Origin of the sequence: Photobacterium kagoshimensis (assembly GCF_050337045.1) — a bacterium.
Classification (GTDB): Bacteria; Pseudomonadota; Gammaproteobacteria; order Enterobacterales; family Vibrionaceae; genus Photobacterium; species Photobacterium kagoshimensis.
The window spans coordinates 228840-286135 of the sequence record NZ_JAKJSO010000012.1 but is presented as its reverse complement, the minus strand read 5'-3'; the positions used below and the strand labels follow the sequence as shown (position 1 = coordinate 286135).

Sequence of the window (57296 nt, the reverse complement as noted above, 5' to 3'; positions counted from 1 at the left end):
TTGGTGAAGGCATTGATGATTTACGTCCATTTGCCGCCGATGAGTTTATTGAAGCGCTATTTAGTGACGAGGGTTAATTCGTGATTCGATTTCAGCAGGTAAGTAAAGTATATCGTGGCGGTGGCGGCAGTCCTGCCTTACAAAAAGTAGATTTTCATCTGCAAAAGAGCGATATGGCATTCCTAACAGGCCATTCAGGGGCTGGTAAAAGTACCCTGCTGAAATTGATTTGCGCCATTGAGCGACCAAATGACGGTAAGATCTTCTTTAACGACTACGATATTAGTCGTCTACCTAACAAGGATATCCCGTTTTTGCGTCGTAACATTGGTATGATTTTCCAAGATCATAAGCTCTTGCTTGATCGTACTGTCTACGACAATGTGGCCTTGCCGTTAAGGATCAATCAAGCATCTGAAACCGATATTAAACGTCGTGTTTCAGCCGCATTAGATAAAGTGGGCTTGTTGGATAAAGCCCGCTGCCTACCGCTCCAACTGTCGGGCGGTGAACAACAGCGCGTCGGCATTGCTCGTGCGGTTGTGAATAAACCTATGCTGCTATTAGCTGATGAACCAACCGGTAATCTCGATGCAGCGCTATCACAGCAAGTGATGGATTTATTTGAAGAATTTAACCGAGTTGGCGTGAGTGTATTAATGGCAACCCATGATACATCGCTGCTAAATTCACGAAACTATCGTCGACTTGATTTGCAACAAGGTTGTTTAAGGGAGCTGACTCGTGGCGCGTAATAAACATGGTTTCTTTGCGATTCATAAACAGCAAGCTGTTGCGGCCTTACAAGATTTATTTAAGCGTCCGCTTGGCAATGTGTTAACGCTTGCAGTACTGGCGTTAGCCCTGACCTTGCCCGCGACTTTCTATTTGTTGGCGAAAAATGTCACCCTAGTGGCGCAAGCATGGGAAAGCCCAACCCAACTCACCCTCTATATCGAAGAGGGCGTGGCAGAGCCGACGGCGAACCGACTGGCAGGCGAATTGCGTGGCTGGCCTGAAATTGAAAGCGTGGAGTACATCTCCCCTGATGAAGGCTTACAGCAATTTCGTCAGAATGCAGGCTTTGATCAGGCGTTGAGCTTATTAGATGAGAACCCATTACCCGCGGTGATGGTGATCCGTCCGACTGAAAACTGGCAAAGTAGTGCGCAAGCAACCGCGCTTGCTGCGAAGTTACGTACTGAATCAGCGATTGCTGAAGTGCGATTAGACAGTGATTGGTTACAACGACTTGCAGCAATTAAACAACTGGCGATTACCTTAGCAACGATTGTGTCTGGTTTAATGCTAATTGCTGTTTTCTTGATTGTGGGTAACACCTTACGTTTGCAAGTACTGAATCAAAAAGACGAAATTCAAGTGATGAAATTGGTGGGGGCTACCGATCAATATATCTTACGGCCTTACCTGTATACCGGTGTTTGGTACGGCCTGATTGGCGGTATTAGTGCATGGGTTGTTACCGCGATTGTGACCATATTACTCGACAGTGCAGTGGCAACTTTGGCAGGTTTATACGAAAGCAGCTATCGTTTAGTAGGCTTAAGTTGGGATGAAACCATTATATTATTGATGGTGGCAGCGTTTCTTGGCTTAGGGGCTGCGCACCTATCGGCAGGGCGTCATTTGAAAGAAATTGAACCTGTCTGACATTTTTTTGTCAATAATTGGTGTAGTTTACCCAGCTTGCTTGCAACCAGGGTGTCTTTTTAGGCATTATAGGCGGTTCAAGTAACTTTTCATTCGTATAAAAAACACACGAGGTTTTTTACATGGCACAAGCGATGTCTTCAATGGCTTTGGTTTCCGCAGATAGTTTGGATAGCTATATCCAGACCGTGAACGGCTACCCAATGCTGACCGCTGAGCGTGAACGTGAGCTTGCTGAACGTTTGCATTACGACGGTGATATCGATTCAGCGAAAGCACTCGTCATGTCGCACCTGCGTTTTGTTGTTCATATTGCACGCGGTTATTCTGGCTATGGTTTACCTATGGCGGATTTGGTGCAAGAGGGCAATATAGGTTTAATGAAAGCCGTGAAACGCTTCAACCCAGAAGTTGGGGTTCGATTAGTTTCATTTGCTGTGCATTGGATTAAGGCTGAAATTCACGAATACGTATTACGTAACTGGCGTATTGTGAAAGTGGCAACCACCAAAGCACAACGTAAATTGTTCTTTAATCTGCGCAAAGCGAAAAAGCGTTTGGGCTGGTTTAACAATGCAGAAGTCAACATGGTCGCTGAACAGCTTGGTGTTGAAGCTTCTGAAGTGCGTGAGATGGAATCACGTTTAGCTGCGCAAGATCCAACATTTGAAATGCCAGCTGAAGATGACGATCGTAACAGTGGCTACACAGCGCCCGTTTATTTCCTAGAAGACAAAGCGTCTGATGTGGCATTAAGCCATGAAGAGAATAATTGGGAGTCGCACGCTAATAACCGTTTATCGCATGCATTAGCCACACTCGATGAACGAAGCCAACATATTGTGCGTTCGCGTTGGTTAGACGATGAGAAAACAACCTTGCAGGAACTGGCCGATGAGTACAGTGTTTCTGCAGAGCGTATTCGTCAGTTAGAAAAAAATGCGATGAAGAAGCTAAAAGCAGCAGTAGGCGACCTGTTCTAGGATCTTACACGCATAGCTGATCATCATAAAATTGAAGCCGGTATGATACCGGCTTTTTTACGCCTAAAATTTGGGAGTTACCTCACATTTGTGAGTAGCTCTGTGCATTACTCGGCGTCTTATCCACAGCTTATGATGGATCCAATCTATATATAGTGGATCCTAAATCTTCAAACCACATTATCAACGTAATTCACAGACTTTTCCACAGTTGGTTGCTTTGTGATCGCTTTTGCAGTGAGTGCTCTATCAGTACGCGATCAACACCTTGTCATTGCTGGGTTTATGCGCAACTTGTGTGGTGTGGATAAGCCCATATTGTCAGTGTGAGGCTGTGAGTAACTGGAGAAGATACAGCGGGCGAGGGTGGTAAGCCGTTGCTGTAACCATGGAATGATCGCAAAACGGACGATCGTCACATATTATGGATCTAATAATAAAGCGGTCGGATCTTTGATTCAGACCCTATTCAACAGAAAGTGAGAAAGTGAATGGAACAGTTTGAACATATTTCAGTGCAGGATGCTTATAGCATGTTGCAACAAGATCAAGCGGTGCTGGTGGATATTCGTGATCCCCAATCACATAGCCAAGCACACCCGCATAACGCTTTTCACCTCACCAATGACACCATGGTACGTCTGATGGATGAAGTGGATTTTGAACAGCCAGTGATTGTGATGTGCTACCACGGTATTAGCAGCCAAGGCGCGGCACAATATCTCATTAATCAAGGGTATGATGCGGTGTATAGTATGGATGGTGGCTTTGAAGCGTGGCGCCGAGAAGGTTATCCTGCCCAAGAGCAGTAAAAAGTGGAGTAAGAGCAATGCATCGGTTAGTTGGACTTCCTAATCCTCGTCAAGGGCAAGCCTTTATTGATTATATGGCTTCCCGTGGGATCACCATACAGATGGCATCAGAGCCTGAAGGGGTATTTGCCTTGTGGCTTGCTGATAGCCAGCATTTGGTTGAAGTGGAAGCTGAACTGGCTGCGTTTATTGCGGATCCTTATGCCAAGCGCTATGCCGCGGCATCATGGGATGTGGCGGAAAGCCGTACTGCTAAGTTCTATTATCAGAACCCCAGTTTACTCAAGATGGTCACAACCCAAGCAGGTCCGTTTAGCTTATCGGTGATGGTGGTCGTGATCACCATTTATGTCTTGTGGTTCTTAGGCTTCCGCCAGCCTATTTTTGCCCTGACGCATTTTCCGACCATGCAAGGTGACGAATGGCAGCTATGGCGCTATTTCTCCCATGCGCTGATCCATTTCTCTACGCTGCATATTGTTTTTAACTGTTTGTGGTGGTGGATTTTAGGGGGGCAGCTAGAGCAACATAGCGGCAGTGGTAAATTACTCCAAGTCTTCTTATTTTCTGCTCTCATTTCAGGTTTTGCTCAGTTTTGGCTACATGGCCCTAATTTTGGTGGCTTATCGGGCGTGGTGTATGCCTTGATGGGCTACATCTGGTGGCTAGGTTGGCTCGCGCCGGAACGTGGTTTAGTGTTACCCAAACCTTATGTGGTCTTTATGTTGGCATGGCTAGTCATAGGGTTTGCCGAACCTTTTGGTATGTCTATTGCAAATATGGCCCATTTATTCGGTTTACTGAGTGGGTGCGTATTGGGCTTTATTGATGCCAAACGAGCACCAAGCCATGCTTAGTAGCGATTAGCCTACAAAGAGGTGTTAAAATTTCGCATAAAACGCAGTCAGTGATGACTGCGTTTTTCTTTTTTATTCAAATAGATAAAAAAATAATCGAACTGTGTGTTTCTACATCGTTACCAAACGTGTTGAATAATGAAGCGTGATCAACTTATGAGTAAAAAAGAGCCGTAATTTGCTGTTAAGTGCAAACTTAATCTTCGTTTATGATTGTTTTCACGGTTTTTGTTGTTTGTTCGCGCAATAATTTGCGCGATTTGAGCATTTTTACTTTTTAAACGCTCACTCTATCCCTATGCGTCACCTACACCATCGCCATAAGAATATTAAATAAGGAACATCTTATGTTTGGCTTGTTTCGTCCTGCTGCTCACATAGAGCGGTTAGGCGGCGATCAAATTGATCCCGTCTATAAGCGCCTTCGTTGGCAATTGTTTGCTGGTATTTTCTTCGGTTATGCCGGTTACTACCTAGTACGTAAAAACTTCAGTTTGGCAATGCCATTCCTAATTGAAGAATATGGTTATAGTCGCGGTGAGCTAGGTGTTGCCTTAGCTGCTGTATCGATTGCTTACGGTTTATCCAAATTTTTGATGGGGAATGTGTCTGACCGTTCAAACCCTCGCTACTTTTTAGCCGCAGGTTTGACGATGTCCGCACTGGTGATGCTGTGCTTTGGCTTTATGCCATGGGCGACAGGTAGTATCGCTGCGATGTTTATCCTCTTGTTCCTTAACGGTTGGTTCCAAGGTATGGGCTGGCCTGCTTGTGGACGAACCATGGTGCACTGGTGGTCGCGCAAAGAGCGTGGTGAGGTAGTGTCAGTTTGGAACGTTGCCCATAACGTGGGTGGCGGCTTGATTGGTCCTATGTTCCTACTGGGTCTGTGGGCGTTTAACGATGACTGGCGTTCAGCTTTCTATGTGCCTGCTTTCTTTGCGCTATTGGTTGCTGCATTCAGTTTATTGGTGATGCGTGATACCCCGCAATCGTGTGGTTTGCCTTCTATCGAAGAGCACAAAGACGATTACCCTGATAGCTATGATGAATCACATGAAAAAGAGATGACGGCGAAGGAAATTTTCTTCAAGTACGTCTTCAATAACAAACTGCTTTGGTTCATTGCTATCGCGAATGCCTTCGTATACTTGATCCGCTACGGTGTTTTGGACTGGGCGCCTGTTTACCTAAGTGAAGTGAAACACTTTACGGTAGATAAATCGTCTTGGGCATACTTCCTTTATGAGTGGGCGGGTATTCCTGGTACGCTACTGTGTGGCTGGATGTCAGATAAATTCTTCAAAGGCCGTCGTGCCCCAGCTGGTATCTTGTTCATGGCGCTTGTGACCGTGGCGGTATTGGTTTACTGGTTTAACCCTCCGGGCAACCCAACGGTTGATATGATGGCACTGGTTGCAATCGGCTTCTTGATTTATGGTCCAGTTATGCTGATTGGTCTGTACGCGCTAGAGCTAGCACCGAAGAAAGCAGCAGGTACAGCAGCAGGTCTGACGGGCCTCTTTGGTTACCTTGGCGGTGCTGTAGCGGCAAATGCTATCTTAGGTTACACCGTTGACCACTTTGGTTGGGACGGTGGCTTCCTTGTACTGACAGCATCGTGTGGTTTCTCTATTTTCTTCCTAACACTGGCATTGGTGGGTGAGAAAAAAATTGAGCATGACCACCATGTAGCAGAACAAAATGCATGATTGAGATCGCCATCATTGGCATCTTTAGAGTGCTGTAGGTAATATGATAAGGCTCCGTATTCGCGGAGCCTTGTTGTAACCAGGAGCCGCGTGAGCAGTGAAGCAGAGCAAACGTCATCAAGAAATTATCGATCTTGTGAAAACACAAGGTTATGTTAGTACCGACGATTTAGTCGAACGCTTTAACGTCAGCCCACAAACGATCCGTCGCGATTTAAATGAGATGGCGGCTGACAACAAAATTCGCCGTCATCATGGTGGCGCGACTGTCCCTTCGAGTTCCGTTAATACCTCGTACAGCACCCGTAAAGTGATGCAATTGGCTGAAAAAGACCGCATTGCCCAAGCAATGGCATCCCACATTCCCGATGGTGCGACCTTATTCATTGATATTGGCACCACACCTGAAGCCGTTGCCCGTGCCTTGCTGGATCACAATGACCTGCGCGTGGTGACAAACAACCTGAATGTGGCGAGTATTCTGACGGGGAAAGATGATTTCCGCGTGATTCTGGCAGGCGGTGAAGTACGTAACCGAGATGGTGGTATCGTAGGTGAAGCCACACTCGATTTTATTTCTCAATTCCGATTAGATTTCGGGATTATGGGTATCAGTGGTATCGACTTGGATGGGTCATTACTGGACTTTGATTACCATGAAGTCCGTGTCAAACAGGCGATCATTGAAAATAGTCGCTGCGTGATGCTGGGGGTCGACCACACTAAATTCGGTCGTAATGCGATGGTGAATTTAGGCGATATTAGCCAAATAGATATGCTGTTTACCGATCAGCAACCACCCCAAGAGTTGAATAAACGACTTGTTGAGCATGAAATTCACTTAGAAATTATTGCTTAACTTTTCTGTTTTCGAAAACGAACGGGCTACCTTTATTGGGTAGCCCGTTTTTTTTGTGCTAATGATCATGGTGTACGAATAAACAGCAAAATTTGTGATGATCTTGATCAATATGTTCGCTACTATGTTCGTAATCGAGCATTTTAATGTTCGTTTTGTTTCGATTGTGAGATTAACGAAGAATCTTGGTCAGAGGTGAGGTAGGTCGCATGGTAGTAGAACGCAATGAAGTGCTCGACGTAATTGTTGTCGGTGGTGGTATCAATGGGGCGGGAATTGCCGCCGATGCGGCGGGTCGCGGCCTAAAAGTCGGTTTATATGAAGCCAGCGATTTTGCATCCGCTACATCATCAGCGAGTTCGAAGTTAATTCATGGCGGGTTACGTTACTTAGAGCATTATGAGTTTCGTTTAGTGGGCGAAGCCTTGGCTGAACGTGAAGTGCTATTGCGTAAAGCACCGCATATTGCTCGCCCGATGCGTTTTCGTTTACCTCATCGTCCTCACCTTCGCCCTGCATGGATGATCCGTGCGGGCTTATTTCTTTATGACCACCTTGGTAAGCGTACCACGCTGCCAGCGAGTGAAGGCCTTAAGTTTGGTACTGACTCGGTACTGGCACCTGAAATCACCCGTGGTTTTGAATATTCCGACTGCTGGGTCGATGATGCCCGATTGGTTATTTTGAATGCGATGGAAACCGCAGAAAAGGGTGGCGAAGTCCGTAACCGTTGCCGCGTTGAAAAAGCTGTGCGCGAAGGCGATATTTGGCGGGTGACAATTCTTGATACGCAAACGAATCAAACGTTTGAGCGCCGTTCACATGCATTAGTGAATGCTGCAGGCCCTTGGGTAAAAGCCTTCTTTGACCACAGCCTAGCGCAAGCCTCACCGCGTAATATTCGCTTAATCAAAGGCTCACATATCGTGGTGCCACGGGTGCACGATCAGCCGCAGGCTTATATTCTGCAAAATGAAGATAACCGTATTGTGTTTGTGATCCCGTACTTAGATCGTTTCTCGATTATTGGCACCACGGATGTTGAATACCAAGGCGATCCGCGTGAAGTGGCAATCGATGAAAACGAAATTAACTATTTGCTGGACGTTTACAACAACAATTTTAAAAAATCACTGCAGCGTGCCGATGTGGTGTGGACCTACAGTGGCGTGCGACCATTGTGTGATGATGAATCTGATTCGCCGCAAGCCATCACCCGTGATTACACTTTAGAACTGGATCAAGACGGGCAGAATGCACCGCTGCTGTCTATTTTTGGTGGCAAGCTTACGACATACCGTAAATTGGCAGAGGCGGCCATGAACCACCTCTCGCCGTTCTTCTCTCAGATGACACCATCATGGACGGCCGATTCCTACTTGCCGGGGGCGAGCGACCAATTTAACCGCGACCATACTCAGCAACAACTTATGCTGCAATGTCCTTGGTTGGATAACTTCACGATAGATCGCTGGTTGACCAACTATGGTGAACGCGCGTTACAGTTGGTTGCAGGCAGGACGAATAAAGATCAAATGGGAGCGGAATTTGGTCAGGGTCTAACCGAGTGTGAGTTGGATTACTTGGTTGCACATGAATTTGTCCAAACTGCGGAAGATGCGTTATGGCGTCGGAGCAAACTGGGCCTATACCTATCGCAAGAGCAACAGCAAGCGGTAGCTGAATACCTGAAAGCCCATGTGGCACAAGCTGAAGTTGCTGCGTAGATGGCGCCGTTAAACTAAACCGTTTAGGCTGATAAAAACAAAAAAGGCACTCTTTGGAGTGCCTTTGGCGTTTCTTACTAACCACAAGGAGATGGGGTTACTGGTACAAATACTTGGTAAATAGTAGTTCTGTCAGCAGTTTTTGATTGGTTTCGGCAATTAATAGCTCATTCACCGTGTCGAGACATGCTTGGCGAATTTCTTCGCGGCCTGCCAATGATTTCACTTTCGCCTCTGGTTGTCGGCCGATAATGGTGATAATCGCATCACGGATCAGTGGTGAGTGTTCTTCTACGATTTTGACCAAGCTTGGGTCGATCACCATCAGATCAATTTGAAGGCGCAGGTAGCCTAAGCGGTTACCCTGGGTGACATAGTTGGTCGTAATATCGGGCGCTAACGTGTAATACGAATACTGCGGCTTCGCTTGTGCACTTTCCGCTTCAGCAAGAGAAAGTGGGGAAAACAGCATACAAGTTAGAAGTAGTGCAAGGTTAACGAGTTTTGATTTCATCATAATATTCATCAGTTTGTGGGGATTTACTGCTAGGAATCGTTTTCTTTCGATCGTAACGATATTCGTACCCGTTACAGCTTGCTACAATAGTGACTCTTTATGGTAATAAATTAACCACATTCTACCAAGCTATTTTATGGATGCTTGGCAGAATTTGATTTGGAAAAATGTCGAAATTCAAGCAGTTGTACAAACCCCTATTAGATGGTGCGAAGTGGCAATTACCAGATCACTTAGGCATTGAGGGCACCGAAATCGGGCATTGGTTGCTTGAACAGGAGTCATTGTCACGTCGCTTTCAGCGCCATTGTGACGCTTTTACCGTGTCTTTGATCGAGCAGGTTAAGATTCCTCGTTCTGCATTGAAAGATGACGAGCGCGCATTGATTGGAGATGCTGACTGCCTGATGCGGAAAGTGATATTACAAGGTGATGGTCAACCTTGGGTTTTCGCACGGACCTTGATCCCGATTTCCACGCTAACAGGGCAGGAAAGTGACCTCGAACAATTAGGCGAGATGCCGCTGGGCTTTCGTGTGTTTACTGATCGTAGCGCTCGTCGTGATGCGCTAGAGGTTGCTAATGTCGGTACGACAGAAAAGCCCTTGTGGGCGCGTCGTTCTCGCTTATGGATAAACGAAAAACCTTTGCTGGTGGCTGAATTGTTTCTGGCTCAGGCCCCGATCTACACCAAGGAGAGTCAATGTTAGCAATGACTAAGGCGAAAGCGTATTGTCAACTTGCCCGCTTTGATCGGCCTATTGGTAGTTTGTTGCTACTGTGGCCAACATTATGGGCGCTGTTTCTTGCCGCAGACGGCTTTCCTAACTGGGAAGTGCTGATTGTTTTTGTGCTCGGTGTGATTTTTATGCGGGCCGCAGGCTGTGTGATTAATGATTTCGCCGATCGTAATTTTGATGGCCATGTAAAGCGTACGGCTCATCGTCCGATGCCTTCGGGGAAAGTCTCAGAGCGCGAAGCCTTAGGCTTGTTTGGCTTACTGGTGCTGGTGTCGTTTTTATTGGTACTGACCATGAATACGCTCACCATCATGTTGTCGGTGGTTGGGCTGTTATTGGCGGCAGCTTACCCGTTTATGAAACGTTATACTCACTTACCGCAACTGGTGCTAGGAATGGCGTTTGGTTGGTCTATCCCGATGGCATACGCAGCCCAGTCGGGGGTGTTACCGCCAGCGGCGTGGTTGTTGTTTTTAGCTAATATTACTTGGACGATTGCCTACGATACGCAATATGCCATGGTTGACCGTGATGATGATTTAAAAGTCGGTATTAAGTCGACCGCGATTTTATTTGGTCGTTTTGACAAGATGATCGTCGGCGGTTTGCAGTTTGCAACCTTGGTCTTACTGATAGCCGTCGGGGTGGTGTTGTCGCTGAGCCAAGTGTATTACTGGTTCTTATTGTTGGCTTCTGGCTTGTTTGTCTATCAACAATTATTACTGCGTGATCGCGAGCGTGAATCGTGTTTTCAGGCATTTTTGAATAATAACTACGTGGGTATGCTGGTGTGTATTGGCATTGGCTGGAGCGTTTGTTTTTAGCCGTATTTAGCACGGGTTAGTCAGTAAATTAAAAAGCACCTCAGGGTGCTTTTTTTGTCTTTGTTGATCTGTGGGCGAAAGAAAAGAGCTTTAGGGTTAGCGTGAACTAAAAGCGCCAACGCTGTACATCTGAAAATAAGTGACTACTTTTCTTTATATAAATCTGTTGGTTATAAGCTTTTTAGCTATGGTGTGCCTATTGCTCAAAAGCGTGTTCACAGTCTGAAAATGCGCTGTAATCGAATATCAAACACAAAAAAAGCCGCTCGAGAGCGGCTTTAGATGATCGTGATTAGCAGGGCTAATCGGTAGTGACTTCACGCTCTTCACGGCTAATAACCGCGTGAATGGTGAGCTTCACTTCAGGTGAAACCATGCTAGCCAATTGATCCGCCAACTCTTCTACGGGACGAGACACTGCATGGCACTCTTCGTTGAGGTAGCCCTCTTCACGCAGCGTTTTCACCAGTGTCGCGAATACACCTTTATCGAAGAACTCTGGTGCATTGATACCGTGTAGGCGGCTTAGACGCTGTGCCATCATCTGGCTTTGCTGTTCTAAATCGCTCTTCATCATTTGCGGTTCAGCACGCAGTAGCGTTAGTGCAATCGCATAGCGTTGCAGCGTTTCAGAAATGGTGCGCGCCAGCAGTTGCAGTGGACCAATGCGGGCATTGTTCATCGAGATGTGCACGCCGTCATTGAGTAGTAGACGTTGACGAACCAGCTCTGCAATCAGCTCATCAATCACTGCCCCTAATTCTTCTTTTTCATAGCGTAGGAATAGCTCTGCTTTTAAGAATGGGTACAGTTTTTCAACTTGCTCGTGAATTTCATCAACTGTCAGCGTTTGGTATTGCACCACGATGTGAGCAATTAACGATGGCAGCGCAAACAAGTGAATGATGTTGTTGCGGTAATAGGTCATCAAAATTGATTGTTGACGATCCAGTGAGATGATCTCACCCAATGCATCGCGTTCAACCAAGAATTTATCCATCTCGATCGCGTGAGCAACCAGTTCGGCAGCATCTTCCGAAGGCACTGTGCTTTGCTCTGAGTATGGCGTATTGCGCATTAACTCCAAGTAACAAGTAACTTGTTGCTCGAGCTCTTCACGGCTTAACGCACGTTGTCGCGATGACAATAGTGCAAGACCACATAAGGTCAGGGCATTGGTGGCTGCCGCATCATTAATGTGGGTCATCATTTTCACTGCAAGGCTGTTCACGACAGGGTTTAACCAGTGTGGACGCTGCGGTTCAATGGGATCGATATCTTTGTGCCAATCAGGTGCATGATCGTTCAGGTACTGATTGATCGGGATCGGTTCGCCGAAATTCACGTAACCTTGGCCGAAGTTACGCAGTTTGCGTAAGGTTCGTAGCACTTGGCCGACGTTCTCTTTCTCTTTACGCTTACCTTGCAACTCTTTGGCGTAAGTGCTGACTTCCATCACGTGTTCGTAACCTATGTACACAGGTACTAAGGTAACAGGGCGGTTTAGGCCACGTAGCATGGCTTGAATGGTCATCGACAGCATGCCCGTTTTAGCCGGGAGCAAACGACCCGTACGTGAACGGCCACCTTCACTGAAGTATTCAACCGAGTAGCCTTTGGCAAACAGCTCGGCCAAGTATTCACGGAAAACCGTGGAGTACAGGCGGTTACCCTTAAAGCTACGACGAATGAAGAAACCACCGCCACGACGGAAAATCGGGCCAGCTGGGAAGAAGTTCAGGTTAATACCCGCCGCAATGTGTGGCGGCACTAAGCCTTCTTTATACAAGACATACGACAGCAACAAGTAGTCCATGTGACTACGGTGACAAGGGACGTACACAATTTCGTGGCCGTCTTGTGCTAACTGACGCACACGCTGAGCATTGTGAATGTTCAAGCCTTGGTACAAGCGGTTCCAGAACCAACCCAGAATACGCTCGCCGTGTCGGATCAGCGAGTAAGAGAAATTCGCCGCAATTTCTTCCATCATATCGACGGCTTCTTTGCGTACTTTCTCGATCGGCACGTCACGGCTTAGCGCTTCTTCTTCGACCACTTTTTCAATCGCTTTCGACGCTAATAGGCGCTTAAAGAGCAGCTGGCGGTCGGGCAATTTCGGACCAGAAGCGGCCAATTGTTGGCGTGAGAAGTGGATTTTAGCTACTCGCGCTAGCTTGTGCGCAATCGCGTTATCAATGCCGTGGTGATCAGCCATGTAGCGCAGTGATACTGGTGAGCTTAAGCGCACCATGCAGTCTCGGCCATGGGCCAATACCGTAAACATTTTTTCTGGGCCGTTTAGGGCGCGCAGAACAGGTTTATGGTTGGTTTCTTTCCCCGGTTTACGACCCCATAAAATAGATGCAGGGATCAGCTGAATATCGAGTTCAGCATCTTGTTTATGCAGTTCCAGCAGTTCTGTGAACTGGGTAAGCGACGACGGCGGTAATTCACCATCGCTGCCAAAAATACTTGGAGCATCTGCGACAAAGACAAAGCGATTGAATGTGCGATCACCTATTTCGAGCGGCGCGAGAGGGTCTGGAAGGCCAAGCTCTTTTGTACTGCGACGTAGTGTTACCAAATCTGTTGTTGAACGGAAAGGTAAGATATAGATGATAGGACGCGCTAAGTCTAACGCCAAATCTTCTACTGGGTTAGACGGAATTGAATGCGTTTTAACCAGCAGAGAAAGCGGCAAATTGAGTGTTTTTTGATAAAATTTCTGCCAACTTGACATGTCTTTAACTAGCCTCGGTTTTTTAACGAGGCAAGGATATCATTAAACAGGCGTAATCTTGCAGCTAAAATCACTCAGAAGATGGCAAAGGTGACATTTTTGCTTTTCAGATTCACTAACTAATTGTTTAGTGAAGGCGCTCACTAAATTATAGCGGTTAATAATGTATTCCAGCCGCTGATTCCGTGGGGATATACGGTTGGTTAAAGTTAATTGCTGTTTTAACCAACAAGTATCTTTTCAAGTAGGCTAACACTGGATATACTCACAGTGACTGTATAAAAAGACAGGGTCTGCTATGAAGCCGTTAACGCCGCGCCAACAAGAAGTCTTTGAGCTAATCAAAGCAAAAATCGAAGATTCTGGAATGCCGCCTACACGTGCTGAAATAGCCCGTGAACTCGGATTTCGCTCTGCAAATGCTGCAGAAGAACATTTAAAAGCACTTGCGCGAAAGCAAGTGATCGAAATTATTCCGGGTGCTTCACGAGGCATTCGCCTGATTGCCAGCAATGATGAGCCAGAAGAGAAAGGGTTACCACTTATCGGTCAAGTTGCCGCGGGTGAGCCTATTTTGGCGCAAGAACACGTTGAAACACACTATGAAGTGGATGCTTCACTCTTTAAACCTCGTGCTGATTTCTTATTACGAGTCAATGGCATGAGTATGAAAGACATTGGCATCATGGATGGTGATTTACTGGCTGTACACAAAACCCAAGATGTACACAATGGCCAAGTTGTGGTGGCACGTGTTGACGATGATGTCACCGTGAAACGCTTAGAGAAAAAAGGCTCGCAGGTATTACTGCATGCTGAAAATGAAGATTTCTCCCCGATTGTGGTCGATCTTAGCCAGCAACACCTATCGATTGAAGGTATTGCGGTTGGGGTTATTCGCAATAGCGACTGGATGTAATTTTCAGCCTCACATCTTCACCGCTTCACTTTCATCAAGCGCTCGTCATACCGACGGGCGTTTTTTATTGCCGCGCCCTAAGAACTTAGCTCGGCCTATCTGCTTCATTAATGGCTCGCGAAGAATAACTTTGCAAAAGCTAATGAGAGTTATTATCATCAGCTGTATTCACTATTGAGTGCGTTCGCCAATCAGAGTGATCATAGGGAGATGAGAAGCCATGGCCAGTCCTGTTCGCTACAAGATACCACCAAAATTACTGCAGCCGCTGTGGCTGCGCAGCCGTGAAAGTCTGGATGATAATGGGTTGATCTACGATCCTGTTGCGGCAGCAGCCTGTAGCCAATGTCATCTTGTGCCAGATTGTCTATCGGGCAATATCACCGAGCGCCAATTGTTGCACGCCACCTTAACCTTGCAATGCGATAAAGTGGTTTTGCAGTTTTTACGTCGAAATCCTAATGGCTACGTCATCAATGTTGGCGCTGGGCTAGATACCCGATTTTACCGCCTAGATAACGGAAGATGTCGTTGGTTCGAGTTAGATACCGACGAAAACTTACTATGGCGTGAGCGCCTTTTCCATAAAAGTGAGCGCTATACCATGCGTAATGGCTCGGTGACAGATCTGAGCAGGCTCAAAGCTTTGCCTGCCATGAATAACGTTCCTGTTTTGCTGCTGTGTGATCAAGCGTTACTCCACTGTACCGAGGGCCAACTCGCCCAGTTTGTACAACGCATAGGTTGTCATTTTAGTAAGCTGGAAGCGTGTGTGGTGCTGGCGGGTGATGCCTGTGATTCGGTGTTGGCGCAAAAAATGGGCACAGAAAAGTACCAACATGGTTTTGCCGATCCAGCTCAACAAATTATTAACTGGCTACCTTGGGCGGAGTTGGTGAGCTGTCAGAGCCCATTTGACCACCATTGTGGGCGTTGGCGATCATGGCAGCGCTGGGTGGCAAAGATGACCAGCTTAAAATATCGCCTGACTCCTATCGTGGTTCACTTCCGTCTGTAAAGCTTTCTCCTGCTAGTGTCTTCACCTGAAATTATTCTATTTTGGGTGGCGCTTCGTTCGTTGATCTCGCTATTTTTTAACTGGTAATTTATTGCCCTATCTCCCGATTATGTCCTAAGTTAAATGTAAATAAAGTGTTAATTGTGTGGCGCGAAAGGTGTTTTTTCTGTCTACACACTTAGGGATATCGTCTTGTTGGTGTTACCAGGGGAGGGATCGGGGTGACAATTCGCCAATTGTTCTATGGGCTGTTTGCTGCCTTTTGGGCGCTACCAGTTGCAGCCGAAACGAAAACCATGCCACTTAATATGACCCAAGGGGTCACCGACGTTAGCCAGCAGGTTTTTGATCTGCACATGACCATTTTTTACATTTGTGTCGTGATTGGTGTCATCGTGTTTGGGGTGATGTTTTGGGCCATTATTCATCATCGTAAATCGCGTGGCGCAGTGGCGGCTTCTTTCCATGAAAGTACCAAAGTAGAAATTTTGTGGACACTGATCCCGTTTGTGATTTTGATTGCCATGGCGATCCCTGCCACCAAAACCTTGCTGGCGATGGAAGATACCACCAAACCCGATCTGACCGTGCTGATCACAGGCTCGCAGTGGAAGTGGCATTACCGCTATTTTGACCAAGAAGTTGAGTATTTTTCGCTGTTAGCGACATCTCCCGCCCAGATCGCCAACGAACGTGAAAAGCGCGATAACTACCTGCTTGAAGTTGACCGCCCCTTAATTCTGCCCATTGGGCAAAAAGTCCGTTTTCTGATTACTTCACAAGACGTTATTCATTCTTGGTGGGTGCCTGCTTTTGCGGTGAAAAAAGATGCTAACCCCGGTTTTATTAATGAAGCGTGGACTCGCATTGAAGAGCCGGGTATTTACCGCGGCCAATGTGCAGAGCTGTGTGGTAAAGACCATGGTTTCATGCCGATAGTGGTGATTGCCAAAACCCAAGTGGAATACGAAGAATGGCTGCAAACCACCAAGGTGGCCCAGCAGCTAGCGCGTGAAGAAGAGCAGCGTTTGTTGGATATGCAAATGCCAATGGATGAGCTGATGGCATTGGGTGAGAAAACCTATCAAGCTCGCTGTGCGGTGTGTCACCAAGCGGCTGGTCAAGGGATCCCTGGTGCATTCCCTGCGTTAGCGGGCCAAGGGTTATCGGTCGATAAAAGTAAAAAACTTGAGCATATTTCGATTGTTGTCCACGGCAAGACGGGAACGGCAATGCAGGCCTTTGGTCCTCAGCTGAGTCTTAAGGAGCTCGCCGCCGTGATCACTTACGAGCGGAATGCGTGGGGCAATGATACAGGCGATACGGTGCAAGCCGCCGAAGTACAAGCCGTGTTGAATGGCGAGAATCTTTAAAGGGAGCAAGACCAATGACGGATATGTTACGAGAGCAAACCGACGTTGAGCAGCCAGATTCGACGCCATCAAATAATGGGCATTCACCGCATGACGAGACGGGACATCATGATCACCACCACCAGCCGAAAGGGCTGATGCGCTGGGTGCTGACCACCAATCATAAAGACATCGGCTCGCTGTATTTAATGTTTAGCTTTGCGATGTTCTTAACGGGCGGTGCAATGGCGATGGTGATCCGTGCAGAGCTTTTCCAGCCCGGGTTGCAGTTGGTTGAGCCCAATTTCTTTAATCAGATGACCACGGTTCATGGGCTTATCATGGTGTTTGGCGCCGTGATGCCTGCTTTCACTGGCCTAGCAAACTGGATGGTACCGCTGATGATCGGGGCGCCTGATATGGCGCTACCACGGATGAATAATTGGAGTTTTTGGATTCTGCCATTTGCGTTTGCCATGTTATTGGCGTCTTTGTTCATGGAAGGTGGAGGTCCAAATTTTGGCTGGACGTTTTACGCGCCACTTTCAACGACGTACAGTCCTGCCAGTACGGGCTTGTTTGTATTCTCGGTGCATATCATGGGGATCAGCTCCATCATGGGGGCGATCAATGTGATAGTGACCATTATGAATTTGCGTGCGCCTGGCATGACGTATATGAAAATGCCGCTATTTGTGTGGACTTGGCTGATCACGGCGTTTTTGTTGATAGCTGTGATGCCCGTACTCGCAGGGGCGGTCACCATGGTACTGACGGATAAATATTTTGGCACCAGCTTCTTTGATGCGGCGGGTGGGGGCGATCCTGTGATGTTCCAGCATATTTTCTGGTTCTTTGGTCACCCTGAAGTTTATATTATGATTTTGCCGAGTTTCGGTATCATTTCTGCCATTATCCCCGCATTTTCTCGCAAGAAGCTCTTTGGCTACAGTTCGATGGTGTACGCGACAGCCTCGATTGCAGGTTTGAGCTTTTTGGTCTGGGCCCACCATATGTTTACCACTGGGATGCCCGTGGCGGCAGAGCTCTTCTTTATGTACTGCACCATGCTTATCTCTGTGCCAACGGGGGTGAAGGTCTTTAACTGGGTGGCCACTATGTGGCGAGGCTCGTTGACGTTTGAAGTGCCGATGCTCTTTGCGATCGCTTTTATTATCTTGTTCACCATTGGCGGTTTTTCTGGCTTGATGCTGGCGATAACCCCAGCTGACTTCCAGTATCACGATACCTATTTTGTGGTGGCGCATTTTCATTATGTGCTGGTGTCGGGGGCGATATTTTCGATCATGGCGGCAGCGTATTACTGGTTGCCGAAATGGACCGGGTACATGTTTGATGAACGGCTCGCCAAGTGGCATTTCTGGTGCTCTGTGGTGTCGGTCAATATTCTGTTTTTCCCGATGCATTTCCTTGGGCTGGCGGGCATGCCGCGTCGAATTCCTGACTATGCGCTGCAGTTTGCTGATGTGAACATGGTGGTCAGTATCGGTGGCTTCTTGTTTGGCTTATCACAGTTTATTTTCTTAGCCGTCATCATTAAGTGTGCCCGTGGTGGTGAGCCTGCCGCCGCCAAACCATGGGATGGGGCGGAAGGCCTTGAGTGGACGGTACCGTCACCCGCGCCTCACCACACATTCTCGACGCCACCGAAAGTGGATTAGGGGCGGGTATGGCAGATCAAGAACCGCTAGCGGCAACGAAGAAAAAGCAGCGCTCCCTGTGGTCTTTAGTGGCGATGGCTATCGCAATGTTTGGGTTTGCGTTTGCACTTGTGCCTTTGTACGACGTGTTTTGCGATATCACGGGGATCAATGGCAAAACCTCATCGACTCCGACCAGGGCTGCTGCCAATCGTATTGATACCAGTCGCACGGTCACGGTCGAGTTTGTCGCCTACATCAATCCAGGCATGAAGTGGACGTTTACGCCGCAAGTGACTCGAATGGAAGTCCACCCAGGTGAGACCCATAAAATTGCTTATGCCGCGCAAAACCTGACAGCAGCAGCCAGTGTGGGACAAGCCGTGCCGTCGGTATCCCCAGGGTTAGCAGCGCAGTATTTTAATAAGATTCAGTGCTTTTGCTTTAATCATCAACCATTAGAGGCTGGGGGATCGGCAGAGTTACCTTTGGTGTTTTATATCGATCCGAACCTGCCTGATGACATTAATACCCTGACTTTGGCTTACACCTTGTATGACGCGCAGCCGACAAACACTGCGCAAACCCAATGAGGTCATAACAATGGCAAACCCGTACAGCGAACACGATCAAACAATTACGCCCCCCGACGCATCTTCAGGCCAGCAGCACGAAGCCTATTATGTGCCTGCGACCAGTGCATGGCCCATTGTCGGGGCAATTGCACTGTTCTTGATTGCACTCGGGGCTGGCTCAACCGTGGGGGGGCTCATGGCGGGGCAAGGGCCTTGGGTACTACTGGCTGGTGTCGGCTTGTTACTTATTATGCTGACAGGTTGGTTTCGCGATGTGATTCGAGAATCGATGGGGGGGTTATACAGCGCACAATTGGATCGCTCATTTCGCCAAGGTATGAGCTGGTTTATTTTTTCTGAAGTTATGTTCTTTGCTGCGTTTTTTGGGGCGCTGTTTTATGCCCGTATGATTGCGGTGCCATGGCTAGGCGGGGCGGGCAATAACGCCATGACCAATGCTGTGTTGTGGCCTGATTTCATTGCCCAGTGGCCGCTGATCTTAACCCCGAGTGGGGGCGAAACCCAAGCGATGGGGCCTTTAGGTCTCCCTTTATATAATACGCTGATCTTGTTGTTATCGTCGGTCACTGTCCATATCGCGCACACTGCGTTAGAAAAAGATAATCGTCCTCGCTTGACCCTCTTTCTGTTGTTAACCGTGTTGTTGGGAGGACTGTTTGTTTACCTGCAAGGGGTGGAATATATTCACGCTTATCAGGATATGGGTCTAACGTTAGATTCAGGCATATACGGTAATACCTTCTTTATGCTGACGGGATTTCATGGCCTGCATGTCACCTTGGGTACCATCATTTTATTTATTGTGTGGTGTCGGGTACTCAAAGGGCATTTTAGTGCCGAGAAGCACTTTGCCTTTCAAGCGGGGGCTTGGTATTGGCACTTTGTCGATGTGGTGTGGTTAGGGTTATTTACCTTTGTTTATATTCTTTGAGTTTACGTTTTGTGCATGGTTAAAAAGGGCGAGGGTTAGGTTCAACTAAACCTGTGGCGATGCCGATCAGCAATAAGACGAACACCAACACCGATAGCCATAGTCGACGGCCTAAATAGCGAGAAAACCGCACACCTTCTCGCTTACCGAGCATCACTGGCAGTGCACGAAACAAATTGAAAATAATGAAAACCAATAAGCAAACAACAAGGGCTTTGATCAGCATGTAAATACTCCTGCTAGCAGTAACCGATTGATAAGAGGTGGTATGCGACGGATCGGATTCATACTTTTTACTGTGGCGGTAATGCTGACATTGGTCAAGTTGGGCTTATGGCAATTAACACGAGCGCAAGAAAAAGAGGCGTTAAGCCATGCCTTAAAGCACCGAAGCGAACAAATGTATTACAGTTTGGCAAGCTTACCGAGCGATCCCCGCTGGTATGGGTTAACCCTGCATGGGACGTTTGAACATCGCTACGCGGTGTTATTGGATAATCAGATTTACCGTGGTCAAGTTGGCTATCACCTGCTTTATCCCCTGAAAGTGAACAGAGATTGGGTGTTGGTGAATTTAGGCTGGATTGCTGCACCGACATACCGTGAACAACTGCCTGTATTGCCAGAGCACCACGGTGAATTACGGGTAGAAGGGATTATTGCCCCACCGTCTCAGATGCCGACGTTGGCCGCGCCAAGCGAGACCTTAGTATGGCCGCAGCGAGTGCAGGTGATTGATTTACAATTGCTGTCGCAACAAATGGATTTACCACTCAAGCCGTGGGTTTTACAAATCGATCCCGATAATGCGTTGGCCCTGCAACAAACTTGGACACCGGTTGTGATGGGGCCGCATAAACATTACGCCTACGCTGTACAGTGGTTTTTGATGGCGGTTGCCATTTCAGGGTTAGCCTTCTGGTGGTTAAAAAGGACAAGAGCATGAGCAAACAAGGAAGCAAACGGAGTGCGTTGTTACTGCTGTTAGGTGTATTTGTGTTGCCGCTGTTGTTGGCTAAATTGGTACTGGATTTGAATTGGTACCAAGGTGGGATCACTAACCGCGGTAAGTTATTGGATTCACCGTTAACGCCCCAGTGGTTGAGTGAACTCGGGGGCGGAGAACAAGGGCAATGGCGGTTAATTTATTTATTGCCTGAACATTGTGACGGTGCTTGCCAAGGCGCGTTATTCAACCTTCGTCAAGTGCCTGTTGCCGTGGGGGCGGGGCAAACGCGGGTCGATAGCACAGTACTCATTGCTGAATCGGCACAAGCCAGCTTGTCGACGGAAATACAATCTCACCTTGCTGGTATCCATTTACTGTCTATTCCTCCCCATGTGGTTGCGCAAATGCAGACGTTTGAATTTGGCACCAAAGCCATTTATATCGCAGATCCGTTAGGAAACGTGATGATGGCGTACCCCTTGGTGAGCGATAAAAACGCGATCTTGGCACAGGGAAAAGACGTGCTACGTGATTTAAAACGGTTATTGAAGGTGTCTAAAATCGGCTAAGGAGAGCCTATGGCGAATACGACGTACCGATATTTGGTTTACGCCACCTTGGGATTGTCACTGGTTGTGATTGTCTTGGGGGCATATACCCGCCTGACGGAAGCGGGGTTAGGCTGTCCTGATTGGCCGGGGTGTTATGGCACCTTGAGCGTTCCCCAAACCCCCGAGCAGTTGGCCCAAGCACAATTGGCGTATCCCGATGCGCCTGTGGAAGTTGAAAAAGCGTGGAATGAAATGATCCATCGTTATGTGGCAGGCACCTTGGGATTGTTGATTTTGGCGTTAAATATTGCCTCGTGGCAACAAGTCTCTCGCCCTAAAAAGCTGCCGTTTTGTCTATTGGTGGTGGTGTGCTTCCAAGCGGCACTTGGAATGTGGACGGTGACCTTGAACTTGATGCCTGTTGTGGTGATGGGGCATTTATTAGGGGGCGTTACAATTGTATCCCTCTTGCTGTTGCTGACATTACGGGTACGACAGCAAGCGCGCCAGTTACAAGCATTATTGGCACTGCCTTCTGACTTGCTCGATACGCCCGCACCAGCGTTAGCCCCAAGTGATGCACAGAAATTGCAACACGCTTTTGATGAGCTGGATTTTGAAATGAGTCCTCAACAGGTTATTGCTGTTGATGCGATGGAACGTTTCAACGAGAAAATTAGCCATGAACAGCAGCTTAAAGACAGTGATCCTGCAGATGGACAAAATTGCGTTATGCCTACCAAATGGCTGATCACACTGGCAGCTTTTGCTTTGATAACCGTAGTGGGACAGATCATGTTAGGGGGATGGACGGCGGCCAATTATGCCGCCGTGGTTTGTACTCAGTTACCTCTGTGTGAGGTGGATTGGCTAGCTCAATACGATGCCAGTGCCTTTGCGCCTATTCAGCCAGAACACGCCAGCTATCAATTTGGTGTGCTTGATTATGCTCAGCGAGTGACGATTCATGTTACTCATCGAATCGGTGCTGTGGCGGTGTGTGGCGTGGTGGGATTACTCGTTTGGCAGCTATCCCGTTATTCGCAATACCGCCGCTTAGCTGTCGTAATAACCACGGTGTTAGCGGTGCAAATATTGCTGGGGATCACCAATGTACTTGCTCATTTACCGTTGGCGGTGGCGGTTAGTCATAACTTAGTCGGCGTGATCTTGTTATTGGCCTTAGTGGCCGCTAACTATCGACTGGTGCTGGATTATCGTCAGGCTAGCTCAGCCTCTTGTCCGTTGAGCGAAAAAGCATGGATAGCAAAGGAGCGTCATCATGGCTAAGTCACAAGCGTTTACCTCTCATCGAACGTCCGCATCATCGTCGGTTAAACCTGCGTTGTGGCAAGATTACCTCACCATGACCAAGCCTAAAGTGGTGGCGATGCTGCTGTTAACCGCCTTAGTCGGGATGTGCTTAGCCGTCCCTGGTATTCCGCCAATAAAAGCCGTTGTGCTTGGGTTGTTGGGGATAGGCTTGCAATCGGCAGCCGCGGCAGCATTTAACCATGTGTTGGATCGACGCTTTGATGCCAAAATGGCACGGACTTATCACCGTCCGTTAGCGAAAGGGCGAGTGGAAACGCACAAAGCGATCGCCTTTGCGGTGATCTTGATGGTCGTGGGTTTTGCGCTGTTATGGCAACTCAACGCACTGACTGCGTGGTTGACCATGGCCAGCTTGGTGGGCTATGCCTTGGTCTATACCGTGTGGTTGAAACATGCGACCCCACAAAATATTGTGATTGGTGGGTTGGCAGGCGCAGCCCCTCCTTTACTTGGCTGGACGGCAGTCACAGGTCAGCTTGATCCGTACGCTCTCTTGCTGGTGATGTTGGTGTTTACTTGGACGCCGCCTCATTTTTGGGCCTTAGCTATCCACCGCCGTGATGATTACGCCAAGGCGGGGATCCCCATGCTGCCGGTGACTCACGGGATTGCTTTCACCAAAACCATGGTATTGCTCTATACCTTGATGTTGTTTGCCGTGGGTGTGCTGCCTTGGCTAACGGGCATGAGTGGCTTGTTATATCTAGTGGGCAGCGGCCTGCTCAATTTAGGCTTTATTGGTTATGCGTGGAAACTGAAGTTTGCCGATAGTGAAGGCCATGCGTGGGCGACCTTTAAATACTCGATTTGGCATTTGCTTGGGTTGTTTGTGGTGCTACTTGGCGACCATTGGTTAATGGCTTGGTTGGGCTAATACGTCGGTTTATGGCTTGGCTGCATCAGGCACGAAATGCCTGTGTGATGCTTTAGTCTCGAAACGGAAGCCGCTACACTGCCTCTCTATTTTTGTTGTGCATCCATCAAGATGCGATGCTTTGCTATAAAGAGGTTTTTGTGCTCGCAGCCCTAAGGGATAAATCCCTTCATCTCCAAGTTTTCGCATTGGCTTTGCCTATGGTGCTGTCCAATATCACAGTGCCACTATTGGGGCTGGTGGATGCCGCTGTGATCGGTCATCTTGATCATGCTTGGTATCTCGGTGGTGTGGCTGTGGGTGGCACCATGATCAACGTGACCTTTTGGCTGCTAGGTTTTTTACGTATGGCCACCACAGGTTTGAGCGCTCAAGCCTACGGTGCCAGTGATAAAGACGCACAAGCCAGCACCTTCTTGCAAGGCCTCACTCTGGCTTGGTTATTGGCCGTTGTGCTCTTGGTGTTCCATCAGCCAGTGGCCGAGCTGATTTTCTCGCTCAGTAGTGCCAGCGATCAAGTCAAGCTTTATGCTGAACAATATTTCTCTATTCGTATTTGGGGCGCGCCAGCTGCGCTTGCCAATTTTGTCATCATGGGCTGGCTGCTCGGTAGCCAAAATGCCCGCGCTCCGATGTGGCTCTTAATTGTCACTAATATCGTTAATATTGGGTTAGATGTTCTGTTTGTACTTGGCTTTGGCTGGAAGGTGCAAGGTGCGGCGGCGGCTTCCGTCATAGCCGATTACAGCGGAATGGCGCTGGGTCTGTGGTTTGTTTCGCGTCAATGGCTTGCGCAAACGCTGCCTGCGGTGCGCGAAAAAATTGGAACCGTACGTGAAGGGTTAGGGCGCTTACTCAAGCTCAACCGCGATATTTTTCTACGCAGCTTGTGTTTGCAGCTCACTTTTACCTTTATGACCTTCTACGGGGCAACACTCGGGGATAATACGGTAGCTGCGAATGCCGTCTTGATGAGCTTTCTGATGCTGGTGTCGTATGCGATGGATGGTTTTGCTTACGCGATGGAAGCACTCGTGGGTAAAGCGATAGGTGCGCGCAATCGTGATGAGCTAGGCCGTTATTTGGTCGGCACCACGTTCTGGAGCTTAATGGTTTCATTGTTACTGACGGTCGCCTTTTCCTTCTTTGGCGGCAATATCGTGAGCTTGATTTCTGATATTCCTGCGGTGCAACAAGAAGCGGCACTTTACTTACCTTGGCTGGCCGCCGTGCCTTTGGTGTCGATGTGGTGCTTCTTGCTGGATGGTATTTTCATTGGCGCAACACGTGGTAAAGAAATGCGTAATAGCATGTTTGTGGCGACTTGTAGTTTCTTTGCGATTTGGTGGTTACTGATGGATTACGGTAATCATGCATTGTGGGGGGCGATGTTGGGCTTTATGGCGATGCGTGGAATTGGCTTAGCCGTGGTTTTCACGTATCAATGGAATAAAAATATTTTTCTGGAAACCGCTAATGCCAACAACTAGTTAGAATTATTCAACTGAGATTGGCTCTTTTTTCGCCAATAAATGCTACTCATCTGGACTTTGTTGTGTGTAAAATGTGCACAATTATTGTTCAGGTGAATGTATGAATAGTCGGTTTTTCGTTGTAATGCTGGCACTGGCCAGCTTTATTTTTGCCCCTCAAGTATTCGCAGGTAAGCAAAGCAAAACATTGCATGTTACGGCCACCGCGTATAACTCGGTGCGTGCGCAAACCAATGCCAATCCTAGTATTGCCGCTTGGGGTGATCGTTTGAAACCGGGGATGAAAGCCATCGCGGTGTCACGTGATTTACTCAATATGGGGATTAAACACGGTACGAAAGTGAAGATATCGGGTTTGCCCGGCGAGTATGTGGTGTTGGATAAAATGAACAAGCGCTGGTCGCGTAAGATTGATATCTACATGGGTAAAGATATTCAAGCGGCCAAGAATTGGGGACGACGAAAAGTGACCATCACTTGGGCGGGGTAGCCCTAACATTGCCCTAATAAGACGTAATAAAAAAGCCGCTTTAGCGGCTTTTTTTATGGGTAATACCCTATTACATGAGACGTTTCATGGGAAACCCCATGGCAAGGCCTTAGTAGTAAGAGTGCTCACCGCGTGCGTGCTCGGTAATATCTCGAACACCACTTAGCTCACCTTCAAACTGAGCCAGTAACTCTTTTTCGATGCCTTCTTTTAGCGTGACATCAACCATTGAACAACCGTTACAGCCGCCACCAAATTGTAGGATAGCGATACCGTCTTCAGTGATTTCTGCTAGTGATACGTTGCCACCATGGCCCGCAAGTTGTGGGTTAACTTGGGTTTGGATAACGTAATCAACACGCTCCATGAGCGTTGCATCATCTGACACTTTACGCACTTTAGCGTTTGGTGCTTTCAGTGTTAGTTGAGAGCCCATTTTGTCGGTAACAAAATCAATTTCCGCGTCATCAAGAAACGGTAGGCTTAGCTCATCAACGTAAGCTGAGAACAGGTCTAGCTTAATTTCAGTATCGGTTGCTTCAACAGCTTCAGGTGGGCAGTACGATACGCCGCACTCTGCGCTTTGGGTGCCTGGGTTTACCACGAAGACACGAATATTTGTTCCCTCAGGCTGCTGGGCAAGAAGCTTGCCGAAGTGCTGCTGAGCGTTTTCAGTAATAGTGATCATAGACACGACGTAATACCTGACTTATTTAGTAAGATTTAATTCTATTCTACTCTTAGTCGCCCTTTCTATCATCCCCAAATCTTGTCTACCATGATTTGAACACCATTTTGCCATTTTTTTGTGATCACTTCGGCATAGGTGTATAGCAAATACAATAGATGTCGATTGTTTGTACACCTCGATTTTTTAGTAGCTTAGCCAGTGTCGCTGCGGTACTGCCCGTCGTGACGACATCATCAACAATCGCGACATGCTGGGGTAAATTTTTTACGGTGAGTTCAAAAGCGCCCCGTAAATTTTGTTGGCGCTGGTGGCGTGAGAGCTGTTTTTGCACTGGGGTATGGCGGATACGACGAAAGCCGTGTGGTGCCACTTGGCTTCCTGTTACGGATGCTACCGACCACGCCAGGGCAGTACTTTGATTAAAACCACGCTGCCAGCGGCGCAGTGGGTGTAACGGTACGGGCAATAATAAGGGAGCGGGGCGATCAATTTGGTCGGCAAGATACTGGCCTAGTGGGTGAGCCAACCAAAACTTGCCATTGAATTTATACTTTTGGACACATTGGCGCAGTGGTGGGCGGTATTCTCCTAGTCGGATCAAACGCTGCCAGGGTGGCGGTGATGATAAGCAGTTACCACATTGTTCGACATGGGTCAGGGTTGTCGCACCACAGCGTTGGCAATAGGGCGGCTGCGGGAAATGATCAATGCAATGGTGACACCAGACGCGTTCGTTCTTTGTGAGTGATTGATGGCAGAGTTGGCAGCGCTGGTTGGTCCAATCGAGTATTGATCTTAATCGCGAAGGGGATAACATCCTTGGATCCTGATGGGTGATTGGCGAATAAAAGGAAGTGTAAATGACAACCAAACTACATTGGCAGATTGAAGGCCAAGGTTCGGATCTAGTTCTCATTCATGGTTGGGGCATGAATGGAGCCGTTTGGCAGCAGATATTACCGCTGCTAACGCCTTATTTCCGCGTGCATTGTGTTGATTTACCTGGTTATGGTCACAGCGCAGCTATTGACGCTGGTTCTATTGAAGAGCTGGCACATCTGTTGCTTGAATATTCACCCGTGACCGCAACTTGGGTGGGATGGTCGCTGGGTGGGTTAGTCGCGACACAGGCAGCACTGCTTGCGCCTGAACGTGTTAATCGGTTAGTGACGGTTGCGAGCTCACCAAAGTTTGCAGCTGATAAAGCAACCTTGTGGCGAGGTATTCAGCCTCGGGTGCTCACTGATTTTCAGCAGCAATTGAGTAATGACTTTCGGTTAACTATAGAGCGCTTTATGGCCTTGCAAGCCATGGGGAGCCCAACGGCACGACAAGATATTAAGTTGTTAAAGCAGGCGGTGTTATCGCGCCCTCAGCCCAATCAAGGTGCATTGAGTGATGGGTTAATACAGCTCGCTGAAGTTGATTTACGTGAACAACTGGCACAAATTCAACAACCTTGGTTAAGAATGTACGGGCGGTTGGATGGTTTAGTACCAGTGAAAATTGCTCAGGAATTGGATGAACTTGCACCGCAGTCTCAACGGCAAGTGTTTGCCGCGGCGTCGCATGCTCCGTTTATTTCTCACCCTGTCGAGTTTACGCAAGCATTGCGTCGTTTCGTTGAGGCGCAGGATGATTGATATGCCAAGGCGGCATTTAACAAAAAATTAAACTTCTGTTAATTATCGCCGATATTTATATTCGTAGAGTTGCTCTACATATTTGAGAGGCCATAATGACAGTAGGAACTGTGGGGAATAGCCCAACCTATTCGCCGGCAACGTTACAATCTCAGGCTGCGGTCTCAGCGAAAGCTGAAGGAAGGAATCAAGCAGTCAATGGCGATCCAAAAGGAGCGGTTGCCGAGACAACGGTGTCTATTTCAGAAGAAGCAAAACAGAAATTAGCGGCAGATGCGAAAGAATCGGCCTCGGAGCTCGAACCTCAGAAAGGCGAGAAAGAAAAGCCGACTAAAGGGGAGTCGTTTGCTTACGGTGCGCTCGGCATGGACCATCCTGCAGAAGTGAATAAACAGACCGATGATTTTTATACCGCCGGTCAGGTGCTGTCTGCGGTCGGGACCGTAGCAACAGTATTATTGGCATTAGCTTAAGGCATTGAAAACCTGAGCTGATGCCCAAGGAGTGACATCAGCGTGATAGTTTCACCTGCTAATGTGGGCGCACCCACCATAGCCCCGTCAGTGAACCCGCCAACCGAACAGGCTGCGCGGGATAATCGCGTTCGTGAAAAAATCATTCCAGCGACAGAAACGGTGCCATCGCCACATGGTAAGCCCCTCACCAGTGAAGAAAAGCAACTTAAGAAACCATCATGGGATCCGAGTGAGCACCCAGATTACAGTGAGTTAACGGAAGATTCCGTTAAACAATATGGGTATCAAGACGATCTTGAAACCTTGGTGAAGGCGTTATCGGCGGATACCTATTTACGTGATTCGCAAGACCTGGGTTATTCCATGCATATCAAGCTGCCGCGTGATTTGCTCGATGAGCTGGAAAAAATCAGTAAAACTGAAAGAACCAAAGGGGTGGTTGCTCATCATTACGCGCAAGCAACCATTCCAAATCCGCCAACGGATTACCTTGTGGTGCTGTGATAGACCTGCTGCTATGAGTGAGCAGATGACGATCAATAAAAAGCCTTTCTCATTGAGAAAGGCTTTTTTCATGGCGTTGCTTGTGCGTTAGCCGAGGGGGATATGTTATTTTTTCGCTTTAGCAAAGGCTGCGGCAAACGCGCCGCCCATCGCACCACCAGTGTTGTTGCCTTGGTTACGCGAAGGGTTGCTGGCGTGTTTGTTATGGTTGCTTGTTGAGCGAGGTTGCCCTTGATGGTTCTGCCCTTGTGGCTTACGGGCAGGTTTCTCTTGGCCTGGCTCATCGCTCATGCGCATAGTCATCGCAATACGCTTACGCTGCAAATCCACCTCCATGACTTTGACTTTAACTACATCACCGGCCTTCACCACTTCACGTGGATCGGCGACAAATTTATCAGACAGTGCTGAGATATGGACCAGACCATCTTGGTGAACCCCCACATCCACAAATGCACCAAAGTTGGTGACATTGGTGATCACGCCTTCGAGTACCATACCTGGGATCAGGTCTTTGACTTCGTTTACTCCCTCAGCAAAGGTGGCGGTTTTAAATTCAGGGCGTGGATCGCGGCCGGGTTTATCAAGCTCGCTGATGATGTCGGTTACGGTCGGTAAACCAAATTTCTCATCGGTGTAATCTGCCGCTTTAAGGGTGCGTAAGAATTCGCTATTACCAATAATGGCATCTACAGGTTTGCTGTGATTGGCTGCAATAGCTTTAACCACAGCGTAAGATTCAGGGTGAACCGCTGAACTATCGAGTGGGTTTTTACCATTCATAATACGCAAGAAGCCTGCACACTGTTCAAAGGCCTTAGGCCCTAGACGGGCGACTTTTTTCAGCGCGGTACGGCTTTCAAAACGGCCATGCTCATCGCGGTAATCCACCACGTTTTGTGCCATGGTTTTGCTTAAACCTGCAACGCGGGTTAGGAGTGCTGCGGATGCCATGTTGACATCGACACCCACGGCGTTTACACAGTCTTCCACTACCGCATCCAGACGTTTTGCCAGCATGCTTTGGCTGACATCGTGCTGGTATTGGCCAACCCCAATCGCTTTAGGATCGATCTTCACTAGCTCTGCCAGTGGGTCTTGTAGACGGCGACCAATGGATACGGCGCCACGAATCGACACGTCTAAATCGGGAAATTCGTTGGCAGCCAGCTCGGAAGCGGAATACACAGAAGCGCCAGCTTCACTGACCATCACGCTTTGCACTTTAAGGTTATTATCTTTAAGCAGCTTCGCGACAAAGGCATCTGTTTCACGTGAAGCAGTGCCGTTACCAATCGCGATTAAATCAACCTGATGTTTGGTGATCAAGCCTAATACCGTGGCTTCAGATTGTGCGACTTGGCGTTGTGGTTGGTGGGGGTAAATGGTGGCGATATCCAGTAATTTACCCGTTGCATCAATCACTGCTACTTTACAACCTGTGCGTAAACCTGGGTCTAGCGCCAAGGTAGTACGAGGGCCCGCAGGGGCGGCCATCAACAAATCATTCAGGTTATCGGCGAAGACTTGCATTGCGCCATCTTCAGCTTTTTCACGCAGGGCGCTCATTAACTCGGTTTCCATGTGCATCAGAATCTTGATGCGCCATGCCCAACTGATCACTTGCTTACGCCATGTGTCTGCGGGTTGGTTGCCAAGGGTCACACCATAGTGATCGGCGATAATAACTTCGCAGTAAGAACCACGAACGCCTTCATCTTGGCTTGGATCGGCATTTAGTGAAAGCTGTAAAAAACCTTCATTACGACCGCGGAACATGGCAAGGGCACGGTGAGATGGCACGTTTTTCAGTAATTCGTTGTGTTCAAAGTAGTCTTTGAATTTCGCCCCTTCCTGCTCTTTGCCGTCAACCACCCGCGCGGTCAATTCGGCTTGGGTTTGTAGATGACGACGCACTTTATCCAGTAGCGCGGCATCTTCAGCAAAACGTTCCATTAAAATAGCACGTGCGCCATCAAGGGCTGCTTTCGTATCGGCGACACCTTTATCGGCACTAATGTATTGTGCTGCTGTGGCTTCTGGCTCGTTCTGTGGTTGCTGCCATAGGGTATCAGCCAGTGGTTCTAACCCTGCCTCAATCGCAATCTGACCTTTAGTTCGACGTTTTTGTTTGTAAGGCAGATACAGATCTTCAAGGCGGGTTTTGCTATCGGCCGATAATATTTCTGCTTCCAGCTGTGCGGTGAGTTTTCCTTGCTCAGTGATGGATTTTAAAATCACTTGGCGACGATCATCGAGTTCACGTAAGTAGCCAAGACGTGATTCGAGGTTGCGAAGCTGGGTATCATCCAGTCCGTTGGTAACTTCCTTGCGGTAGCGGGCAATAAAGGGAACCGTATTACCGTCATCTAACAGAGTGACTGCGGCAGTGACTTGCTCGACACGAACATTCAGTTCGTTGGCAATCATCTGGTTGATAGCGTTGTTCATCCGTTGGTATCTCTTGGTTATTATCGTTAACTGATGCCATTCTACGGAGGAATCCGAAGCTGACAAGCAGGGTTATGTTAAGACTGTGTCAGTGCGTCTATGCCCGATGCATAGGGCACATTACAGCATGGCTCGATGACATTGTGGTTGCACTGTAAATGCATGCCTAGTGTTAGTTATAACGAATGCTATTTACAAACCACAGCTTACGTCCTTGCGGCGTGACCACTTCAAATTCTTCATCGACTTCTTTTTTTAGCATGGCACGCGCCATGGGAGAGTCGATCGATATATAGTCGTTACGGCCATAAATTTCATCAGGGCCGACAATGCGAAAGGCTTTACTGTCACCCGATTCATTTTCTATTTCCACAAAGGCGCCAAAGAAGACTTTGCCATCTTGCTGGGGGGAATAGTCAATCACTTTGACCACTTCCAGCCTTTTTCGTAGAAAGCGTACGCGGCGGTCAATTTCACGGAGACGCTTTTTATTGTATTGGTAGTCGGCGTTCTCACTGCGATCGCCAAGGCTGGCAGCCCAGGTCACTTTTTTGGTGACTTCGGGGCGTTCTTCGTACCATAAAAACTCAAGTTCGGCTTTGAGTTTGTCATAGCCCTCGCGGGTGATGAGATTAGTTTTCATGTTATTTCCTAACCATGGCGCATATTTTGAGGTAAATAGTGTTACGCATTTCTACTGAGGTCAATCTTTGCTAAAACAGAGTGTGATGCTTTAAGGCGCTAAAATAGAAGAAACTATTGCGTGTTGTTGAGGGAATAGTGCGGTAGTGTGCTAGACATACCCAGTAACAATTTAGCTCACATTTTAGCGGCGAATTTAAGCTTAGGTCAGGATGAGTCGAGTAAGATGTATCCTCAAGCTCGATAACAGGTTCGATGCAGTAAGGTAGAAGATATGCAGGAAAATTATAAAATTCTGGTTGTTGATGATGATATGCGTTTGCGTGCGTTATTAGAACGCTATCTATCAGAGCAGGGCTTTCAGGTTCGCAGTGTCGCCAATGGTGAGCAGATGGATCGTCTGTTATCGCGCGAGACCTTCCACTTGATGGTATTAGATTTAATGCTGCCAGGTGAAGATGGTTTGTCTATTTGCCGTCGTTTACGTAATGCCAACAACATGTTGCCTATTTTGATGCTGACAGCGAAAGGCGATGAAGTCGATCGCATTGTGGGTTTAGAAGTGGGAGCTGACGATTACTTGCCTAAACCGTTTAACCCGCGTGAGCTATTAGCGCGCATTCGTGCGGTTTTACGCCGTCAAACGATTGAAGCGCCGGGTGCACCCAGTGTGGACAGTAAAGTGATCGAGTTTGGTGATTTCCGCTTGAACTTGGGCACCCGCGAGATGTTCCGTGGTGACGAATCGATGCCACTGACCTCGGGTGAGTTTGCGGTTCTGAAAGCGCTGGTAACCAATGCGCGTGAACCTATGTCGCGCGATAAGCTGATGAACATGGCACGCGGTCGTGAATATTCAGCGATGGAACGTTCAATCGACGTTCAAATTTCACGTCTTCGCCGCATGGTGGAAGAAGATCCAAGTCGCCCTCGCTATATTCAAACGGTATGGGGCTTGGGTTATGTATTCGTACCGGATGGTAACGAGGCATAATCGATGCGCTTTTCTCCGCGCAGTACGTTTACTCGTACTTTGATCCTATTGGCTGGCTTATTGATAGCCAGCCAAATCTTTTCGTATCTTGCCGTTTTTAACTACGCATTATTGCCTAGCTTGAAACAGTTCAATCGTATTTTGGCCTACGAAGTCCGCTTGATGCTGAAAGAAGATGTGCAATTAGCCGATGGCCATACTTTCCACTTAGACACGCCGTTACGTCGCCAGTTGCTTGAGCAGCTAGGGGTTACGCTTCACCTCGCAGAAAGTGCTGAAGCGGATGAATACCGCCAAGCATCGGAAGTGGAATACCTCAGCGAAGAAATGACCCGAGAACTGGATACTAATACCGAAGTGCGCTTGGTGTTGGGGGCCGATAGCTATGTGTTATGGCTCAAGTGCGATGCGATGCCGGGCTTTTTGATGCGGGTGCCGTTATCTGAATTGCATGAAGATGACTTTTCTCCTTTATTTCGCTATAGCCTGATCATTGCCTTTATGGTGATTGCGGGTGGCTGGTTATTTATTCGGATTCAGAACCGGCCTTTGGTCGCGTTGGAACAAGCCGCGTTGTCGGTGGCCCGTGGTGAAACACCACCACCATTGCAAGAAAATGGGGCGTCTGAAATTCGGGCGGTAACCAAAGCGTTTAACCAGATGTCGGAAGGTATCCAGCAGCTCGAAGAAGATCGTGCTTTGTTGCTGGCGGGGGTAAGCCATGATTTACGCACCCCATTAACTCGAATTCGTCTGGCAACAGAGATGATGTCACCTGAAGACAGTTATCTTGCCGATAGCATGATCAAAGATACTGAAGAGTGTAACGAGATCATCAGTCAGTTTATGGATTACCTTAAATCGACCAAGAAGCAGGAAGAAGAGAAGCTCGATCTGAATGCATTATTGGAAGAGGTTGCAGATAGCGAAGGGCAACATCAGATTGACCTTGAGCTTGGCGATGTCCCTGGGGTGATTTTAGCTAACAACGTGGCGATGAAGCGTGCCGTGGCCAACTTAGTCGGTAATGCGCTGCGCTATGGTAATGGCTGGGTCAAAATCTCCAGTGGTGCGACGGCAGACCGTAAATCCGCTTGGTATTGCGTTGAAGATGATGGCCCTGGGATAGAGCCTGATCAAGTGTCACGCATGTTCCAACCGCTTACGCGTGGTGACACGGCGCGTGGTCGCGAAACCGAAGGGACAGGACTGGGCTTGGCAATTGTGAAGCGCATAATTGACCAGCATGATGGCGAAATCTGTGTGCGTAACCGCAGTGAAGGCGGCTTGCGGGTGCAAATTAATTTGGCATTACATACTGCTCGCAGTGGTAAGAAAGCCTAGTGCGGTTGTGATAAGCACTGTCCTCGTATGATAGAAAAAGGGTTAGCCAGTGGCTAACCCTTTTTATTGGTCTTTTTTGGGGAGCTTATTGGTTTATCGAACACCGATAGGCGCTTCTTACTTCGCCGTTGCTGTTTTCACTTCGATTTCAGAGGCTTCTTTCGGTTCTTCAGGCAGCACCAAGTTCAGAATAATTGCGGTTAAGCCGCCCGCAGCCATACCTGAAGACAAGATGCTTTTAACAATCTCTGGCATGAATTGCAGGATCTCAGGTTTTTGTGCGATACCTAAGCCCATTGAAAATGACAGCGCCATGATAAGAATAGCTCGGCGGTCAAGATTGCAGCGCGAGATGATACGTACACCAGATGCCGCAATGGTGCCGAACATCACGATAGTCGCGCCGCCCAAAACGGGTTCAGGGATCAGCTGGACTAAGTTGGCCACGCCTGGGAATAAGCCTAATAGCACCAGCATGCCTGCGACAAAGAAACCGATATAGCGGCTCGCCACGCCTGTTAGCATGATGATGCCGTTGTTCTGGCTAAAGGTGGAGTTAGGAAAGCTGTTAAGTACCGCGGCCACACCTGAGTTCAGGCCATCGGCTAATACACCACCTTTAATACGCTTCATGTAGACAGGGCCAGCGACAGGCTGTTCAGAGGTTTCTGAGGTCGCGGTAATGTCACCAATCGCTTCAAGCGAGGTAATGGCAAATACGATCACCAGCGGGATCAATAAGCCCCAATCAAAGCCAAGGCCGTACTGCATTGGCAGTGGGATGGCGATGAAGTCGGTGTCAGCACTGCGCGAAGTATCTATCATGCCCATGAAAGCGGCCAGCAGTGTGCCTGCTGCCATCGCAATCACAATGGAGGAAACGCGAAGGTACGGGTTTTTAACGCGATTGAGTAGCACGATAAGGGCTAACACTGTGCCTGCTAGCATTAGGTTATCTAAGCTACCGAAGGTGCCACTTTCTAGTGCCGCGTAACCCCCGCCCATCGAAGTTAGACCGATTTGGATCAGGGTGAGGCCGATCAGGGTGACGACAATACCTGAAACAAGTGGTGTGATAATACGTTGAGCATGTTGCAAAATGCGAGAGATGAATACTTCCGTTAAGGAAGCAAACAAAATCGTACCGAAGATAGCTGCCATCATGGTTGGCACGTCAGCACCGCCTGCTTTTAAGGCTAACCCAGCCCCTATGATAGGACCAAGGAAGTTAAAGCTGGTGCCTTGAATCGACAGCAACCCTGAGCCGATAGGGCCAAAGGTTTTGATTTGGATAAACGAGGCAATACCCGAGGCGAACAGTGACATGCTGACGATAGTATTGGTATCACTGGCCGGTAAATCCAAAGCCTGACAGATGATCAGCGAGGGTGTTACAACTGCCACGAACATCGCAAGAAGGTGCTGTAGGGCTGCAAACAAAGTTTGTGGTAGCGGCGGGCGATCGTCTAATCGATAGATGAGATCAGACTTACGCGGCGCTTCAATATCGCTGTGTTGACGGGTCATGCCGTTTGTTTTCCTTGGTTTATCTCTGGTTCCCTGACTGCATGCGCTGAATGGGCCGCAGTATGTATTGATCGAATATATCTGTGATTGCTGTTAATCAGCTTCAACCAACACGGGAGAGATGGAGGTGGACGAATTTTGTGCGCTATTGTAATTACCTTGCAGAAAATAGCAATCGTTTGCGTGTTTTTGTAGTGAGATAATTTACTTTAGGAGCAAATAGCTCACTAAGGGGTAAAAAGGGAAAGAAAATCGGTAAGTGAGGATTTTTAGTGGGCTGTAGAGATCACGCTTGGCATGTAAGGCTGAAAGATAGGTGGTAGATGCTTGGCAAGTGCTGTTATTTTATTGTCTTAGCCTGCCGCTGGGGGAGTGAATAAGGGAAAGTTGGCCCTTTATTCACATTGACGTGAGATAAAGAGCCTAAACAAGTGCCGAATTAGGCGTTGGAGTAATTTTCACGTTGACCCAGCCAGCGTTCAATAATGGCTTCGGCATTTGATGGATATTTATCGTGAATGTATCGGGCTAGCTTTTGCACTTGCGGGATCAGGTGCTGGTCGCGCACCAGATCGGCCACTTTAAAATCGGCGATACCGGTTTGCTTTGTCCCCAATAACTCACCCGGCCCGCGGATTTCTAAATCGCGCTGGGCAATCACAAAACCATCGCTGCTTTCACGCAGTACTCCTAAGCGCTTTTGGGCAGTTTGCGAAAGTGGTGCGTGATACAACAGCACACAATGGCTGGCAACTTGGCCTCGACCGACACGGCCACGCAACTGGTGGAGCTGGGCTAAACCTAGGCGCTCTGGGTTTTCAATCACCATCAAGCTGGCATTGGGTACATCGACGCCGACTTCAATCACTGTGGTCGCGACCAATAAATCGAGGTCGCCGTCTTTAAACTGTGCCATGACAGCTTGTTTTTCTGCCGCTTTCATTCGGCCATGTACTAAGCCGACTTTTAGTTCAGGCAATAATTGAGTGAGCTCATCGGCCGTATCAGAGGCGGCTTGGGCTTCCAATACTTCCGATTCATCGATCAAGGTACAAACCCAATAGGCTTGGCGGCCTTCGGTTTGGCAGGCAGAGCGGATCCGTTCAATGATTTCAGGTCGGCGCGCATCAGACAGGGCCACGGTTTTGATCGGCGTTCGCCCTGGTGGTAATTCATCTATTACTGAGGTTTCCAAATCAGCATAGGCTGTCATGGCTAACGTCCGTGGGATCGGCGTAGCCGTCATGATAAGTTGGTGCGGATAACGTCCGTCATTCGCCCCTTTCTCGCGCAGCTCTAAGCGTTGGTGGACACCGAAACGGTGTTGTTCATCAATGATCACCAAGGTCAGGTTGTTAAACACCACCTGGTCTTGGAACAAAGCGTGGGTACCCACCACCATCTTGGCTTCGCCACTTTCGATGCGCGCTAATTCTGCTTCGCGGGCTTTGCCTTTGAGCTTGCCTGCCATCCAGCCTACTTGAATACCCAGCGGGTTGAGCCAGCTGGCAAAGTTCTGCGCGTGCTGTTCAGCCAGTAATTCAGTGGGGGCCATGAGTGCCACTTGATAGCCGTGTTCGATTGCGCGCAGTGCAGCTAGCGCGGCGACTAAGGTTTTACCTGAGCCCACATCTCCTTGCACCAAACGCATCATAGGGTGCGCGAGCGTCAGGTCTTGTTCGATGTCGGCAACGACCCGTTGTTGGGCCCCTGTCGGAGTAAATGGCAAGCTCGCAAGAAACTGTTGCTTTAGGCTATCGTTGGTGCTGAGTGGCCATGCATCATGACGTTGACTGTTACTGCGTACAGCCAGCATCGATAAATTCTGGGCCAGCAGTTCTTCCAGTATTAGGCGATGTTGGGCGGGGTGTTTCCCTTCTTCGAACTGATCCAGCGATACATCAGGGGTTGGCCGATGCATGATGCGTAAGGCTTGGGCCAGTGTCATCTGGCGGTCGTATAAGCCTTCGGGTAGCAATTCACTGACGGCGGCTTTCTCCAGTAGCTTGAGCGCTTGATCGGTTAGGCTACGTAGCGTTAGCTGACGTAAGCCATCAGTAGTGGGGTAAACTGGGGTTAAGGTTTCTTCGACACTGAGTTCGGTGGTTTCAGAAAACACCTTGTAGTCGGGGTGAATGATCTCGACCCCAAACTTACCGCGTTTGATCTCGCCATAGGCTTTGACTTGCTTCCCTTCGGCCAAGCTGTTTTTCATCGCGGCGTTAAAATTGAAAAAGCGTAGGGTGGCGGCGCCATTACCATCGCTGATTTTAACGCTGAGCATTTTACGCTTACCAAAGGTAATGCTGGTGTTGAGCACCTCACCTTGAATCGTCAGGTGTTGACCTGGCATTACCCCTGCAATTGGCCAAATACGGGTGCGATCTTCATAGCGGAGCGGCAAATGAAATAGCAGGTCTTGGACGGTATTTAATCCAATCTTTGTTAACTTATCTGCCATTTTTGCGCCTACACCAGCAAGCTCGGTGAGGGCGATGGTATCCAGTAGCTGTCCGCTCATCGCATGTCCTTATTGGCTATTTCTGTTTGTTTTTCTTTGGCTCAATGGCCTGCATGGTTGCCCACCACGCGTCGTCAGCCATGATTTGGCCTTCGTCATCCAATGGTGGATAAGGCAAGCCTTTACGACGGGCCACTTTGGCAAGTACTGGGTGACCGCGTTCAAACAAAATACGGTGTACCACTTCCTCAGGTAGCTGAGTGGTTGCTTGGTCGTACATGCCCGCATTTTGGCGTTGGCGCTGTGCTTCATACAAAATAAGAGCACTGGCCACCGAGACATTTAACGACTGTACCATACCGACCATAGGAATGATGATGTCCTGATCGGCGAGCGCTAAGGCTTCCTGGGTGATCCCATTTTTTTCGCCGCCTAAGATAATTGCGGTGGGTTTGGTGTAATCCACGTCACGAAAATCAATCGCGGTATCTGACAAGTTGGTTGCCAGTACTTGCATCCCTTGGCTTTTGAGGTGTTGAACCGCTTCGAGCATGGTGTCGTGGGTTTCAAGTTCGACCCAATTACGCGCACCTGCTGAAGTATGGCTTAGCATACGCATTTTATCGTCAGGCCATACGGCATGCACTTTATGAATGCCGACCGCATCGGCAGTACGCACAATCGCAGACACATTGTTAGGTTTGTGCACTTCTTCCATACACACCGTGAGGTCGGTTTGGCGAGTCGCCAGCACAGATTGAATACGTTGGTAACGATCAGGAGTCATAGTCGTTTATTAATATCCATAAATAAAAACGCCCAAAAGAGGGCGTTTAGAATAAGTGGTTGTTGATGCGGCTTTATTAGTTTTTCTGACGAGCAACACGAACAACATTCGGCATAACACGAATTCGGCGCATAATATTAGCAAGGTGGATACGACCTTTGGTCGTTAAGCGGACCGTGATGGTGTATAAACGACCATCTTTTTCTTCGGTGGCTAACCCTTGAATATTGGAGCCTGTCGCGGCAATCGTATTGGTTAAATCCGCCAGCGCACCTTGGTGGTTTTGCATGTCCACTTTTAGGTTGGTCACGAATTCTTGTTCAAAGTCTTCGCTCCACTCTACCGCCATGTACTTATCGGGTTCTTTTTGGTAACCACGAATATTGGCACATTCTTCACGGTGAATAACCAAGCCTTTACCCGGGCTGACGTGCGCCATAATAGGGTCACCATGGATTGGGTGACAACAGTTGGCAAACGTGAGCAAGATGCCATCGGCACCTTGGATCGGTAAGCGGCGAGCGCCTTCGTCGTGATTATTCAGCTCTTCAGGGTTACCTAATAAGCGGCGAGCAATCACCACACTCATCAGTTCACCTAAGCCGATATCTGTCAGTAAGTCATCCATCGACTCCAACCGCAGGTCTGCCAGCACTTGCTGGAGATTATCTGGGTTGATTTGGTCGATGCTTAACTCACCAAGAGCATGATTGAGCAAGCGACGGCCAAGGGTGATGGATTCATCACGGCGCATGGTTTTCAGTACTTGGCGAATACGTGCACGAGCACGAGATGTCACCACATAGTTAAGCCAGGCTGCATTTGGACGTGCGCCAGGAGCACTGATGATATCGATAGTCTGACCGTTTTTCAGCGGTTTGCTGAGCGGGTAAGGTTGGCGATCAACACGAGCACCGACACAAGCATTACCGACATCGGTATGGACGGCGTAAGCAAAATCGACCGCGGTTGCCCCGACGGGTAATTCAACAATACGACCTTTCGGCGTAAAGACGTAAATCTCATCAGGGAACAGATCAGATTTTACGTTTTCGATAAATTCGAATGAACTGCCGGCACTTTGTTGTAGCTCGAGTAAACTCTGCATCCAACGTTGTGCTTTTACTTGGGCGGTTGTGCCCGAGCTTTCACCATCTTTATAGGTCCAATGGGCCGCAACACCTTTGTCGGCCATTTGGTCCATGTCATCGGTACGAATTTGTACTTCGACAGGTACGCCATGTGGGCCCACTAGAGAGGTATGCAGTGATTGGTAGCCATTGGCTTTCGGGATGGCAATGTAGTCTTTCATGCGGCTTGGACGTGGTTTGTACAGGTTATGTACTTGGCCCAATACGCGGTAGCAGGTGTCGAGATCGGTGACCAGAACGCGGAACGCGTAGATATCCATAATCGAATGGAAACGCTGTTCTTTACTCTTCATCTTGTTATAGATGGAGTACAGGTTCTTTTCACGGCCAACAACGGTACCTTTAATTCCCGCATCTTCGAGGCGGCCCTCGATTTCAGCGTGAATCTTATTAATCATCTCTTTGCGATTACCACGCGCCGCTGCCACCACTTCTTTGAGCACTTTATAACGGTTTGGATATAACGCTTCAAAGCCTAGCTCTTCGAGTTCGGTTTTGATGTTATGAATACCAAGACGGTGTGCCAGTGGGGAGAATATTTCGAGCGTTTCGCGGGCAATACGGCGGCGTTTATCCGGACGCAGGGCACCTAGGGTGCGCATGTTGTGCGTACGGTCAGCCAATTTGATCAAGATTACGCGAATGTCATGGGCCATGGCCATGATCATTTTGCGGAAGTTCTCTGCTTGCGCTTCTTTGCGGTCGCGGAACTTGAGTTTATCCAGCTTCGATACGCCATCAACCAGTTCTGCAACCGTAGCACTAAAGCGGGTTTCCAAGTCTTCCTTGGTGACTTCGGTGTCTTCGATGACATCATGGAGAAGTGCAGCCATTAACGTCTCGTAATCGAGGCGCATTTCCGCAAGGATGCGGGCCACAGCAATCGGGTGGATGATATAAGGTTCGCCACTAGAGCGAGTCTGCCCTTCATGGGCATCACGCGCAACGAGATAAGCCTGCCTAAGAGCCTCGATATGAGGCTCTGGCAGGTATTCGGTTGCGACTTCTTTCAGGCTATCAAAAAGATACAATCGCCCGGTTCCCTGAATTAACGGTGGTCGCCTGCAATAGCGCTAACTGCTGCTAGCTCTGCTGCTTCTTGCTCTTGAAGTTCCTGACGCTCGCGAGCATCAAGGATATCCTTAGTGATTAGGCCTTCTTCGATTTCACGAAGCGCGATCACTGTGTACTTGTCGTTTTCTTCTGGAACCAGTGGATCCTTACCGCCAGTTTGCATTTGACGAGCGCGGCGTGAAGCAATTTGGATCAGATCGAAACGGTTGCCAATTTTATCAACAGCGTCTTGAACGGTTACGCGTGCCATGGAGGACTCCAGTGGTTATATAAAAAAAGATAGAAAATTGTACAAAAATACTTACTGTTCTGCCAGTAGGCCATTCAGCATGCTGTTATATTTAGCAGCTTGTTTGTCTTGCTTCAATCGTTCTGCGCGGATAATCGCTTTGAAATCGATAAGAGCAACATCAAAATCATCATTCACGATCACGTAATCGTATTCGCTGTAATGTGAAATTTCAGAACGTGCTTCTTCCATGCGGCGAGCAATAACAGCATCGCTGTCTTGACCACGAGCATTAAGACGACGCTCTAATTCTTCTTTTGATGGCGGTAGAATAAAGAGGCTTTTCGCTTGTGGCATTTGCTTGCGAATTTGACGCGCACCTTGCCAGTCGATATCAAGGAATACATCGATCCCTTTGTTTAGCTGCTCTTCAATCCACGGACGAGACGTACCGTAGTAGTTGCCAAATACTTCTGCATGCTCAAGGAATGCACCTTGGTCAGCAAGTTCAGTAAATTCTTCAACACTTACGAAGTTGTAATGAACGCCGTGTTCTTCACCTGGGCGCATGCCGCGCGTGGTGTGAGAAACCGATACTTTCATGTCATAAGTTGGGTTGGTTTCCAATAGGGCGTTAATCAAGCTTGATTTACCCGCACCGCTTGGTGCCGACACAATGTATAACGTACCTTTGCTCATTGCTGTTTCACTCAGTGTTAGAAGGGCGCGCAGATTATCACGAACTGCAGATAATTTAAATCAGATAGTCAAGGAATAACCAATAATCTTTTTTATCGAGCTGGCAATGTGAAGCCAGTGCGGTAACTGAAAAACAGGCTTATTCGTTCTTCACCTTAAAATTGCCCGCATTGAAAACATATATCTAAATAAGGCAGGGCTGATCGTATTGTTTACGCAGTCATTTTTTATCGTAATGTTATAAAAATAGCAGATACGACTTAAAGCAGCGCGGCAAAGTTATTGATCATGGTATCGAAACTGTAGTGTTGCGACACCCGTAATTTGTTGGCGCGGCCGATGGTGGGCCAATAATCTTGGTGTTCTAACAGTTTTTTCATTGTTGCTGGATAGTCTGCTGGCGCAGCAATATAAGCCTGGTTCTCAGGAGGAAGCATGGTTTTAATATCGCCGACATCGGTCGAGACTATTGGTAGCCCCATCGCCATCGCTTCCAAAATAGAAATAGGCATTTGCTCGGTATCAGATGATAAGCAAAAGACATTGCCTTGAGCGAGGAACCCCCAAATATCGGTGACGTTACCCGTTAGCTCAATACGGTCGGTTTGATCGAGCTGGATGACATATTCACGCAGTTCCTCGAGTAAGGGCCCTCCACCTCCAATGATTAATTTCCCGTTGGGTACAGCAGCTAAAAAGCTGTCGATTAATCGTGGGATATTCTTTTCCGCACGCAGCGTTGCCAAGGTAATAAAGGTGGGATGCTGGCTCGGTGGTTGGATCTCCGTATGGACCTCTGGCAAGGCGATACCGTTAGGGAAATAAATGAGCTGAGAGGCTTCCACATGCCAATCTTGCTGGGCGATCTGTTGAAGCTGGTGCGAGGGCACCACGACCTTGGTGTCATCGGACAGTGCTAAGCGACGAAAGATATTGCGGCGCGGCAGGCGGTCTTGCTGCTCTTCGGGGCCAAAGCCGTCTTCCCAGTGGATATGCTTGGTTGCGGTAACGGCAGTCGCAGCACGTGAACGGATGCGGTGCACCAGTGCCCATTCAATCGCGCCCCAGTTATAAGTCATCAAGACATCATGAGGGTGGTCTGCCAAGTAATGCTGGATTGCCTGCATTCGTTGCAGAACGTGTTGCTGCTTGAGATGATTTAGGTCGATGAAGGTTGTGTTGACGGTTGCCAGCAGTTTGTTTTTGGCATCGAAGTTACCGTCTAAAGCAATAATGGTGTGACTGTAATCTTGCGGACACGCATTCGCGATCTGGGCAAAGCGCACTTGTTGGCCGCCAATGGCAAAGGTGGGGAAAACATGCAGGAGATGCCGAGAGGCTGTTCGATGACGGTTAGGATGTGATTGGTGATCATTGCGTTCGAGTGAGCTATCCATAACAATCCTTGCTGTTCATCCATGACTATTTTTACCATGCAGGGCGATCACTGCTTAGCTCTAACTATAGTCAAACCTTGGTCGACTATGTGAGTGTGGAGGGGGATTATTTAGTCGATGAAAGCGAGGTAACAAAAAAGCGCCCTGAGGCGCTTTTGAAAATCATGCTATATGTACAAATGGTGCTTACTCAATGTTCTGAATTTGCTCACGCATTTGTTCGATCAACACTTTGAGTTCAACGGCTGATGCCGTGATCTCAGTATTGATTGATTTAGAGGCTAGGGTGTTCGACTCGCGGTTGAACTCTTGCATCATGAAATCTAAACGGCGACCACATGCGCCACCTTTTTTCATGATCTTCTGCGTTTCTTTCACGTGTGAATCTAAGCGGTCTAGCTCCTCGGCTACATCGCTCTTCTGCGCTAGCAGGATCAGTTCTTGTTCGACACGGCTTGCATCGAGTTCGATTTTTGCTTCTTCGAAACGGCTTAATAGACGTTCACGTTGCCATGCCATGACTTCTGGCATTTGTTCGCGTACTTTGCCAGCTTCAACGGTAATCGCATCTAAACGCTGCACAATCAGCGCCTTCATGTTTTCGCCTTCGCTTGCACGTGCTGCAATGAAATCGGTCAGTGCTTCTTCAAAGCCTGCGAGTAGGTCTTTGTTGATCGCATCAAGGTCTTGCTCTGGCGCTTCCATCACACCCGGCCAGTTCAATACTTGGAAGGGACCAATATTGCCTTCACCTGAGGTCTCTTTTACCCACTGGGCGGCTTTGATCACTTGCTTAGCAAGGTCTTCATTAATTGACAGTTCACGGTTGGCAGAAGCATTCGCTTCAAAACGTAGGTTACATTCTACTTTGCCTCGAGCAAGGCGTTTACGAAAGCGTTCACGCAGAACCGGCTCTAGGCCACGGAACTGTTCAGGCATTCGTAAGTAGGTTTCTAAGTAGCGCTGGTTGACCGAACGGATTTCCCAAACGGCGCTGCCCCAGTCGCCTTTTACTTCACGGCGCGCGTAGGCGGTCATGCTATGAATCATTGGCTGATGGCCCTTTTGTTAAGCGGTTCGCTTGAAGCTGATGCTCGAAGCGTTGATGAGCTGATTATACTCAGCATTGATTATAAAAGGAATTGAACCGCGTTGCTGTGGCTTTACGCTGCAATTGTGGGCGTCTAAATGCAATCGTTTAGCAAAGGGTTAGCACTGACGGACGTAACTGGCTATAATCGCCGGTTAAAATTACTCAGTCAGAGGTTATCCCGATGCGTCCAAGCGGCAGACAGACCCACCAAGTTCGTCCTATTACTATTACTCGTAACTTTACAGCGCACGCTGAAGGCTCAGTTTTAGTAGAGTTCGGTGATACCAAAGTGATTTGTACCGCGAGCGTGGAAGAAAATGTACCACGTTGGCTAAAAGGTAAAGGTCAGGGCTGGGTTACTGCTGAATACGGCATGCTACCTCGTGCCACGCACACCCGTAACCGTCGCGAAGCTGCGAGCGGTAAACAAGGTGGCCGCACCATGGAAATCCAACGTCTTATCGCCCGTAGTTTACGTGCTGCAGTAGACCTTGAAGCGCTAGGTGAGCAAATGATCACGGTCGATTGTGATGTTATCCAAGCTGATGGTGGTACCCGTACGGCTTCTATTACTGGTGCTATGGTTGCGCTAGTTGATGCGATCAATTACATGATTGAAAAAGGCCTACTGAAGAAGAGCCCGCTAAAAGGCATGGTTGCTGCTGTGTCTGTGGGTATCTATAACGGTGAGCCAGTGTGTGATTTGGAGTACGTTGAAGATTCAGCGGCAGAAACCGACATGAACGTAGTGATGACCGAAGAAGGTAAGATGATCGAGATTCAGGGCACAGCGGAAGGCGAGGCCTTTAGCCATGAAGAATTGCTGGCGATGTTAGCGCTGGCGAAGGACGGCATTACCGATATCATTTCGATGCAGAAAGCTGCGTTAGAAAATTAATGATTAAGCGACTCTATTGAGTCGCTTTTTTTTGTCTAAAATTTGTCGACAGTGTTACTGAATAGGGGCTGTTGATAGGTTTAGTGAATAAACACATAAATAGCCATATTAAGGAGTTACAATGAAAGCATATCAGCGTCAGTTCATCGAATTTGCCCTAGAGAAAGGTGTGTTGAAGTTTGGTGAGTTCACACTGAAATCAGGCCGTCAAAGCCCGTACTTTTTCAATGCGGGTTTATTTAACTCAGGGCGTGATCTTGCACGTCTAGGCCGTTTTTACGCTGAAGCTTTAGTTGAAGCTGGTATTGATTACGATGTGTTGTTTGGCCCTGCCTATAAAGGGATCCCTATTGCAACGACCACCGCAGTGGCTTTGGCTGATCACCACGATGTGGATACGCCATACTGTTTTAACCGTAAAGAAGCGAAGAACCACGGTGAAGGTGGCAATTTAGTGGGCAGTGCGTTAGAAGGCCGCATCATGTTAGTGGATGACGTGATCACCGCAGGTACGGCAATTCGTGAGTCGATGGAAATCATCAAAGCGAATGGTGCTGACTTAGCGGGCGTATTGGTGGCGATTGATCGCCAAGAAAAAGGCAAGGGCGAGCTTTCTGCGATTCAGGAAGTCGAGCGTGACTTTGGCTGTGATGTGGTATCGATTGTGTCACTGGGTGATGTTGTGACTTACCTTGCTGAGCAAGATGGCATGGAACAACACCTTGAAGCAGTAAAAGCGTACCGTGCACAATACGGCGTTTAAGCCTTGTTGTAAGAAACTACGATGACAAAAAAGGCTTGCCACTGGGCAAGCCTTTTTGTTGGTGTTTGGGGGTAGGGCATCGAATGTGCTTAACCTAGCTGCGCACTCAGCAGTGCCCAGTAATCATCAAAGCTATCTGTCGGCTTATGTTTGAAGTTAGAGCGTACGTAGCGGCTTAAGCTGCCTTCTACTTGGCCCAACAATTGTGCCGCTAAGATACTTTCATCGACAGGAAAGCCTTTGCCTTCACGTAGCTTACGCTCACGTAGTACTTGACGCAGTTGGGTTTCGATGCGCTCAAACAGCTGATTGATACGTGCTTGCAGACGGTCTTGTTCAAACATCAGCGCATGACCCGTCATGATTCGGGTTAAACCTGGGTTACGCTCGGCAAAGACTAAGATCAGCTGTAACACCATACGAAGGCGGTTCAGGGTGTCTTTTTCTTCATCTAGGATACGGTTGATACGGGTAGTGATTGAGTCTTCAATAAACTCAATCAGGCCTTCAAACATACGCGCTTTGCTTGGGAAATGACGGTACAGTGCGGCTTCTGATACGCCTACTTGAGCAGCAAGCTTGGCCGTTGTAATGCGTTGGCTACCTTGTGCTGACTCTAGCATTTGTGCCAAAGCTTGTAGAATCTCTTCGCGGCGATTGTTTTTTTTGTTGCCTGCCATGAATAACCGTTCCTTTTCGAAATGAGTACCACAGATTGGCACTCGGCAAATAAACCGAGATGCATTATTCGCTGGGTATAAAAAACCCGCCTATCTTAACGGTGCGCTGACACAGAGAAAAGTGTTAGCTGCTGATAGTGCTGAGTTATCGGTAAAAAAACTGTATCGGCAAAAAAAACGCAACCTGAAGGTTGCGTTAGATCGCTTTTAATGGCGATGACTTTTTGCTGATGATCTGCTGCGGTTTATTGACGACCAGAATGGCCAAAGCCACCTTCACCGCGATCGCTGCTATCAAAATCATTCACGATGTTAAAGTCAGCTTGTACCACAGGTACGAATACCAACTGAGCAATACGGTCGCCAGGCTCAATCGTAAAGGTTGATTGGCCGCGGTTCCAAACCGAGACCATTAGTTGGCCTTGGTAGTCGGAATCAATCAAGCCGACCAAGTTACCCAAGACAATGCCGTGTTTATGGCCAAGACCTGAGCGCGGTAAAATCGTAGCCGCTAGGCTTGGATCGCCAATATGAATTGCTAGACCAGTTGGAACGAGGTGGGTTTGACCTGGCTCGACGGTTAATGCTTCATCTAGGCAGGCGCGTAAATCGAGACCTGCCGATCCTTCAGTCGCGTAAGCGGGAAGGGGAAATTCATTGCCGACACGTGGGTCTAGGATTTTTAGATCGATCTTTTTCATTTTGCTCTCTTAAAGACGTGTTTCGTTATGCCTGCTTGATACCCTTGGTTTCGGTATCAAGCAAGATCTTTCGTTCGTACTATAACAATCAATCGGCCAGTTACTGGTTGCGATAAAGCGCGGTGATCTCATTAATGAGCTGTTTACCGAGTTCACTCTTGTCGGTCAGTGGCAGTGCTTTATCGCCAGTTGGCCAGTATAAGTGCAGCGCGTTTTGATCGCTGTTGAAGCCTTGGCCTTGCTGAGCAACGTCGTTGGCACAAATCAGATCAAGCTGCTTACGGGTGAGCTTTCCTCGCGCATATTGCTCGACATCTTGGGTTTCAGCTGCAAAACCAACCGTAAAAGGACGTGACTCTGTTAGCGCAGCCACACTTGCCACGATATCGGGGTTTTTCACTAAAGTGAGCGTCATGGTGTCTTCATCACTTTGTTTTTTCATCTTCTGCTCAGCGACAGTGGCGGGGCGGAAGTCAGCAACCGCGGCACAAGCAACAAAAATATGATGTTGCGGTGCATGCTCCATGGCGGCTTGGTGCATTTGCTCGGCGCTGTCTACATCAACGCGAGTGACACCCTGTGGGGTGGGTAAGTTCACTGGGCCACTAATCAAGGTGACTTTTGCGCCACGCTCTGCGGCTGCTTGGGCAATGGCAAAGCCCATCTTGCCTGAACTGTGGTTGGAAATATAACGTACAGGGTCGAGTGCTTCGCGGGTTGGCCCTGCGGTAATGGTTAGCGATAGATCCGTAAGGTCGGCAGGCTGCAAAAAGGCTTCGGCACGGTGTACTAGCGCCATCGGCTCTAACATACGACCAGGGCCCACATCACCACAAGCTTGCTCACCGCTGGCAGGTCCCCAGATATGGAAACCACGGCGTTTTAAGGTTGCGATGTTCTCTTGGGTCGCAATATTGCGGTACATCTGCTGGTTCATGGCTGGTGCCACCACAATCGGCGAGTCTGTTGCAAGGCATAAGGTGGACAATAGATCATTGCCCATCCCCGCACTGACGCGTGCGATTAGGTCTGCGGTTGCGGGTGCCAGTAACACCATATCGGCCCATTTAGCCAGTTCGATGTGGCTCATGGAGGCTTCAGCGGCAGGATCAAGCAAGCTGCTCGATACGGGATTACCTGATACGGCCTGCATCGTTAGTGGCGTAATAAATTCTTGCGCTGCTTTGGTCATCACAACTTGTACCTGAGCACCACGCTCGATAAGGCGACGAGTGAGCTCTGCGCATTTGTATGCGGCGATACCACCACTAATTCCGAGAAGTATTTTTTTTCCTGCTAGCGTCTGCATGAGATTGCCTGATTAACCAAAAACAAGGGCCACACGATAGCATCAAATATCGCGTGATTCATCGTTTGAGATCAATCGAACTTAGGCTAATAGCTGGTGGTATTTCCTCTTTCTACTGGGGCTTAAGTAAAGCGCAGTCGTTGCACTATCGCATAACAGAGGTCACACACTTAGCTCGGTTAGGTTCGACATTGTGGTGGAAAACGACGCATGGATCGTAACTTGTCACGATGAAATTTGTATTTCAGCAGGGAGGGTTCAAGCGTAGGGCATGACTTAAAGAGGCCACTATGACATTAAAAAACGTATCGAATGAACTCCTTCCTCGTGAAAAGCTGTTACAGCTGGGGGCAAAAGCGCTGACTGATGCCGAATTATTAGCCATTTTTTTGCGCACAGGCCTACCGGGGATCAACGTCATTGAACTTTCTGCTTTGCTATTGAGTGAATTTGGATCCTTACGGGCGTTATTAGCTGCCGATGAAAAGCGCTTTTGTGACGTAAAAGGGCTAGGGCCAGCCAAGTATGTTCAGTTGCAGGCTGTACTCGAAATGAGTCACCGACACCTAGAAGAAACCCTCAAAAAAGGCGATGCACTGACGAGTCCGCAGCAAACAAGGCAATATTTAAGCCAAATATTGCGCGATCGGCAGCGTGAAGTTTTTTATATTTTATTTCTCGATAACCAGCATAGAGTCATAGCTGGCGAGGTTTTGTTTGAAGGAACGATCGATTCTGCGGCGGTTTATCCACGTGAAGTGGTAAAAAGATCACTGGAACTTAATGCAGCCGCGCTCATTTTAGCGCATAATCACCCGTCAGGCGTAGCTGAACCTAGTCAGGCTGACCGTCGAATAACCCGAAGAATCACCGATGCACTTGCATTAGTGGATATTCGAGTTCTAGACCACTTTGTTGTGGGTGATGGGGAAATCATTTCTTTTTCTGAACGAGATTGGCTATAAAATAGTCGTTTTTTGAACAAAAAGTGAAGAAAGGATCTGCTCGGGACTTGAGCAACTGGTTTTGACTTAGTATAATGCGCGACCTTTGATAGCTGTGGTTATATGTAAAAAGTTTTTTTACATTGAATTAATCACAGTAGATATCGAGCTGAAACGATTTGGAGAAGACAGTAATGTCCCGAGTATGCCAAGTAACTGGTAAGCGTCCTGTAACGGGTAACAACCGTTCACACGCACGTAATGCCACCAAGCGTCGTTTTCTGCCGAACCTGCAAACTCATCGTTTCTGGGTAGAAAGCGAAAAACGCTTCGTTAAACTACGCCTTTCTGCGAAAGGTATGCGTATCATTGATAAGAAAGGCATTGATGTCGTTCTTGCAGATATGCGTACTCGCGGCGAGAACGTTTAAGAGGATTTGAACAATGGCTAAAGGCATTCGTGAGAAGATCCGTCTAGTATCATCTGCTGGTACAGGCCACTTCTACACTACCGACAAAAACAAGCGTAACATGCCAGGCAAATTTGAGATCAAGAAATTTGATCCAGTAGTTCGCCAGCACGTTATGTACAAAGAAGCTAAAATCAAGTAATTGATTTTATAATCTTTGATAAAAACCCAGCATTGTCTGGGTTTTTTTATACCTGAAAAATGCGTTTATCCCCTTCTATTTGCTTTTAAGCAACTGCTTTTTATCTTTCTCCCTGCTTGTCTGTTTGTTTCGTTTACCTCGTCTTTGGTTTTAGCGCTTGGCGTTATAGCATCAATGGTATAATGATTAAGATAAAAAGGAGCGTATCCATGAAGTTATCTCGCCGTGGTTGGAATAATGTCATTATCTTTGCGGTTATTATTTTTATTGCCGTGATCCAGCTACCTACCTTGATCAAACAGAAATACGGCACAGCTGCGCCTCAAGCAACGCTGAGTACGTTATTACCCGAACACGCCGTAATTGACCAACTTATCTTGCCTGAGCAGCACTATGTCCGTCAGGGCGACGATTGGCGTATTGCTGGCGGCGATCAAACTGCGAATGTGGATGTGGTGAGCCACTGGGCAACATTAGCAGGAACACCTGTCGATGAGGCGATGATGGCCAAGTTAAAACCCCAACTGACGCATCCAATAACGGTTGAGGTTTGGTTGCAAGCCTATGAAGAACCAGTAAGAGTGACGGTTTATCAACTGCCCCAATTCTGGTTATTAAAAAATTGGCAGTCACAATGGTTAGCCGTGTCTGTAGAACCGACCTATTTATTTCCTTCGCCATAAGCCATGAGCCATGAGCCATAAAATGAGACCATCAATGAGGAGTCGAGATGCCTGAGTTACCCGAAGTGGAAGTGAGCCGCATGGGCATTTCACCGCATGTGGTTGGCCAAACGGTGTCGCGCATTATGATTCGCAACCCTAAGCTGCGTTGGCCGATCCCTGAAGCGATAACAGCCATTGAAGGGCAGGTTATTACGCAGGTGACGCGTCGTGCTAAGTATTTACTTCTGCACACCGAAGTTGGTACAGCCATTGTCCACTTGGGGATGTCAGGCAGTTTGCGGATATTGCCAGCGGGTACTGCGCCTGAAAAGCATGACCATGTCGATTTAGTCTTAACGAGTGGTGAAATGCTGCGTTATAACGATCCGCGGCGTTTTGGTGCTTGGCTATGGGCAGAACATAATGAATTACATCAAGTATTAACGAAGTTGGGTCCTGAGCCATTAGAAGCTGAATTTGATGCTGATTATTTGTTTGAAAAGGCGCAAGGGCGACGCACTGTGGTGAAGCAATTTATCATGGATAACCACATTGTGGTGGGGGTGGGGAACATTTACGCTAATGAGGCCTTATTCAGCGCGAAAATTTCGCCGCAACGCCCAGCGGGTAAATTGACCAAAGCTGAAGTGATTGAGTTGGTGACAGAAATAAAATCAGTGCTGGCTTTTGCGATTGAGCAAGGCGGCACCACCTTAAAGGATTTCAAAAATGCTGACGGTAAACCCGGTTATTTCGCGCAAGAATTACAAGTTTATGGCAAAGCGGGTCAAGCATGCCCGCGGTGTGATGCACCGCTAAATCAAATAAAAATTGGTCAGCGTGCTACATTTTATTGTAGTGAATGCCAGTTATAGTGATTATCGAGAATATTTTTAGCCTCTGATGTAATTAATACTATTCTCTATCTGTACTCATTCATTGTTCGTTTATTTCAGGATGATCGTAGATGAAAAGGGATAGAGCATGAAAGTAACGGTATTTGGTATTGGCTATGTAGGCTTGGTTCAAGCTGCGGTACTGGCTGAGGTGGGGCATGAGGTGATGTGTGTTGATATTGATCAGCGCAAAGTCGATACGCTCAAACAGGGTATTGTGCCTATCTTTGAACCGGGCTTGGCCACCTTAGTACAAGACAATATTGATGCGGGCAGTATGGTGTTCACCTCAGACATGGCGGCAGGCGTTGCTCACGGTAAAATTCAGTTTATTGCTGTCGGAACGCCACCCGATGAAGATGGTTCGGCCGATTTACAGTATGTACTATCCGTTGCTGAAACCATTGCCACCCATATGACCTCCCATCAAATCATAGTGACTAAGTCGACTGTCCCTGTTGGTACTGCCGACAAAGTTAAAGCGCATGTGGCGGATGTGCTGCAAGAGCGTAATGCTAACCTCACCTTTGATGTTGCCTCTAATCCTGAATTCTTAAAAGAAGGAGCGGCCGTTTCTGATTGTCGCAAGCCTGACCGCATTATTGTCGGTACCGACTCTGAAAAAGTGAAACGTCGCATGCGCGAGTTGTATGCGCCGTTCAATCGAAATCGTGACAAGATTTATTTCATGGATGTACGCTCGGCTGAACTCACCAAATACGCAGCTAATTGTATGCTAGCGACTAAAATCTCCTTTATGAATGAAATGTCTAACTTAGCTGAAAAGTTAGGGGCAGATATTGAGCAGGTGCGTAAAGGGATAGGTTCTGATCCTCGTATTGGTTATCACTTTATTTACCCAGGTTGTGGCTATGGTGGATCGTGTTTTCCGAAAGATGTACAAGCCTTGGTTCGTACTTCTTGTGCTATCGACTATCACTCTGAACTACTTGAAGCGGTTGAACGCGTTAATTCTCGTCAGAAAGAGAAACTATCAGATGCGTTAATGCGCCACTTTAACGGTGACTTGCAAGGTAAAACTATTGCGGTATGGGGGCTGGCATTTAAACCCAATACCGACGATATGCGAGAAGCCCCAAGCCGTGTATTGGTCGAAGCGTTGTGGAAAGCGGGCGCTAAGGTACAAGCCTTTGATCCTGAAGCCATGGAAGAGTGTCAGCGAATTTATGGTGAACGCGATGATTTACTCTTGATGGGGACCAAAGAGGCGGCGTTAAAAAATGCAGATGCCTTGGTGATTTGTACCGAGTGGACCAATTTTAGGGCGCCAGATTTTGATGCCTTAGTGGAAACACTGCGTGAAAAAGTGATTGTCGATGGCCGAAACTTGTATGAGCCAGAGCTGCTTAAAGAGTATGGCTTACATTATTACGCGATAGGGCGAGGCGATAGCATTAAACCTGTTATCTAGTAGGAGGATATGTGAAGTATTTAGTCACAGGCGCTGCTGGGTTTATCGGGAGTGCGGTTGCTGAGCGTTTATGTGCTCAAGGTCATCGGGTTATTGGTATCGATAATCTTAATGACTACTATGATGTGGCACTGAAAGAAGCCCGATTAGTTCGTATTCAGCATGCGTTGTTCTCTTTTATTACTCTCGACCTTGCCGATCGCGAAGGGATTGCAAGACTGTTTGCTGAGCAACAGTTTGATCGGGTGATCCACTTAGCGGCGCAAGCCGGTGTGCGCTATTCACTTGATAACCCGATGGCCTATGCGGACAGTAATTTAGTGGGGCACTTGACGATCCTTGAAGGCTGTCGTCATAACAAGGTTAAACACCTTGTCTATGCCTCATCAAGCTCGGTATATGGCTTGAACCAGAAAATGCCATTTGATACCGCCGATAGCATCGACCACCCTATTTCCCTGTATGCGGCAACAAAAAAAGCCAATGAATTGATGGCGCATACCTATTCCCATTTATATGGTATTCCAACCACAGGGTTACGCTTTTTCACGGTTTACGGGCCGTGGGGGCGCCCTGACATGGCGTTATTTACCTTCACTAAGAAGATTATTGAAGGTCAGCCGATTGATGTCTTTAACCATGGTGATTTAAGCCGAGATTTCACCTATATCGATGATATTGTTGAGGGTGTGCTTCGTATTCAGGATGTGATCCCTGAACCAAGTCGTGATTGGGCTGTTGAAACGGGCTCGCCTGCCACAAGTTCTGCGCCATACCGTGTGTATAACATAGGCCATGGCAGTCCTGTGAAATTGATGGACTTTATTACTGCATTAGAAACGGCCTTAGGGGTGGAAGCGAAGAAAAACTTTATGCCGATGCAGCCGGGCGATGTGTACGCCACCTATGCCGATACGCAGGATTTATTTGCTGCTACAGGTTATCAGCCGCAAGTGAAAGTGGCTGAAGGGGTACAAGCCTTTGTTGATTGGTATCGTGATTTTTACCAAGCGTAGCTACGTTTAATGTCGTTACATTTAAATAAAAAGGGAAGCTTTGGCTTCCCTTGTTCGATCTGTCTATCTGCTCGGAGAGTCAGCTTTGATTTAGTGCAGTTTTTTGATCAGCTCTGCGGTGACATGCGGATCAACAAATTGCGTTACGTCACCTTTATGAAGTGCCACTTCTTTCACTATGGTCGATGAAATAAAGGAGTTTTCTTCGGCGGGAGTGAGAAATACGGTTTCGAGTTCTGGCATTAGGCGACGGTTCATGTTGGCCAGTTGGAATTCATACTCGAAGTCAGAAACGGCACGCAGGCCTCGTACCAACACATTGGCTTGGTACTCTTTGGCAAAATCAACCAGTAACCCTGAGAAGCCCACAATGGTGACATTTTCTAAATGCTGGGTAATGTGGTTGGCAAGTTCAACGCGTTCTTGCAGATTAAACAGTGGCTTTTTACTTGGGCTAGCTGCAATACCCACAATCACATGGTCAAACATCGCTGCCGCACGTTCAATCAAATCAAGGTGTCCATTGGTGATGGGATCAAAAGTACCAGGGTAAATAACGCGTGTGCTTTTTTTCATGCTCGCAGAGATCCTTTTTTAATATTGACTGTATGCTACCAAATAATGGGTGAGTTTCTCTATCCAGATGTAGCGAAATGCTGTTTTATCAGTATGATCGTAAAAAGAAGAACCAAGACATAACAAGCTGAGGGTGAAATGGAAAAAGTGCTAGTCGTTCGCAATGATAAAATCGGTGATTTTATGTTGGCTTGGCCGAGCTTTGCGATGTTGAAGCAATCAATGCCAGATTGCCATGTGACGGCTTTAGTGCCTGCTTATACTGCGGAGTTAGCGCGGTTATGCCCTTGGATTGATGACGTTATTGTCGACTGCACCTCAAAAGCAGATAAAACGACGAAAAAGCAATTGGTTCAGCAGATCAAAGCGGCATCATTCAATGCTGTGATTTGTTTGTTCTCTAATGGTTATAACGCCAAATTGATGTGGCAGGCGCGTATTCCCTATCGCCTTGCCCCTGCAACTAAGCTTGCGCAGCTGCTTTATAATCGTCGCTTGGTCCAGCGTCGCTCCCGCTCGGAAAAACCGGAATATGAGTATAATTTAGATATTATTCGTTATTTTTTAACGGATAACGGTGTCGCGATTATTGAGCCAAACGCCCCTTATCTGACGTTTTCAGATAGCACCCTAGCGGAACAAAAGAGTAAATTAGCGCAAACCTTAGGCTTAAATGAAACCAAGCAGTGGTGTTTCGTTCATGCGGGTAGTGGCGGCTCTGCTAATAATCTTTCATTAATGCAATATGCTGATTTGATTACAGGTTTGGCGCAAGCGCATGATTGCGAGTTTGTGCTGACCGCAGGGCCTAGTGAAGCAGACAAAGCGCGAGAATTACAAGCGTTAGTCGAAGGGATAAAAGCCGTGGTATACGATAAAAATGACGGACTACCTGATTTTACTCGCTCGATTGCTTGTGCGGATTTATTCGTGGCGGGGTCGACAGGGCCGCTGCATATTGCAGCGACGGTTGATGTGCCAACTATCGGTTTCTTCCCGAGTAAGCGCTCTGCAACGCCGTTACGCTGGAAAACCATTAATAGCGAAGGGCGACATTTGGCATTTTGTCCGCCAGTCGACCAAGGTGATCAGGCGACGGACATGAGTTTAATTTCAATACCTAAGGTGCTAGCGGCTACTGCTCCTTGGCTGGCTCAGTACTGGTCCTGATCCACAAATCGGCGTATTTGATAAAGGTTGAATGCGCCGACAATACTGACAGTAAGAAACCTTGCTTGCCGTCGAGAAAACCTGCTTTCACCACATACATTTTCAAAAAGCAGCCCATGGCATGTAGTAACCCTTGGCTGATGCTGCTTTTCTTGCCTCGCGCTTCACGTTGATCTGCCCATGCTTTGGCATAGCCCGCCGACTTAACAAGGTAATGATGTAAGTCGTTATACGTGAAGTGAATTAAATCACCAGTGAGTGGCGCCGTTTTCATGGTACCTGTGACTTCAACTTTTTCGTGCACGAGCGATTCATCGTATTGCGTCAGCTGAGTTGGGTATAAGCGTAATACGCGATCCGGGTACCAGCCACAGTGCTTGATGTAGCGGCCAAATACCCAGCTTAATCGTGGAATGCTGTAGACCGTATCTTTTGCGGGTGCAGCCACTGCTGCCAGTATGCTGGCTTTGAGTTCTGGGGTGACACGCTCATCGGCATCGAGCCATAGCACATAATCTGATTCAACATGACTTTGTGCCAAGCGGCGTTGTGGGCCAAATCCAGGCCAAGTGTTATTGGTAAAAAACTTATCGGTATATTGCAGCGCCACTTCTTGAGTGTTGTCGGTCGAGCCAGAATCTAAGACAACAATCTCATCGACCCAGCCTTTGACTGTGTCTAAGCAGGCTTGCAGGTTTTGGGCTTCATTTTTGACGATGAGCGCAACAGCAAGAGTGGGTTTGGATGTTGTCATGATTATTCCTTGATAAGCTTGAAGTCGGCAATCGCCTTATCAAGCATAGTGATAACGGTATCTGGTTGAATGCGTTGCATCGCATGTTTATCTTTGACGCGAG

Annotated in this window: 59 protein-coding genes (2 of these 59 cut by a window edge); 38 read left to right on the top strand and 21 right to left on the bottom strand. The window is 48.0% G+C overall.

The features are described 5' to 3' along the window. From ftsY to glpD, 9 genes are all read left to right on the top strand, one after another. Positions 1-77 carry the 3' end of a signal recognition particle-docking protein FtsY gene (gene ftsY / locus L4C35_RS10740; protein WP_428462855.1) on the top strand. Its footprint begins 1255 nt before the window's first position, so only the last 77 of its 1332 coding nucleotides appear in the window; its start codon lies off the left edge, out of view; the stop codon is at positions 75-77. A gap of 3 nt (positions 78-80) precedes the next feature. Next, on the top strand, positions 81-755 hold the full coding sequence (ftsE, locus tag L4C35_RS10735; protein ID WP_428462854.1) for a cell division ATP-binding protein FtsE: 675 nt from the start codon (positions 81-83) through the stop codon (positions 753-755). Next, a complete protein-coding gene (gene ftsX, locus L4C35_RS10730; protein ID WP_428462853.1) occupies positions 745-1671 on the top strand; it encodes a permease-like cell division protein FtsX in 927 nt (308 codons plus the stop codon). Before ftsE ends, ftsX begins: the two co-directional genes overlap by 11 nt. A 122-nt stretch (positions 1672-1793) precedes the next feature. Next, on the top strand, positions 1794-2654 hold the full coding sequence (rpoH, locus tag L4C35_RS10725) for an RNA polymerase sigma factor RpoH (protein WP_048898779.1): 861 nt from the start codon (positions 1794-1796) through the stop codon (positions 2652-2654). A 491-nt stretch (positions 2655-3145) separates the two neighbouring features. Then, positions 3146-3466, top strand: a complete 321-nt coding sequence (gene glpE, locus L4C35_RS10720) for a thiosulfate sulfurtransferase GlpE (RefSeq protein WP_428462852.1) — start codon at positions 3146-3148, stop codon at positions 3464-3466. Positions 3467-3483: 17 nt separating this feature from the next. Beyond that, complete coding sequence (gene glpG / locus L4C35_RS10715; RefSeq protein ID WP_428462851.1) at positions 3484-4323, top strand: rhomboid family intramembrane serine protease GlpG; 840 nt, start codon at positions 3484-3486, stop codon at positions 4321-4323. Between the two features lie 347 nt (positions 4324-4670). Next, positions 4671-6035 carry a glycerol-3-phosphate transporter gene (gene glpT, locus L4C35_RS10710; RefSeq protein ID WP_428462850.1) on the top strand — a complete coding sequence of 455 codons (1365 nt, stop codon included), beginning with the start codon at positions 4671-4673 and terminating at the stop codon, positions 6033-6035. A 97-nt stretch (positions 6036-6132) separates the two neighbouring features. Next, positions 6133-6894, top strand: a complete 762-nt coding sequence (locus tag L4C35_RS10705; RefSeq protein ID WP_428462849.1) for a DeoR/GlpR family transcriptional regulator — start codon at positions 6133-6135, stop codon at positions 6892-6894. Between the two features lie 209 nt (positions 6895-7103). Next, positions 7104-8621, top strand: a complete 1518-nt coding sequence (glpD, locus tag L4C35_RS10700) for a glycerol-3-phosphate dehydrogenase (RefSeq protein ID WP_428462848.1) — start codon at positions 7104-7106, stop codon at positions 8619-8621. Between the two features lie 97 nt (positions 8622-8718). Here the strand turns inward: glpD and L4C35_RS10695 are convergent, their stop codons facing one another. Further along, a complete protein-coding gene (locus L4C35_RS10695) occupies positions 8719-9138 on the bottom strand; it encodes a flagellar basal body-associated protein FliL (protein WP_428462847.1) in 420 nt (139 codons plus the stop codon). 167 nt (positions 9139-9305) lie between these two features. Here L4C35_RS10695 and L4C35_RS10690 point away from each other — a divergent pair, with 167 nt between their 5' ends. Continuing rightward, positions 9306-9848, top strand: a complete 543-nt coding sequence (locus L4C35_RS10690) for a chorismate lyase (RefSeq protein ID WP_428462846.1) — start codon at positions 9306-9308, stop codon at positions 9846-9848. After that, positions 9842-10702 (top strand): 4-hydroxybenzoate octaprenyltransferase, encoded by an 861-nt coding sequence (ubiA, locus tag L4C35_RS10685; RefSeq protein WP_428462845.1) that lies wholly within the window; start codon positions 9842-9844, stop codon positions 10700-10702. Before L4C35_RS10690 ends, ubiA begins: the two co-directional genes overlap by 7 nt. 301 nt (positions 10703-11003) lie before the next feature. Here the strand turns inward: ubiA and plsB are convergent, their stop codons facing one another. Further along, positions 11004-13445, bottom strand: coding sequence for a glycerol-3-phosphate 1-O-acyltransferase PlsB (plsB, locus tag L4C35_RS10680; protein WP_428462844.1), 2442 nt, complete (start codon positions 13443-13445; stop codon positions 11004-11006). 298 nt (positions 13446-13743) lie between these two features. Here plsB and lexA point away from each other — a divergent pair, with 298 nt between their 5' ends. From lexA to L4C35_RS10650, 6 genes are all read left to right on the top strand, one after another. After that, complete coding sequence (gene lexA / locus L4C35_RS10675; RefSeq protein WP_428462843.1) at positions 13744-14364, top strand: transcriptional repressor LexA; 621 nt, start codon at positions 13744-13746, stop codon at positions 14362-14364. A 220-nt stretch (positions 14365-14584) separates the two neighbouring features. Further along, entirely contained in the window at positions 14585-15382 is a 798-nt protein-coding gene (locus L4C35_RS10670; protein WP_428462842.1) for a class I SAM-dependent methyltransferase, read from the top strand. A 221-nt stretch (positions 15383-15603) separates the two neighbouring features. Then, positions 15604-16755: a cytochrome c oxidase subunit II gene (coxB, locus tag L4C35_RS10665; protein ID WP_428462841.1), complete on the top strand. Its 1152-nt coding sequence runs from the start codon at positions 15604-15606 to the stop codon at positions 16753-16755. A 14-nt stretch (positions 16756-16769) separates the two neighbouring features. Then, positions 16770-18416, top strand: a complete 1647-nt coding sequence (gene ctaD, locus L4C35_RS10660) for a cytochrome c oxidase subunit I (RefSeq protein ID WP_428462840.1) — start codon at positions 16770-16772, stop codon at positions 18414-18416. An 8-nt stretch (positions 18417-18424) separates the two neighbouring features. Continuing rightward, the gene (locus tag L4C35_RS10655) at positions 18425-18988 is read left to right on the top strand and encodes a cytochrome c oxidase assembly protein (RefSeq protein ID WP_428462839.1); all 564 of its coding nucleotides are present in this window, start codon (positions 18425-18427) and stop codon (positions 18986-18988) included. Between the two features lie 10 nt (positions 18989-18998). Further along, positions 18999-19922 carry a cytochrome c oxidase subunit 3 gene (locus L4C35_RS10650; protein WP_428462838.1) on the top strand — a complete coding sequence of 308 codons (924 nt, stop codon included), beginning with the start codon at positions 18999-19001 and terminating at the stop codon, positions 19920-19922. Positions 19923-19941: 19 nt separating this feature from the next. Here L4C35_RS10650 and L4C35_RS10645 read toward each other — a convergent pair whose 3' ends face one another. Then, a complete protein-coding gene (locus L4C35_RS10645) occupies positions 19942-20148 on the bottom strand; it encodes a DUF2909 family protein (RefSeq protein ID WP_428462837.1) in 207 nt (68 codons plus the stop codon). 42 nt (positions 20149-20190) lie between these two features. Here L4C35_RS10645 and L4C35_RS10640 point away from each other — a divergent pair, with 42 nt between their 5' ends. The 6 genes from L4C35_RS10640 to L4C35_RS10615 all read left to right on the top strand — a co-directional run bounded on the left by L4C35_RS10640 (position 20191) and on the right by L4C35_RS10615 (position 25614). Next, positions 20191-20868 (top strand): SURF1 family protein, encoded by a 678-nt coding sequence (locus L4C35_RS10640; RefSeq protein ID WP_428462836.1) that lies wholly within the window; start codon positions 20191-20193, stop codon positions 20866-20868. Then, the gene (locus L4C35_RS10635) at positions 20865-21440 is read left to right on the top strand and encodes a cytochrome oxidase (protein WP_428462835.1); all 576 of its coding nucleotides are present in this window, start codon (positions 20865-20867) and stop codon (positions 21438-21440) included. The genes L4C35_RS10640 and L4C35_RS10635 overlap by 4 nt, the downstream gene beginning before the upstream one ends. Positions 21441-21449: 9 nt before the next feature. Further along, on the top strand, positions 21450-22712 hold the full coding sequence (locus L4C35_RS10630) for a COX15/CtaA family protein (RefSeq protein WP_428462834.1): 1263 nt from the start codon (positions 21450-21452) through the stop codon (positions 22710-22712). Then, a complete protein-coding gene (cyoE, locus tag L4C35_RS10625) occupies positions 22705-23631 on the top strand; it encodes a heme o synthase (RefSeq protein ID WP_428462833.1) in 927 nt (308 codons plus the stop codon). The genes L4C35_RS10630 and cyoE overlap by 8 nt, the downstream gene beginning before the upstream one ends. Before the next feature lie 140 nt (positions 23632-23771). Further along, positions 23772-25121: an MATE family efflux transporter DinF gene (gene dinF, locus L4C35_RS10620; protein ID WP_428462832.1), complete on the top strand. Its 1350-nt coding sequence runs from the start codon at positions 23772-23774 to the stop codon at positions 25119-25121. A gap of 127 nt (positions 25122-25248) precedes the next feature. After that, entirely contained in the window at positions 25249-25614 is a 366-nt protein-coding gene (locus tag L4C35_RS10615) for a 3D domain-containing protein (RefSeq protein ID WP_428462901.1), read from the top strand. A 109-nt stretch (positions 25615-25723) separates the two neighbouring features. Here L4C35_RS10615 and nfuA read toward each other — a convergent pair whose 3' ends face one another. Further along, positions 25724-26302, bottom strand: a complete 579-nt coding sequence (nfuA, locus tag L4C35_RS10610) for a Fe-S biogenesis protein NfuA (protein ID WP_428462900.1) — start codon at positions 26300-26302, stop codon at positions 25724-25726. Between the two features lie 124 nt (positions 26303-26426). Then, the gene (locus tag L4C35_RS10605) at positions 26427-27122 is read right to left on the bottom strand and encodes a phosphoribosyltransferase family protein (protein ID WP_428462831.1); all 696 of its coding nucleotides are present in this window, start codon (positions 27120-27122) and stop codon (positions 26427-26429) included. Positions 27123-27165: 43 nt separating this feature from the next. On the opposite strand from L4C35_RS10605, the gene bioH reads away from it, so the two are divergent. The 3 genes from bioH (at position 27166) to L4C35_RS10590 (ending at position 28928) form a co-directional block, all read left to right on the top strand. After that, positions 27166-27948: a pimeloyl-ACP methyl ester esterase BioH gene (gene bioH, locus L4C35_RS10600; protein ID WP_428462830.1), complete on the top strand. Its 783-nt coding sequence runs from the start codon at positions 27166-27168 to the stop codon at positions 27946-27948. A gap of 95 nt (positions 27949-28043) precedes the next feature. Continuing rightward, a complete protein-coding gene (locus L4C35_RS10595) occupies positions 28044-28421 on the top strand; it encodes a hypothetical protein (protein WP_428462829.1) in 378 nt (125 codons plus the stop codon). Between the two features lie 42 nt (positions 28422-28463). Then, a complete protein-coding gene (locus tag L4C35_RS10590) occupies positions 28464-28928 on the top strand; it encodes an ATP-dependent Lon protease (RefSeq protein ID WP_428462828.1) in 465 nt (154 codons plus the stop codon). Between the two features lie 105 nt (positions 28929-29033). Here the strand turns inward: L4C35_RS10590 and L4C35_RS10585 are convergent, their stop codons facing one another. Both L4C35_RS10585 and greB read right to left on the bottom strand, forming a co-directional pair. Continuing rightward, the gene (locus tag L4C35_RS10585; RefSeq protein ID WP_428462827.1) at positions 29034-31379 is read right to left on the bottom strand and encodes a Tex family protein; all 2346 of its coding nucleotides are present in this window, start codon (positions 31377-31379) and stop codon (positions 29034-29036) included. Between the two features lie 172 nt (positions 31380-31551). Continuing rightward, a complete protein-coding gene (gene greB / locus L4C35_RS10580; protein WP_428462826.1) occupies positions 31552-32022 on the bottom strand; it encodes a transcription elongation factor GreB in 471 nt (156 codons plus the stop codon). A gap of 273 nt (positions 32023-32295) precedes the next feature. Between greB and ompR the strand changes: the two genes are divergently transcribed. Then, positions 32296-33015: an osmolarity response regulator transcription factor OmpR gene (ompR, locus tag L4C35_RS10575; RefSeq protein ID WP_428462825.1), complete on the top strand. Its 720-nt coding sequence runs from the start codon at positions 32296-32298 to the stop codon at positions 33013-33015. A 3-nt stretch (positions 33016-33018) separates the two neighbouring features. After that, positions 33019-34359, top strand: a complete 1341-nt coding sequence (gene envZ, locus L4C35_RS10570; protein ID WP_428462824.1) for a two-component system sensor histidine kinase EnvZ — start codon at positions 33019-33021, stop codon at positions 34357-34359. Positions 34360-34476: 117 nt separating this feature from the next. On the opposite strand, the gene L4C35_RS10565 is transcribed toward envZ, so the two are convergent. The 8 genes from L4C35_RS10565 to L4C35_RS10530 form a co-directional block, all read right to left on the bottom strand. Further along, positions 34477-35886, bottom strand: coding sequence for a uracil-xanthine permease family protein (locus L4C35_RS10565; RefSeq protein WP_428462823.1), 1410 nt, complete (start codon positions 35884-35886; stop codon positions 34477-34479). Between the two features lie 439 nt (positions 35887-36325). Further along, positions 36326-38407 carry an ATP-dependent DNA helicase RecG gene (gene recG / locus L4C35_RS10560; protein WP_428462822.1) on the bottom strand — a complete coding sequence of 694 codons (2082 nt, stop codon included), beginning with the start codon at positions 38405-38407 and terminating at the stop codon, positions 36326-36328. 16 nt (positions 38408-38423) lie between these two features. Then, the gene (gene trmH / locus L4C35_RS10555) at positions 38424-39134 is read right to left on the bottom strand and encodes a tRNA (guanosine(18)-2'-O)-methyltransferase TrmH (RefSeq protein WP_428462821.1); all 711 of its coding nucleotides are present in this window, start codon (positions 39132-39134) and stop codon (positions 38424-38426) included. 76 nt (positions 39135-39210) lie between these two features. After that, the gene (spoT, locus tag L4C35_RS10550; protein WP_428462820.1) at positions 39211-41316 is read right to left on the bottom strand and encodes a bifunctional GTP diphosphokinase/guanosine-3',5'-bis pyrophosphate 3'-pyrophosphohydrolase; all 2106 of its coding nucleotides are present in this window, start codon (positions 41314-41316) and stop codon (positions 39211-39213) included. A 17-nt stretch (positions 41317-41333) separates the two neighbouring features. Continuing rightward, the gene (rpoZ, locus tag L4C35_RS10545) at positions 41334-41609 is read right to left on the bottom strand and encodes a DNA-directed RNA polymerase subunit omega (RefSeq protein ID WP_036821454.1); all 276 of its coding nucleotides are present in this window, start codon (positions 41607-41609) and stop codon (positions 41334-41336) included. Positions 41610-41660: 51 nt separating this feature from the next. Further along, positions 41661-42287: a guanylate kinase gene (gene gmk, locus L4C35_RS10540; protein ID WP_371702629.1), complete on the bottom strand. Its 627-nt coding sequence runs from the start codon at positions 42285-42287 to the stop codon at positions 41661-41663. Between the two features lie 260 nt (positions 42288-42547). Further along, positions 42548-43684, bottom strand: coding sequence for a glycosyltransferase family 4 protein (locus L4C35_RS10535; protein WP_428462819.1), 1137 nt, complete (start codon positions 43682-43684; stop codon positions 42548-42550). 186 nt (positions 43685-43870) lie between these two features. Beyond that, complete coding sequence (locus tag L4C35_RS10530) at positions 43871-44734, bottom strand: YicC/YloC family endoribonuclease (protein ID WP_428462818.1); 864 nt, start codon at positions 44732-44734, stop codon at positions 43871-43873. Between the two features lie 224 nt (positions 44735-44958). Between L4C35_RS10530 and rph the strand changes: the two genes are divergently transcribed. Further along, entirely contained in the window at positions 44959-45675 is a 717-nt protein-coding gene (rph, locus tag L4C35_RS10525) for a ribonuclease PH (protein ID WP_094958064.1), read from the top strand. A 121-nt stretch (positions 45676-45796) separates the two neighbouring features. Then, on the top strand, positions 45797-46438 hold the full coding sequence (gene pyrE, locus L4C35_RS10520) for an orotate phosphoribosyltransferase (RefSeq protein WP_428462817.1): 642 nt from the start codon (positions 45797-45799) through the stop codon (positions 46436-46438). 89 nt (positions 46439-46527) lie between these two features. On the opposite strand, the gene slmA is transcribed toward pyrE, so the two are convergent. From slmA to coaBC, 3 genes are all read right to left on the bottom strand, one after another. Next, on the bottom strand, positions 46528-47118 hold the full coding sequence (gene slmA, locus L4C35_RS10515; RefSeq protein WP_048898822.1) for a nucleoid occlusion factor SlmA: 591 nt from the start codon (positions 47116-47118) through the stop codon (positions 46528-46530). Positions 47119-47363: 245 nt separating this feature from the next. Next, positions 47364-47819, bottom strand: coding sequence for a dUTP diphosphatase (gene dut / locus L4C35_RS10510; RefSeq protein ID WP_048898823.1), 456 nt, complete (start codon positions 47817-47819; stop codon positions 47364-47366). Positions 47820-47919: 100 nt separating this feature from the next. Next, entirely contained in the window at positions 47920-49128 is a 1209-nt protein-coding gene (gene coaBC / locus L4C35_RS10505; RefSeq protein WP_428462816.1) for a bifunctional phosphopantothenoylcysteine decarboxylase/phosphopantothenate--cysteine ligase CoaBC, read from the bottom strand. 290 nt (positions 49129-49418) lie between these two features. Between coaBC and radC the strand changes: the two genes are divergently transcribed. The 7 genes from radC (at position 49419) to L4C35_RS10470 (ending at position 54693) form a co-directional block, all read left to right on the top strand. Then, positions 49419-50093 (top strand): RadC family protein, encoded by a 675-nt coding sequence (gene radC, locus L4C35_RS10500; RefSeq protein ID WP_428462815.1) that lies wholly within the window; start codon positions 49419-49421, stop codon positions 50091-50093. Positions 50094-50266: 173 nt separating this feature from the next. Then, positions 50267-50503, top strand: coding sequence for a 50S ribosomal protein L28 (gene rpmB, locus L4C35_RS10495; RefSeq protein WP_048898826.1), 237 nt, complete (start codon positions 50267-50269; stop codon positions 50501-50503). Positions 50504-50516: 13 nt separating this feature from the next. After that, positions 50517-50684, top strand: coding sequence for a 50S ribosomal protein L33 (gene rpmG / locus L4C35_RS10490; RefSeq protein ID WP_002535344.1), 168 nt, complete (start codon positions 50517-50519; stop codon positions 50682-50684). A 209-nt stretch (positions 50685-50893) separates the two neighbouring features. Beyond that, positions 50894-51367 (top strand): hypothetical protein, encoded by a 474-nt coding sequence (locus L4C35_RS10485; protein WP_428462814.1) that lies wholly within the window; start codon positions 50894-50896, stop codon positions 51365-51367. Positions 51368-51414: 47 nt separating this feature from the next. Then, a complete protein-coding gene (gene mutM / locus L4C35_RS10480) occupies positions 51415-52224 on the top strand; it encodes a bifunctional DNA-formamidopyrimidine glycosylase/DNA-(apurinic or apyrimidinic site) lyase (RefSeq protein WP_428462813.1) in 810 nt (269 codons plus the stop codon). A 109-nt stretch (positions 52225-52333) separates the two neighbouring features. Then, a complete protein-coding gene (locus L4C35_RS10475; RefSeq protein ID WP_428462812.1) occupies positions 52334-53677 on the top strand; it encodes a UDP-glucose dehydrogenase family protein in 1344 nt (447 codons plus the stop codon). An 11-nt stretch (positions 53678-53688) separates the two neighbouring features. After that, positions 53689-54693: an NAD-dependent epimerase gene (locus tag L4C35_RS10470; protein ID WP_428462811.1), complete on the top strand. Its 1005-nt coding sequence runs from the start codon at positions 53689-53691 to the stop codon at positions 54691-54693. Positions 54694-54783: 90 nt separating this feature from the next. On the opposite strand, the gene coaD is transcribed toward L4C35_RS10470, so the two are convergent. Then, on the bottom strand, positions 54784-55269 hold the full coding sequence (gene coaD / locus L4C35_RS10465) for a pantetheine-phosphate adenylyltransferase (RefSeq protein WP_428462810.1): 486 nt from the start codon (positions 55267-55269) through the stop codon (positions 54784-54786). Positions 55270-55407: 138 nt separating this feature from the next. Between coaD and L4C35_RS10460 the strand changes: the two genes are divergently transcribed. Further along, positions 55408-56439, top strand: coding sequence for a glycosyltransferase family 9 protein (locus L4C35_RS10460; protein ID WP_428462809.1), 1032 nt, complete (start codon positions 55408-55410; stop codon positions 56437-56439). On the opposite strand, the gene L4C35_RS10455 is transcribed toward L4C35_RS10460, so the two are convergent. Both L4C35_RS10455 and L4C35_RS10450 read right to left on the bottom strand, forming a co-directional pair. Continuing rightward, entirely contained in the window at positions 56405-57193 is a 789-nt protein-coding gene (locus tag L4C35_RS10455) for a glycosyltransferase family 2 protein (RefSeq protein ID WP_428462808.1), read from the bottom strand. The two genes, L4C35_RS10460 and L4C35_RS10455, sit on opposite strands and share 35 nt — an antisense overlap. 2 nt (positions 57194-57195) lie before the next feature. Beyond that, a protein-coding gene (locus L4C35_RS10450; protein ID WP_428462807.1) for a glycosyltransferase family 9 protein crosses the window boundary here: on the bottom strand, positions 57196-57296 show its 3' portion. It continues 961 nt past the right edge of the window; the window shows 101 of its 1062 coding nt (coding positions 962-1062); the start codon falls outside the window, past its right edge — the gene reads right to left on this strand; it ends in the stop codon at positions 57196-57198.

Bases quoted from the DNA above. Each gene is read 5' to 3' on its own strand.
- L4C35_RS10630 (WP_428462834.1), top strand. From the start codon at position 21,450: ATGGCGAATACGACGTACCGATATTTGGTTTACGCCACCTTGGGATTG.
- envZ (WP_428462824.1), top strand. From the start codon at position 33,019: ATGCGCTTTTCTCCGCGCAGTACGTTTACTCGTACTTTGATCCTATTG.
- cyoE (WP_428462833.1), top strand. From the start codon at position 22,705: ATGGCTAAGTCACAAGCGTTTACCTCTCATCGAACGTCCGCATCATCG.
- L4C35_RS10460 (WP_428462809.1), top strand. From the start codon at position 55,408: ATGGAAAAAGTGCTAGTCGTTCGCAATGATAAAATCGGTGATTTTATG.
- glpD (WP_428462848.1), top strand. From the start codon at position 7,104: ATGGTAGTAGAACGCAATGAAGTGCTCGACGTAATTGTTGTCGGTGGT.
- pyrE (WP_428462817.1), top strand. From the start codon at position 45,797: ATGAAAGCATATCAGCGTCAGTTCATCGAATTTGCCCTAGAGAAAGGT.
- L4C35_RS10645 (WP_428462837.1), bottom strand. From the start codon at position 20,148: ATGCTGATCAAAGCCCTTGTTGTTTGCTTATTGGTTTTCATTATTTTC.
- radC (WP_428462815.1), top strand. From the start codon at position 49,419: ATGACATTAAAAAACGTATCGAATGAACTCCTTCCTCGTGAAAAGCTG.
- trmH (WP_428462821.1), bottom strand. From the start codon at position 39,134: ATGACTCCTGATCGTTACCAACGTATTCAATCTGTGCTGGCGACTCGC.
- L4C35_RS10535 (WP_428462819.1), bottom strand. From the start codon at position 43,684: ATGGATAGCTCACTCGAACGCAATGATCACCAATCACATCCTAACCGT.
- L4C35_RS10455 (WP_428462808.1), bottom strand. From the start codon at position 57,193: ATGACAACATCCAAACCCACTCTTGCTGTTGCGCTCATCGTCAAAAAT.
- rpoH (WP_048898779.1), top strand. From the start codon at position 1,794: ATGGCACAAGCGATGTCTTCAATGGCTTTGGTTTCCGCAGATAGTTTG.
- glpT (WP_428462850.1), top strand. From the start codon at position 4,671: ATGTTTGGCTTGTTTCGTCCTGCTGCTCACATAGAGCGGTTAGGCGGC.
- mutM (WP_428462813.1), top strand. From the start codon at position 51,415: ATGCCTGAGTTACCCGAAGTGGAAGTGAGCCGCATGGGCATTTCACCG.
- L4C35_RS10690 (WP_428462846.1), top strand. From the start codon at position 9,306: ATGTCGAAATTCAAGCAGTTGTACAAACCCCTATTAGATGGTGCGAAG.
- L4C35_RS10655 (WP_428462839.1), top strand. From the start codon at position 18,425: ATGGCAGATCAAGAACCGCTAGCGGCAACGAAGAAAAAGCAGCGCTCC.
- dut (WP_048898823.1), bottom strand. From the start codon at position 47,819: ATGAAAAAGATCGATCTAAAAATCCTAGACCCACGTGTCGGCAATGAA.
- L4C35_RS10530 (WP_428462818.1), bottom strand. From the start codon at position 44,734: ATGATTCATAGCATGACCGCCTACGCGCGCCGTGAAGTAAAAGGCGAC.
- L4C35_RS10650 (WP_428462838.1), top strand. From the start codon at position 18,999: ATGGCAAACCCGTACAGCGAACACGATCAAACAATTACGCCCCCCGAC.
- greB (WP_428462826.1), bottom strand. From the start codon at position 32,022: ATGAAAACTAATCTCATCACCCGCGAGGGCTATGACAAACTCAAAGCC.
- rpmG (WP_002535344.1), top strand. From the start codon at position 50,517: ATGGCTAAAGGCATTCGTGAGAAGATCCGTCTAGTATCATCTGCTGGT.
- lexA (WP_428462843.1), top strand. From the start codon at position 13,744: ATGAAGCCGTTAACGCCGCGCCAACAAGAAGTCTTTGAGCTAATCAAA.
- rpoZ (WP_036821454.1), bottom strand. From the start codon at position 41,609: ATGGCACGCGTAACCGTTCAAGACGCTGTTGATAAAATTGGCAACCGT.
- recG (WP_428462822.1), bottom strand. From the start codon at position 38,407: ATGAGCGGACAGCTACTGGATACCATCGCCCTCACCGAGCTTGCTGGT.
- coaBC (WP_428462816.1), bottom strand. From the start codon at position 49,128: ATGCAGACGCTAGCAGGAAAAAAAATACTTCTCGGAATTAGTGGTGGT.
- ompR (WP_428462825.1), top strand. From the start codon at position 32,296: ATGCAGGAAAATTATAAAATTCTGGTTGTTGATGATGATATGCGTTTG.
- nfuA (WP_428462900.1), bottom strand. From the start codon at position 26,302: ATGATCACTATTACTGAAAACGCTCAGCAGCACTTCGGCAAGCTTCTT.
- ubiA (WP_428462845.1), top strand. From the start codon at position 9,842: ATGTTAGCAATGACTAAGGCGAAAGCGTATTGTCAACTTGCCCGCTTT.
- slmA (WP_048898822.1), bottom strand. From the start codon at position 47,118: ATGGCAGGCAACAAAAAAAACAATCGCCGCGAAGAGATTCTACAAGCT.
- L4C35_RS10695 (WP_428462847.1), bottom strand. From the start codon at position 9,138: ATGATGAAATCAAAACTCGTTAACCTTGCACTACTTCTAACTTGTATG.
- L4C35_RS10585 (WP_428462827.1), bottom strand. From the start codon at position 31,379: ATGAACAACGCTATCAACCAGATGATTGCCAACGAACTGAATGTTCGT.
- L4C35_RS10565 (WP_428462823.1), bottom strand. From the start codon at position 35,886: ATGACCCGTCAACACAGCGATATTGAAGCGCCGCGTAAGTCTGATCTC.
- bioH (WP_428462830.1), top strand. From the start codon at position 27,166: ATGACAACCAAACTACATTGGCAGATTGAAGGCCAAGGTTCGGATCTA.
- L4C35_RS10640 (WP_428462836.1), top strand. From the start codon at position 20,191: ATGCGACGGATCGGATTCATACTTTTTACTGTGGCGGTAATGCTGACA.
- L4C35_RS10485 (WP_428462814.1), top strand. From the start codon at position 50,894: ATGAAGTTATCTCGCCGTGGTTGGAATAATGTCATTATCTTTGCGGTT.
- L4C35_RS10475 (WP_428462812.1), top strand. From the start codon at position 52,334: ATGAAAGTAACGGTATTTGGTATTGGCTATGTAGGCTTGGTTCAAGCT.
- L4C35_RS10605 (WP_428462831.1), bottom strand. From the start codon at position 27,122: ATGTTATCCCCTTCGCGATTAAGATCAATACTCGATTGGACCAACCAG.
- gmk (WP_371702629.1), bottom strand. From the start codon at position 42,287: ATGAGCAAAGGTACGTTATACATTGTGTCGGCACCAAGCGGTGCGGGT.
- rpmB (WP_048898826.1), top strand. From the start codon at position 50,267: ATGTCCCGAGTATGCCAAGTAACTGGTAAGCGTCCTGTAACGGGTAAC.
- rph (WP_094958064.1), top strand. From the start codon at position 44,959: ATGCGTCCAAGCGGCAGACAGACCCACCAAGTTCGTCCTATTACTATT.
- plsB (WP_428462844.1), bottom strand. From the start codon at position 13,445: ATGTCAAGTTGGCAGAAATTTTATCAAAAAACACTCAATTTGCCGCTT.
- glpG (WP_428462851.1), top strand. From the start codon at position 3,484: ATGCATCGGTTAGTTGGACTTCCTAATCCTCGTCAAGGGCAAGCCTTT.
- glpE (WP_428462852.1), top strand. From the start codon at position 3,146: ATGGAACAGTTTGAACATATTTCAGTGCAGGATGCTTATAGCATGTTG.
- coaD (WP_428462810.1), bottom strand. From the start codon at position 55,269: ATGAAAAAAAGCACACGCGTTATTTACCCTGGTACTTTTGATCCCATC.
- L4C35_RS10615 (WP_428462901.1), top strand. From the start codon at position 25,249: ATGCTGGCACTGGCCAGCTTTATTTTTGCCCCTCAAGTATTCGCAGGT.
- ctaD (WP_428462840.1), top strand. From the start codon at position 16,770: ATGACGGATATGTTACGAGAGCAAACCGACGTTGAGCAGCCAGATTCG.
- L4C35_RS10595 (WP_428462829.1), top strand. From the start codon at position 28,044: ATGACAGTAGGAACTGTGGGGAATAGCCCAACCTATTCGCCGGCAACG.
- L4C35_RS10670 (WP_428462842.1), top strand. From the start codon at position 14,585: ATGGCCAGTCCTGTTCGCTACAAGATACCACCAAAATTACTGCAGCCG.
- L4C35_RS10635 (WP_428462835.1), top strand. From the start codon at position 20,865: ATGAGCAAACAAGGAAGCAAACGGAGTGCGTTGTTACTGCTGTTAGGT.